Origin of the sequence: Microbacterium sp. A94 (assembly GCF_051842855.1) — a bacterium.
GTDB lineage: Bacteria > Actinomycetota > Actinomycetes > Actinomycetales > Microbacteriaceae > Microbacterium.
In genome coordinates this window covers 1-57,073 of sequence record NZ_JBPXMU010000004.1, presented here as the reverse complement: position 1 = coordinate 57,073, position 57,073 = coordinate 1, and the positions used below count along the sequence as shown (strand labels likewise).

Below are 57,073 nucleotides of genomic sequence, written 5' to 3'. Positions count from 1 at the left end.
CGCAGCGCTGCCATGTTGACCGCGTACGACAGCGTCTTTGCCCCCAGTAACAGCCAGGGTGCGCGCTCTGCCACATCGAGGTCGTAGCCACGCTCCAGCGTCACCACGCGCACTCCCGCTTCGCGCACGGCCGCGAAGTCGGTTGCCGGCGCAGCCGTCACCCACGCCGTCGGCGTGGGCCCATGCTCGACCCCGCGACTGAGGATCAGTTTGATCACGGCCTCGCCCGGCGGGCACTGGGCAGCAGCCACCGCCACTGCTTGGCGCCACTGCTCTGCATGGGGCACGGGGAGGTCGCAGATCCGCGCGGAGTTGGCCAGTCGCTCCAGATGCGGCAGCACCTCTTGCGCGTGCCCGTCGATGACTCCGATCGACTCGAAAACGCCGTCACCGCGCTGCGTACTCAGCTCTCCGACACTCAGGGCCGGGGCTGCGGCATCGACGATCGTGAATGTGTCCGCGTAGTCGGCACGCTCCTCGGAGGCGTCCACAGGATCGATGATCAGGGCGAAGCGCTGTGCCATGACCCGACTCTACGGCAGAGGCCCCAGCGGGAATACCTTCGGTTCCGGGGCGTTACAATTGAATGGCCGGGCCGCATAACCCCGGGCTCCAAATTCTGCCGCTACGAGCGGCCTCCCGCCGAGAGGCGTTTTTGCGGCCCGGTCTTCTCATTCCCAGCGTCAGTTCGGCTCCGCACCGGTTCAGGCTCCGCACCGGTTCAGATCCCAGGGCCCGACCCTGTCAGTTCAGTGAACCGACACGCCACAGGCCTGCCGCGGCGGTCAAATCGTTCGCGAAGGTGTGCAGCCGCCGCGCCCTGGCAGTCAACTGTGTGGCCCGCTCGGCTTCCGTCGCCTCGTAGTCGTCGGCGACGTGCGTCGCCCCGGAGACCTGCACACGGCAGAACGCCGCGGCCCGTTCGAGCGCGACCGCGAAGTCCCCCTGGAACACGCCCCGCAGAATCGTGTCGATCAGCGTGACAAGCTCCTCCGGGCTCGCGGGTGCCGGAGCGCCGGCAATAACAGCATCCACCGATCGCAACTCAACGCGACCGCGCTCATACAGCAGCGCGGCGGTCTGCGAATCGTTGTGAATCGAGAGTTGCAGCAGATACAGCCGCCAGAGTGCGCCGGGCAGCGACACGGCCGGTGCGTCCGCCCAGAGTTCCGCGATGTCGTCAATACCGAACTCGCTGGTGAACTCGATCAGGCGCCGGGCGCTTTCTCCGCTCTCGTCGTCGCGGGCGCGCTGCACGAGTGCGGATGCCGTGGCATGAGCGACTCGTCGAGCCTCGACCGACCCCGACGATCCGACAAGATTGTCGAACGCCGTGGAGGGTCGCCGGATAGGACGGTGAAACTGCTCAGGCATCCCTCCAGGCTACTCGCGCTCAGGCGGTGGGGATCACGATGATGGGATCCGTTGTCGGAAGCCCCGTGGGAGAACCCCCCGCTGGCTCCACGGTGACGGCGATCACATCACCGGCACGCATCGGCCCATCGAGCAGTGCTGTCGCGTTTCCGCCATCCGTCTCGAACAGTCCGGCAGGCACCGGCTGCTCGCCGCGCACGAACCACAACTGGTACGTCTGTTCATCATCGAGTGCGTCCAAGCCCTCAGCGACGAGAACCGCGTTTCCTTCTGACTCGGCCCAGTGCGCGGTCGCCTGCAGCCCGGAGTCCAGCTCGACGCTGGCCTGTTGGGCATCCGGCGCCGCTTCGATCTGCTCCAATGCGATGACGGATGCTGGGCGCATCAGTTGCGGAATCAGAACGGCCGCGCCGACTCCGAGACCGACGATCAGCACCACCGAGGCGGCGAGCGCGAACAGCCCACGGCTCCAGCGTCGAGGCGCGCGCGCATGCGCGGGTTCGGCATCGGTTGCCGGGGCGGGGCCAGATGCCAGGGTGGGGCCGGGCGCTGGTCCCTGCGTCTGCCCCTTCGCGATTTGGACGAGCAGGGCCTCGCGAATACTGGCAGGCGGTTCGACAGCGGACACAGCATCCGCCATCAGATTTGCCGTCTCGGCATCGTCCGCGGCGATCGCAGCCCACTCCGGATGAGACTCGAGCGCATCGATGAAACGCCGCTGGTCGGCATCGGACAGCGCATCAAGGGCGTGGCCTGCAGCGAGCTCGGCGAATTCCCTCTCGTTCATGCGGTCACCCCCATCACACTTCGCAGACGTGAGAGTCCGTCTCTCATCCTCGTCTTGATCGTTCCCAGCGGCACCTGCGTCAGGACCGCGATCTCGCTTTGACTGTAACCGCCGAAATACGACAGCACGAGCGCTTCACGCTGGGATTCCGGCAGCGTTCCCAGCGCTGCCACCACGCGGTCACCATCGATACTCAGTTCGACCTGCTCGGCAACGCTGTCGTGAGCCACAACCACGTCGCGGGTCCCGACCCGGATGTCGCGGTCGGTGCTCGATTGCGACGAACGGACGCGATCCACAGCGCGACGGTGAGCGATCGTGAGGACCCAGGTTCGTCCCTGTCCTTTGTTCGGAGCGAACCGCCCCGCGGATTGCCAGATCTCCAGGAAGACCTCCTGAAGCACTTCTTCGCTCTGTGAGCGATTGACGAGCACGCGCAGGATGAGCCCGAAAACTCGCGACGAAAGCAGATCATAGAGTTCAGCAAACGCCCGCTGGTCCCCGTCGGCTACGCGGAGGAGGAGTTCGGCAACGGGGTCTCCCGCTGTGCCGTCCTCCGGCATCTCCACGCCGTCGATAACCATTTCGATAAGCATGCCGCATCTCCTCCCCTCCTACGAACCACGCGCCGATCAGGGCCGCATCTCGTCAGGACTTAACCGAAGGTGAACGAATAGGCTTGGACGCCGATCGGAATCTCGACGGTCAGCTCTCCCGTCTCCCCCGCGTCGACCTTCAGCAGCTCATACGACTTCGGTGTGCCGTCGACAGTGATCGTGCGCGACTTCCCGTCCTGCGCGGTCACGACCACGTCTCCCTCGCCCGCCAGTACGATCCTGATCTCGGATGCTCGATACATCAGGCGGATGCTTGCTCCCTCAGCGGTCGGTGTCGCGTACTGCGTCGCGATCTCCCATTCACCGTTGAGCGCGAAGGAATCATCGGGCTGTTCGTCCGGGAAGGCGAAGGTGGAGGTTCCCGCACGGTACGCGTCGCCACCGCCGTAGTTGACGTCCTTGGACGAGCCGAGGAATGTCTCGGGCGTGGTTGATCCGAGTTCAGGTGTCTCGTCCGCGATCTCGGTCGGCACCGGCAGTTGGACGTCGGGATCGGCGTCCTCGAGCAGCTCGCGGATCATGCTCTCGGTGGCGGCGTAGTTGCCCTCGCCGAACGAAATGTGCCGGACGACGCCTTCGGCGTCGATGAGGTAGTGCGCGGGCCAGTAGCGGTTGCGATAGTTCGTCCAGGTGGACAGGTTGTTGTCGAGCGCCACGGGGTAGTCGATGCCGTGCTCCTCGATACCGGCAGCCACATTGGCCGCATCCTTCTCGAACGCGTACTCGGGGGAATGGATGCCGATGACCTGTAGACCGGCGTCTTCATATGCTTTGTTCCAGGCAACGACGTGTGGGAGGGAGCGCTGGCAGTTAATGCACGAGTACGCCCAGAAATCGATCAGCACGACCTGCCCGCGCAGATCATCCAGGTCGATCCCTTCACCGCCGGTGGTGTTCAGCCACTCCTCGATGCCGCGAATCGATGGTGCCGTCCCGCAGGACTCGAGCTCTTCGGCTCCGTTGGTGCAGTTGTCGAGTTCGCGGTTTTCGTCGGTGACGAGGCCGCCGAGGTCGAGCGCATCGGCCTGCTTGTCCGCCAGGTCTTTTTGGATCCCGGCCGTGTAGTCCGGAACCAGCCGCTGCAGCATCTGCGGCACGTTGAAGACGAGCCCGACAGCGAGCGCGATCATCGCGATACCGGCGGCGATGCGCAGTCCGCGCTCTCTCGTGCGGAAGGCGCGGATGCGCTCGACCACGCCACGCCCGGCGAGCGCGAAAACGAGGAGCGGAATGGCCACACCGATGGAGAAGGAGAGTGTGAGCGCCACGGTGCCGATGCCGATCTGACCGGTGGCGCCTGCCACGATGATCGCCGCGAGCACCGGACCAGCGCAGGGAACGAAGACCGCGCCGAGCGCGAGCCCGACACCAAAGCCGCTCCCCTGGTTCTTCACTTCCTTTCGAGACTGAAGACGTTGGAAGGGCTTTTCCAGCAGCCGCTCGAACTTCGGCACAAGAAGCCCGACGCCGAGCAGCGCGAGGACGACGATCCCCACCCATCGGATGATGTCCTGCGGGAGGTTGAGAAGCCGAGGATGAGGGATCCGACCAGAGTGACCAGGCTGAAGCTCAGAACGAGTCCGGCAATGACCAGGTAAGGACGACTGCGTCGTGCCGGTGTTGTCTCACCGTCGAAGCGCGCCGACTGCGCGCCTCCCGTGAGGAAGATGACCGGCAGCACCGGCAGGATGCACGGCGAGATCCCCGTGATGAGGCCGCCGAGCAGCCCGATGATGATGAGGTCCATTTCCTCGCCTTCCGTTGCGGGTACTTCGGATTGAGCGGCCGAACGGATTGGCTCAGAAGTTTTTCAAGAAAGTTCCCATCCAATGCGGAAGGGGCTCCGAAGAATCATCAACGCCACGGGAAGTCCGTGGCTCCGATTCCCGGAGGTAGACATGTTCAGCACCAAGAAGAAGATCACCGCAGCTCTGTCGCTCGGCTTCGCCAGCGTTCTCGTGCTGTCGGGTTGTTCGATGAGTTCAGACACGACTGATGATTCGGCCGAGTCCACCGCACCTGAGACGTCTGAGACGACGGCTGAGACATCCGAGGCGATGCCCGACGAGAGCATGGATCCGGCGGCGAACCTCGTCGGTCCCGGCTGTGAGGCGTACGCCGAGGCTGTGCCAGACGGCGACGGTTCGATCCAGGGAATGTCGCAGGACCCGGTTGCGGTCGCCGCATCCAACAACCCGATGCTGACGACGCTGGTCGCAGCCGTAAGCGGTCAGCTCAACCCCGATGTCAACCTCGTCGACACGCTCAATGGCGATGAGTTCACCGTGTTTGCCCCGGTGGATGACGCGTTCGCGATGATCGACCCCGCCACCATCGAGGGCTTGAAGACTGACTCGGCCACACTGTCATCGATCCTGACCTACCACGTGGTTCCCGGCCAGATCGAGCCGGCCGATATCGCGGGTATGCACACCACCGTGCAGGGTACGGACGTCGAGGTCACCGGCAGCGGAGATGCGTGGATGGTCAACGATGCAAACGTGATCTGCGGCGGCGTCCAGACCGCCAACGCGACCGTGTACCTGATCGACTCGGTTCTGATGCCTCCGGCCGAATAGTCCGGAACGTGCCGAGTGGGGTTCTCGGCATTTGGACGCAGTGCGGGCGCCGGTGCACCAGACATCGACGCCCGCACATATGCGTCGTACGTCGCCGCAGGCATGTTCAGCGTACCCAAGGCTGAACCTTCCGAGCTCCCGTGAAACGGACAGGCGAGAAGTGCCGCTAGACTGAGATACGCGGGCCTCTAGCTCAGTTGGCAGAGCATCGGACTTCAACAAAATAGGAGCGCCTCGGGGGAAACTCCGGGGATGACACCACTCAAAGTCGGGGAACCCTTCCTGAGAAATCAGTTGGCAATCCCGAGCCAAGCCGGACGCAAGTTCGGAAGGTGTAGAGACTGGACGGGTGGCACCTAAAGCGAAAGCTAAGGTGAAGGGACAGTCCAGACCACGAACGCCCAGTGGGCGGCGGCGAAAGTCGAAGTGGTATGTTAATCCGCGGGTCACGGGTTCGAGCCCCGTGGGGCCCACCGCATATAACGTCTGACCTCGGCGTTAAAGTGCCGCTATGAAGAACTGCGGCACCTGTCAGAAGGTCAAACCGTTGACCGACTTCAATCGAAAAGCCTCACGCGCCGACGGACGTCAGGAAGTCTGTCGGGACTGCAACCGAGCGTCCTCTCGCCAGTACTATCAGCGCAATCGCGAGCACCACATTGCTGTGATCCGTGCGCGCAACAATGCTCAACGCGCCACGAATATCGCGCTCGTCACTGACTACCTCATGTCCCACCCATGCGTCGACTGCGGCGCTTCCGACTTGCGAGTCCTCGATTTTGACCATCGTCCGGGCACCAACAAGCGCGACGGAGTGATGAAGCTGGCCCGCGATGGCTTCAGCCTTCGTATAGTTCGTAACGAAATCGACCTGTGCGATGTCCGGTGTCGGAATTGCCACGCGATCGTGACGTACGAGCGGATGGGGAGCAACTGGCGGTCCGCAGCGATGGCAGCATCCGCATCCGGCGCCCCGCCCGCTGACTGAATCGCGTGTGGCTAGCACGCCTCACTGTGCCCGGCCGCCCCTTCTCGGCATCCATCCTCTGAGCGAGTCCAAACGTCCCGGAAGCGATCACCGGCGCTGGCGCGCATGCGCATGGACCAAGCCCAGACCGCCTGATCGCTCGCCCGGACGCAATCATCCGCGTATTCGCGGCACCCCCACCAGACGCTCGATTCCAGTTCGCTCGGCGGCGACAGCTCCACCGGAGGCTTCCGCAACGTGCGCCGCCAGCAGCGCCAGCTCGGCCGGCGGCGCCCATACCTCGAACGTCGCCTCTGCCGCATAGACCGGATCGCCGAGCACGGCACCGTGCGCCTGGACCCACTCACGCAAGAGGTTGTCGAAGCGCCCGGCATCCGCATGCTCAACAGCGACGGTCACCGCGGCCAGCACGTGCCGGTCCACAATCGTCGCCAGATCCAACGCTTCGGATACGGCCGACGAGTACGCGCGCACCAGCCCGCCGGCGCCCAGCTTGATGCCGCCGAAGTAGCGCGTCACCACCGCGACGATATCCGTCAGCTCGCGCCGCCTGAGCACCTCGAGCATCGGCACGCCCGCCGTCCCCGACGGCTCACCATCATCCGACGACCGGGCTCTGTCGCCGAGCACGCCGGTCACCTGTGCTGCACAGTTGTGCCGAGCATCCCACGCGCGCTTCTTCACCGCGGCGATGACAGCATCCGCCTCCTCCGGCGACGCGACGGGAGCGACATGCGTAATGAACCGGGACTTCTTGATCACCAGCTCATGTTCAACGGTCGCCGCGATCGTAGCCGGGTACGCGGTCATGCCGTCAGCTCGGCGAGCTTACGGACGGTGCGCAGGTTCCGCGCCGTCCCCGCCACGCCCAACGCACGATCGAACACCGCCGTGGTCAGCTTCGTCGCTGCCACGCCGCCCGGAGAGTACGCGATCCACAGGTCGGACCCGACGAGCGCGATCTCCTCGCCGGGCACCAGCCGTTCCTCCAACGCCGTCACAGCGCCCGCGGCCGGGGCCGCCTCCAGGAACATCGCGTGCACGAATTTCTCCTCATGCTCCGCGAACGGGTGCGCGGCAAGCGACGCGGTCAGCGCTGCATGCGTGCGGGCGATGACCGCGGTGTCGACGTCGAACTCCCTGGCGATGACTTCGCGAACGAGCGCGCACGCGGCTGCAGCATCCGCTGGTTCGTCACAGATGATATTGCCGCTGGCGATGTAGGTGGACACTCCCGTGAGGTTGGTTTCGGATGCCAGCACCTCACGCAGCCGCGCCATCGGGATGAGATTTCGGCCGCTGACATTCACCGCCCGCAGCAGCAGCACGCTCCCGCTCACGCGTCGGAACTCGGCAGCAGTTCGGCTCCTGCGTGGGCGAGCTCTGCCAGCGCCGCCGCGCTGCTGTCAGCACCCACTCCGGCGACTAGATCGGTCAGCACACGAACGTGCACACCGTGCGCGATGGTGTCAAGGGCGGATGCCCGCACGCAGTGATCCGTAGCGATACCGACGATGTCGGCGCTGAGCACACCGCGCTCGGCCAGCACAGCAGCAACGGCACTGCCGTCATCGGTGACGCCCTCAAACATCGAGTACGCCGGCACACCCTGGCCCTTGCGGACGTGGTGCGTAACCGCATCGGTGACGAGCAGCGGGTCGTATTCAGCGCCGTCGGTGCCGGCGACGCAGTGCACCGGCCAGGTGTCGATGAAGTCCGGATTCTCGGCGAAGTGCCCGCCGTTGTCACCGGTGGCATCGTGCCAGTCGCGTGACGCCACGATCACGTCGTAGTCCCCCGCCTTACTGGTCAGAAAAGCGGCGACACCGGATGCCACGGCATCCCCGCCAACGACGGCGAGCGCGCCGCCCTCGGTGAAGTCGTTCTGCACGTCGACGATGAGAAGTGCCCTGGTCATGATTCGAGCGTACGCGGTTCCGGAACGAAACGGCCCCGTGATGCTGTTCGCATCACGGGGCCCGTGGAGCCGCCTGTCAGAATCGAACTGACGACCTTCTCATTACGAGTGAGATGCTCTACCGACTGAGCTAAGGCGGCGTGCGCTACGAAAGCGGCACGATGAACGATATTACCCTGTTCATGCCATCACCGCGAATCAATCGCACTCCAGCCCGTCCTCGGGCACAACATCGTCGAGGAAGAAGCCCACCACGGCCTGATCAACGCAGATGTTGCCCTTGTTGTAGCCGGTGTGGCCTTCACCCACGCGAGTGACCAGCACGCCCTCTTCCAGCTGATCAGCCAACGAAACCGACCACTCGTACGGCGTCGCCGGATCGTTCGTCGTGCCGATCACGACGATCGGTCCTGCACCTTCGGCATGGATTTCATTCCGCGTACCGGTGGGGTCATGGGGCCACACGGCGCAGGTGTCCGGGCCGCTCCAGTACGGCGCGACAGTCGGCGCCTGTGCGTCGATCTTCTTCATCGCGGCGTCTTCAGCGGCTTGGTCGTCCTCGAGCGGATAGTCCATGCAGTTGTAGGCGGTGAACGCCTCGGAGGAGTTGTCGATGTAGACGCCGTCTTGACGCCCGTTGTACTGGTCGGCGAGGTAGAACGCGACATAGGCATCGCCCTGCAGGACACCGTCCAGCGCCTGGGTGAGCACCACCCAGTTCTCCTCCGAGTACAGCGTGACGATGATCGCCGTCATGAGCGAATCGGCACCGAGCATGCGCCCATCGCCATTGCGCAGCGGTCGGCGGTCAACGCTGGCCAAAAGCGCACCGAGATCATCCATCGCCTCATCGACCGTGCCGTTGAATGGACAGGAACCCGAATCAAGGCAGTCCTGCATGTACGCGCGCAGCGCCGATTCGAATCCGAGGGCCTGGGTGGTACCCACCTCGAGCCCGGAGACAGAGGGATCAACCGCGCCATCGAGCACGAGACGGCCGGCCTTGTCGGGGTACAGGTTCGCGTAGGTCGCCCCGAGGAACGTCCCATACGAGAAACCGATGTAGTTCAGCTGCTCATCTCCGAGCACTGCACGGATCAAGTCCATGTCGCGGGCGGAGTTGATCGTCGTGATGAACGGCAGGATGCCGTCACTATTGGCCTCGCACGCAGCAGCGAACTCCTTGTCGCGTTCGGTGAGTTCTGCCTCCCACTCGTCGCTGCCGCGATCGGCCTCCGGGATGTCGTAGAGGTAGGCGTCCATCGCTGCGGCGTCGAAGCAGGTTACTGCGGTGGATTCGCCCACCCCGCGCGGGTCGAAACCGATCACGTCGTAGTTCTCGATCAGCTCGCTGCCGACCGCGTAGTCCAGGCTGTTCAGGATGAAGGACCGCCCACTGCCGCCGGGGCCGCCCGGGTTCGTGAGAAGTGACCCCATCGGAGAATTGACGGCCTGGTGGCGCACGATCGACAATTCGATCTCGCCCGCATCGGGGTTCTCCCAGTCGAGCGGCGCATCGATCACGGTGCAGTCGAATCCGGGGCCGCCTTCATCGCACGGTTCCCACTGGGGTTCCTGTTCGTAGAACGGCAGCAATTCCGCCGCCACGCCAGCGGTATCGGGGCTCTTCGTCTGGGATGGTCGCGGTGCGACACCCTCGGGGATCACCGCGTACAGGCATCCGCTCAGCGCCACAGAAGCGGCGACGAGCCCGGCCGTCATCACGGAGAAACGGCGTAGACGAGAGGTTGTCTGTCGAGTGCTCACGGTTTCCTTCCGCTCGCGACAGTCACGAGCAAACTTTCCAGTGCGAGAGTCGGCGCGACGTTACGCTCCAGCGATTCCCGCGTCTCGGCGAGATGGTCGAGAACGACCAGCGTACGTTCGACCGGCCAAGCGGTAGCCAAAGCGCTCAGATCATCATGTAACTCACGGTTTATGAGATCGTCGGCACGCCCAAACTGCAGCATCACCACATCGCGGAACATCGACTGCAGATCTGTGAGCACGCGATCGATTCCATCGCGGAGGCTCCGGGTGGCCCGCTTCTTCTGATCGTCTTCGAGCGCCGAGATCTGCGCACGCAGCGCTGGAGGGACCGCCTGCCCCTCGGCGATTCCGACTGTGCGCAGCAGTGAGGTGCGTTCGGCAGAATCACGCTCTACCGTGAGTGATTTGGCGTCATCTGTTGCCGCCTGGATGATCTCACCGGCAGTCTCAACAGCGCTTCCCACGCCGCGCACGGCCAGCACCGAGCGCAGCGTCAGATCGCGGCGGCGACGGGCTGCATCATCCGTCGCCAGCCGCTGCGCCATGCCGATGTGTCGTTGCGCGTGCCGAGCCGCCTGCTCCGCCGTGGCCTCATCGGCACCCGTGCGCTGCACAATCAGGCTGGCGACGTCGCTGACATCGAGCTCCCGCAGACGCAGTGGACGCACCCGCGAGCGAATCGTCGGCAGCAGATCGGCCTCGCTCGGCGCGCACAGGATCCACACGGTCCGCTCCGGGGGCTCTTCCAGCGCTTTCAGCAGCACGTTGGAGGTGCGCTCGACCATCCGGTCGGCATCCTCGACGACGATGACCCGGTAGCGGCCCGCCGACGGCGCGAAGTACGAACGCTCCACGAGCGCGCGGGCCTCTTTGATCGTGATGATGACTTTGTCTGTGCGCAGCGCCGTGACATCGGGATGCGTACCGGCGAGCACCTGACGCATGGTGTGCTCATCGTCTGGTCCGCTGGCGATGAGGGCAGCCGCGAAGGCATAGGCCAGCGTGGAGCGGCCTGATCCAGGCGGGCCGGTGATCAACCAGGCGTGCGAGAGCGCGCCAGGATCGGATGCCGCGGCCCGCAGAGTTTCGACCGCGTCATCTTGCCCCGAGACGTCCGTCCAGGGGAACGGGGCAAGGGTCGCGGTCATATTCTCAGCCTAACTTGAGCCTGCGACAGAGCCTGCCGGTCAGATCAGAACCTGCCGTCACGACAGCGCCAGTCGCGATCAGATCAGTGCGTTGACGCGTTCGGCGATGTGCGCGGCGAGCGAGTCTGCGGGTGTCGCGGCATCCAGTACGAGGAATCTCTCCGGTTCCGCTTCCGCCAGCGCGAGGAATCCGGCACGCACACGGGTGTGGAATTCGGTCTTCTCCGCTTCGAGGCGGTCGAAGGGCTTTTCGTCCGAGTTCAGCCGCTCCCGCGCGATCGCCGGATCAAGATCCAGCAGGACGGTCAGATCCGGCAGCGCTCCCTCTGCAGCCCACAGGGAAAGTTCACGCACCTGATCGGCGTCGAGCACGCGACCAGCGCCCTGATAAGCGACGGAGGAGTCGAGGTAGCGATCCTGAAGCACGATCTCGCCGCGCTCCAGCGCTGGCTTCACGACCGTCGCGATGTGGTGGGCGCGGTCGGCCGCGTACAGCAGCGCCTCCGCCCGCGGGGCGATGTCACCACGGTGGTGCAGCACGATATTGCGGATGAGCTCACCGACCTCGCTGCCACCAGGCTCGCGTGTGCGCAGCACGGTGTGCCCGGCATCCGTCAGCGTGGCCTCGAGCAGCTGAGCCTGGGTTGTCTTTCCCGAGCCGTCGCCACCCTCCAAGGTGATCCAGGTTCCCCGTCGTGGGGTCACGAGTCCGCCTTCTGCTTCGCAGCCTTCGCCGCGGCGTTCGCCGCGCGCGTTGCCGCGGCCTTCTTGGCTGCCGCCGAGCGTGCTGCCGCCTTCTCCTCGTCCGTCTTCGCAGGAGCCTTCTTTGCTGGAGCCTTCTTCGCGGCCGGCTTCTTGGCAGCGGCCTTCTTCGCCGGCGCCTTCTTCGCACCGCGCTTGGCGACCGGACCCTTGGCACGCTTGTCGGCGAGCATCTGCACGGCGATCTCGAAGGTGATGTCTTCCGGCTTCTGACCGCGCGGAATCGTCACATTCGTCTCACCATCGGTGACATAGGCGCCGAAGCGACCATCCCGGATGCGGATCGGCTTGCCACTGACCGGGTCAGCCTCGAACTCGGCGAGCGCGCTGGATGCCCGGCGGGACCCCGCCCCATACTTCGGCTGGGCGTAGATCGCGAGTGCCTGCTCCAGAGTGACGTCGAAGATCTGCTGCTCGCCCTCGAGAGAGCGCGAGTCGGTGCCCTTCTTCAGGTACGGACCGTAACGGCCGTTCTGGGCGGTGATCTCGTCGCCCGATTCCGGGTCCGTGCCGACGATGCGCGGCAGGCTCAGCAACTGCAGCGCGGTGTCGAGGTCGACGGTGTCCACCGACATCGATCGGAACAGCGATCCGGTGCGCGGCTTGGGCGCATCCTTCTTCGCGGTCTTCTTCTTCTTCGGAGCATCCACGACTTCACCGGTCGTTTCGTCGACGGCGACGTCTTCCTCGGGCAGGTTCTCCTGCACGTAGGGGCCGTAACGGCCATCCTTGACGACGATGATCCGCCCGTTCTCCGGGTTCTCGCCGAGAACGCGGTCTCCGGCCACAGGCGCGTCGATGAGCTCCTGCGCCTTGGCCGCGGTCAGCTCATCCGGAGCGAGCTCTTCGGGAACGTTGACGATACGGCCGCGCTCGTCGGGCTTGGCCGGGTCGATGACCTCCAGGTAGGGCCCGTACTTGCCGAAACGGAGTGTTGCGGTGTCAGTGATCTTGGTCGAGTTCAGCGCGCGTGCGTCGATCTCTCCGAGGTTGTCGACAACGTGGCGGAGGCCCACATGCGCATCGGATCCGAAGTAGAACGACTTCAGCCATTCAACGCGCTTCTGCTCGCCGCGGGCGATCGCATCCAGGTCATCTTCGAGCGACGCGGTGAAGTCGTAGTCGATGAGGTCTGCGAAGTGCTCCTCCAGCAGACGCACGACACTGAACGCCATCCAGGTCGGCACGAGTGCCTGGCCGCGCTTGGTGGCGTAGCCGCGGTCGATGACGGTGCCGATGATGCTGGCGAACGTCGACGGGCGACCGATGCCATATTCTTCGAGCGCCTTCACCAACGATGCCTCAGTGAAGCGGGGCTTCGGGTTGGTCTTGTGGCCCTTCGCCTCAGCATCCGATACGGCCAGCTCGTCACCGACGGCGACGGCAGGCAGGGACTGGTTGGTGGCGGCGTCGGAGTCGCTGCGCTTCTCGTCGCGCCCCTCTTCGTACGCCTCAAGGAAGCCCTTGAACGTGTACACGGTTCCGGAAGCCGTGAACTCGGCCTTCTGACCTGCTGCATCGACGGACAGCGTGACCGTAGTGGTCTCGTACTTCGCATCGGCCATCTGGCTGGCGACGGTGCGCTTCCAGATCAGGTCGTAGACGCGTTGCTCTTCGCGATCGAGTTCACCGGAAACGGATGCCGGAGTGCGGAAGGTTTCACCCGAGGGACGGATCGCCTCGTGCGCCTCCTGCGCGTTCTTGCTCTTGGACTTGTACATCCGCGGCTTCAGCGGCACGGCCTTGTCACCGTAAAGCGAGACAGCCTGGCTCCGTGCAGCCTGCACCGCCTGGGTGCTCAGCGCGACGGAGTCGGTACGCATATAGGTGATAAAACCCTTTTCGTACAGACGTTGTGCGACGCTCATCGCCTGCTTTGCGCTCATCGAGAGCTTGCGGCCGGCTTCCTGCTGCAGCGTGGAGGTGGTGAACGGTGCGTATGGGCTGCGCGTTCCCGGCTTGGCCTCAACCTTGGTCACGGTGCCGGCGCCTGCGGCGTCAACGGCATGCGCGAGGGCGGTGGCGCGGGTTTCGTCGAGGACGACGACGGCCTTCTTCAGCTTTCCGGCGTCATCGAAGTCGGTGCCGCGGGCGAGCTGGCCGCCGTCGACACGCACCAGGCGCACCTTGAAGGCGGTACCGGTGGCGGAGGCGGAGGCGTCGACGTCCCAGTATTCGGCCGAGACGAACGCCATGCGCTCGCGTTCCCGCTCGACGATCATGCGGGTGGCGGCGGACTGCACTCGTCCTGCCGACAGACCCGTCTTCACCTTGTACCAGAGCACAGGCGAGACATCCCAGCCGTACAGGCGGTCAAGGATACGACGGGTCTCCTGAGCGTCGACGAGCGCGAGGTCGAGCTCACGGGTGTTGCCGACAGCTGCCTGGATCGCGTCCTTGGTGATCTCGTGGAACACCATGCGTTTGACGGGCACCTTCGGCTTCAGCGTCTCCAGCAGGTGCCACGCGATGGCCTCGCCCTCGCGGTCCTCATCAGTTGCGAGCAGGACTTCGTCGGCATGCTTCAGCGCGCGCTTGAGTTCGGCGACCGTCTTGGTCTTCCGATCGGAGACCACATAGTAAGGATCGAAACCGTTGTCGATGTCGATCGAGTACTTCCCGTAGGCGGCCTTGTCGGCGGCGGGGATGTCTTTCTTATCAGCGAGGTCGCGAATATGGCCGACAGAGCTGAGTACCTCGTAATCGTCGCCGAGATACCCCTGAATCGACCGCATCTTCGTCGGAGACTCGACGATGACGAGCTTTTTGCCTTCAGCCAAGGGTGCGTCCTTTCTTCGAAGCACACCATACACACCGCTTTCGTGGCGCGTTCACAGCAGAGCCGTGATCGGAGTCCTGAATCATTGCCGTCAGAATCCCTCGGGTGGCCCAGCGCGGGCCCGGGAGACGGCAGCTAGACCAGCGTACGCCGCTTGAACCTCAACTGTTGCCACCGGGCCGGAGATCGCACATGAGGTGAGGGTCGCTCCGGATGCCGCGGCTACCCGTGCGGCGAGCGCACAGGGGTCCTCATCGGTGATGATCGCCCCGGATACGCTGTCCGCTGCAGCCAGGGCTGCGGCGTCGGCTGCCCCGGCCGCGCGCTGTGCGATCACTGCGGCGCCGCCGACCGCCGCGAGCCCGAGAGAAAGGGACGCCGCGACGGCCAGCACTCCGGCAGCCAGTGCGGATCCTGCCATCACAGACCTCCGCTGAGCGCACAACTCGATGCTGCCAGCGGGATGCTGATGACCGAGCCGATCGACACGTCGATGCGTGCGCTGACACAGGACAGATCGCCCTGCGGCCCGCTCGTCACCTGCGCTCCGCTGACGGCGGCTGCCACGACGGCGTGCGCGGCCTCGGCGCTCTCGCCGCGACCGAGCAACCGCGCCGCATCAGCAACGGAATCCTGCAGTATGACCTGCTGCGCCGCCGCGCCCAGCGCGCCCGCCCCGAGCAGAAGTGCAAGCACCACTGCAGGCAGGGCCAGGGCGAGCTCTGCGGCGACGGATCCGCGATCGTCGCTGCCGGTGTTCGTATGCATCGGCCTACGACACGGTCAACGCCCGGCGCACGAGATCGGTGAGGATGCCGCGCACCTCATCCGAGCGCATGATGACCACCAGCAGCCCGGCGAACGCGACCGCCGCCATCGTGGTCACGGCATACTCTGCCGTTGCCGCACCGCTTTCGTCGGTGAACAGCGCGGCGGCGCGCTGTCTGGTGAGAGTGGGAATGGTATTCATCTTTTCCTTCTTTCTTCAGTGGCGCTGTCAGATCGGCAGCGGGGTTGAGGTGAGTACGGCGAGCATGAGCGGCGCGACGCCCAGCAGCAGAAAGGCCGGCAGCGTGCACACGCCCAGAGGGATGAGAAGCTGCGAGGAGAGTTTGGCCGCACGGACGCGGCCGCGGATGCGCGCATCGTGACGCTCCTGCGCGGCGGCCGCGCGCAGCAGTTCACCGGCGGGGACACCGGCTGCCCGCGACAGCTCCAGCACTCCCCCGGTACGAGCGGCGCTGAAGCGATCCCGCGCAGGGCTGTCTTCGACCAGGCGCAGCGAACGCTCGATGGAGGTTCCACCCGACAGGGCGACAGCGACGAGCTCTGCGTGCATCCCCGGAGTCCCCGGGTCCGGTTGCGCACGGCGAAGCAGACGCCGCGTCCACATTCGTGCGCAGAGCACGAGCACGAGCCCGGCAACCAGACACGCCGTTCCGATCGGGTTGCCGATGACGACACCCACAGTGTCGAATCCCAGTGCGACTCCCAGCAGAAGCCCTGCAAGCGGCATCCACAGCAGCAGCCGGGCGGTTCCGGCAGGTTCTGCGAGGGCGATGCGCACGTCGTCGGCGGCGGACGCAGCATCCTGCATCGTCTCAGCGAGCGACCTGAGCACGTCGGCGAGCGGCGCCCCGACTGTCGTGGCGATATCCCATGCGGCCGCGACATCACTCCACGCGCCGCCATCGGCCTCGATCGCCGCGACCAGCGGCATGCCGTCATCGCAGCGTTCGACCACGCGTTCGGCATGCGCATCACCGGCGTCCGAGAGGTGCCGCCAAGCGGTTAAGGGCACAGCCCCCGCCTGCAGCAGCACCGCGAGCGTGCGCACCGAGACGGCGGCCGCCTCGGCGCTGTCATCGGTCGGTGCGCTCGGGCGCGACAGCAGCTTCACCATGGCTGCACCTCCTCGATGTCCAGCCGATCAGCGCGCAGCATCATCCGCCCCGCCTGGGCGATCCTTCGCACACCGTCCGTGCCACGGGCCAGATGGATCACCACGGTGAAAGCGCTCACCGCCTGCCGAGCAAGCGCCGTCGCATCGAGCCCGGCAAGCGCGCCCAGCGCCTCGAGCCGGGCGGGAACATCGACGAGGCCGCTGGCATGCAGAGTTCCGGCACCGCCGTCGTGACCGGTGTTCAAGGCCGACAGCAGCTCGCGCACCTCCTCGCCGCGGCACTCGCCGACGACGAGCCGATCGGGGCGCATCCGCAGCGACTCGCGCACCAGACGAGCAAGGGTGATGGATCCGGCGCCCTCCAGGTTCGCCTGCCGCGCTTCCAGCGCGACGTGATGCGGATGCTGCGGCCGAAGCTCAGCAACATCCTCGATCGTCACGATCCGCTCCGATGCGGGAACCGCGTGCAGAAGTGCAGCCAGCAGCGTCGTCTTGCCGGTGCCGGTGCCTCCGGTGAGCAGAATGTTCGCCCGCTCGATCACGAGCTGCTCCAGCCAGACACGCTGACGGGAATCGAACGCGCCGAGCTCGGCCAGCGCATCGAGATCTGCTGCCCGGACCCGCGGGATGCGCACCGACAGCGCCGTGCCCGAAGTTGAAACCGGCGCTAGCACAGCGTGCACACGGATGCCGGAGGCCAGTCGCACATCGACGCACGGGGACTGATCGTCCAGATGACGCCCACCCGCGCCGATCAGCGCGACCGCAAGATCCCGGACCTCGCGCTCGGATGCTGCCCACGCTCCGACGCGCTCGGCGCCGCCGCCGCGATCGACGAAAAGCCCGTCGCCACCGTTGACGAAGATGTCGGTGACGCGCGGATCAGCGCAGTGCTCGGCGAGCGGGCCGAAGGCGGCATCCAGATCGGCCGGAATGACCGCTGCGGCGCCAGCGGTCCGCATCCCGGTGCGCGGCTGAATGATGAACGGCTGTGGCATGCCCCGAAACTATGCCGCGCAGCATCCGCACGGAGGGCCAGAACCCCATCCCTGTGAGCAACTCGCAGCATCCGTCGATTGTGCACAACGACTGCAATCGCACGTGTGCTGGCAGGCGTAAACAGAGGAGGGCGGCACCTCACGGGGGGAATGAGGTGCCGCCCACTGGCGCACCGATGCTTGGGGGAAGCGGGCACGCCAAGGCCAGAATCAGAATTCGGCTGTCGTCGAGTGTACGCAACCAGGCTGTGGTCGCAAAAGCCCGAGTACTACCAACTTTCGGCAGTATTGGCAGAATCAGGCGCAGACTAGATTCACCCTGTCCCGGTCGTGCGTTTCGCGCGACCTGTCCCGCCGCAAAGGAGCGCGTGCCATGAGCAGCCAGATCGACCATCTCCTCGACGAGACCCGGCAATTTCCGCCCTCGGACGAATTCGCCGCCGCTGCCGTCGCACAGCCGGAGATCTACGAACGAGCAGCCGGCGACCGTGAGGCCTTCTGGGGAGATCAGGCCCGCGAGCTGCTGCACTGGCACAAGCCCTTCACCCGCGTTCTGGACTGGTCTAACCCGCCGTTCGCGAAGTGGTTCGACGACGGCGAACTCAACGTCGCATATAACTGCCTCGACCGTCACGTCGAAGAAGGCAACGGCGACCGTGTCGCGCTCCTGTGGGAGGGCGAGCCGGGCGACTCCCGCCGCATCACCTACGCCGACCTCACCGATGAGGTCAAGCGTGTCGCCAACGTGCTCGCCGGCTATGGCGTGGGTGCCGGGGACCGTGTCGCCATCTACCTGCCGATGATTCCCGAAGCCGTCGCATCCATGCTCGCTGTCGCGCGCCTCGGCGCGATCCACTCGGTCGTCTTCGGCGGATTCAGCGCCGACAGCCTGCGCTCGCGCATCGACGATGCCGGCGCGAAGGTCGTCATCACCGCTGACGGCGGCTATCGCAAGGGCCGCGTCTCCGCACTCAAGCCCGCCGTCGATCAGGCGCTCAGCGACCGCGGCGACGGTGAGCAGCAGACCGTCGAGCATGTGCTGGTCGTCAAGCGCGGCAATAACGACGTCGATTGGATCGAGGGGCGCGACCACTGGTGGCATGAAGAGGTCCCCGTCGCCTCCGGCGAGCACGAAGCCCAGCCGTTCCCCGCCGAGAACCCGCTGTTCATCCTGTACACCTCGGGCACGACCGGAAACCCCAAGGGCATCCTGCACACCTCGGGGGGATATTTGACCCAGGCGGCGTACACGCACCGGAACGTCTTCGACCTGAAGCCCGAGACCGACGTGTTCTGGTGCACGGCTGACATCGGTTGGGTCACGGGCCACAGCTACGTCACCTACGGTCCGCTCGCCAACGGTGCGACCCAGGTGCTTTATGAGGGAACCCCGGATGCCCCGCATCCTGGCCGCTGGTGGGAGCTGATCGAAAAGTACAAGGTCTCGATCTTCTACACCGCCCCCACGGCGATCCGCTCGTTCATGAAGACCGGACGCAGCATCCCGGAGAAGTTCGATCTGTCATCGATCCGACTGCTCGGGTCGGTGGGCGAACCGATCAACCCCGAGGCCTGGATGTGGTACCGCGAAGTCATCGGCGCGAACCGCGCTCCGATCGTCGACACCTGGTGGCAGACCGAGACCGGCGCGATCATGGTTTCGCCCCTGCCCGGCATCACCGCGGCGAAGCCGGGCTCTGCGCAGGTTCCTGTCCCGGGCATCTCGCTCGGTGTCGTGGATGAGTCTGGAGAAGCAGCCAGCGCTGGCGACGGCGGGCTGCTCGTGATCACCGAACCATGGCCGGCGATGCTGCGCGGCATCTGGGGCGACCCGGAGCGCTACAAGGAGACGTACTGGGACAAGTTCGAAAAGCAGGGGTACTACTTCGCCGGCGACGGCGCCCGCCTCGATGAAGACGGGGATCTGTGGCTACTCGGCCGAGTGGACGACGTGATGAACGTCTCCGGGCACCGGCTCTCCACGGCCGAGATCGAGTCGTCCCTGGTGGCACACGAGGCAACGGCCGAGGCTGCTGTGGTCGGGGCATCCGATGAGACCACCGGGCAGGCGGTCGTCGCCTTCGTGATCCTCAAAGAGAGCTACCTGTCGGCGCATGACCCCGCGGGCCTCGCCACGCAACTGCGTCAGTGGGTCGGTGAGCAGATCGGTGCGATCGCTCGCCCCCGCGACGTCTACATCGTGGGAGAGCTGCCCAAGACCCGCTCGGGCAAGATCATGCGGCGCCTGCTGCGCGATGTCGCCGAAGGCCGTGAGGTCGGCGATACGACGACGCTCGCCGACACCGCGGTGATGAGCATTATCTCGGCGCAGGTGAAGTAGCCCGGTCACCCTGCCTGGATGCTTATCGCAGCCATCTGAGCGCGTACGACCTGAATCAGCTCGAGATCGATCGGGAATTCCCCGTCCACCTCGCGCGCGTGACGCTGCACTTCGTCTCCGAGCGCGATCGCCAGGCCGACCGTCACCCTTGCTTCGGCGACATGATTGGCGTCGTCCAGACGCGCATACTCCGGATGCGCATCGAGCCACGCGGCGAGCACATCAACAAGTCGGTCGCGGCTCACCCCGCTCCCCCAGGAGACCGTGCTGGTAACGCCCGGTTCACGCACGAACAGCGCGAACCGGCGGCGCGTGAGGTCATCGCCAGCCTGCCCCCGCACCGACGCCATCACGATCAGGCTGGCCGCGACCACAAGATCATGTGCGTGCTGCGTGAGGATGCGATCGGTGAGCGCAGGATCGTACTCCAACGCCGAGCCGAAGATCGCCTGGTCAAGCGAGGAAAAATAGTTGAAGAACGTACTGCGAGAGACCATCGCGGCTTCGCACACGCGGTCGACAGTGACCGCCTGCACCCCTTCTTCATACGCGAGATCCACCGCCGCGCGCTCCATCGAACGCCGGGCGACACGCATTTTGCGCTCGCGAAGCCCCTCAGCCATGTTCGCTCCTCCGCAACGTCTCTCACCACAATACTCAGTCAAGGTTTGGCTTGTGTGTAAGTTTGGACTTAGTCCATACTTGTCGAGATAGCCACGGCTGAAAGGCACCCCATGCGTCGCCCGATTCATAATCGCCCCGCCCCCACGAGGGCCTTCACGCTCACCCGAACCAGCGGCGCAATCGCCACGGTGATCGGTCTGACGCTGATGTCCGTGCCGCTGGTCGCTCACGCCGAGGAGTCGTCGACACACACCGTTGACGTCACCACGAATATCACCGATGGGATGGATGCCGCATCCCTCGCCGGCGTCGAGATCGCGATCCGCAGCCCCTACGGCGACGATACGGTGATCGCCTCCGGAACCACGGGAGCCGGTGGCACCCTCCAACTCGAGGTGACCGGCGCCGAGTCGAGCTATGTAGTGGATGCCGAGTGGCCGGGCGCCATCGGCGACCTCGAGACGACCTCGACGCGCACCGAGTTCCCGATGAGCAGAGATGCTCCCGTCGAGGTCATGCTGTGGGGCACATTCGGTGCTGTTTCCGGATCCGTCGTCGCGACAGCGGATGGTGAGCCCGTAGCCGACCTCAGTGGAGCCAGCATCCTCATCGCGAGCGCGGGCACGCTCGTACAGCAGGTGCCGATCGCCGCCGACGGCTCGTTCGCATCCGGCGCACTACCCACGAGCGATTCCCCGGACTACAGCGTGCGATTCCTACCGCCGACCGGGTACGACCTCGACCCCACGCAGACCGCTGCGAACGAGCCGTTCGCGCTTCCGTCCGCTGAGAGGAGCCCGGCAGCGCTAACGATTGAGCGCAGGTTCGCGATCGTCTCGAACGGTACAGTGCCGACACCGGAGCCGGAACCCACTACGGAACCGACACCGGAACCCACGACCGAGCCGACACCGGAACCCACGACCGAGCCGACCCCGGAACCCACCACGGAACCGACGCCGGAACCCACGACCGAGCCGACCCCGGAACCCACGACCGAGCCGACCCCGGAACCCACCACGGAACCGACGCCGGAACCCACGACGGAACCGACACCGGAACCCACCACGGAACCCACCACGGAACCGACACCGCAACCCACGACCGAGCCGACCCCCGAGCCCACCGCGGAACCGACTCCCCTGCCCACTTCCACTCCGACACCGACACCGTCCCCGATCACCCCGCCCGCACCGACGCCCGTCCCCCCGATAACGCTGGGCAACACCGCGGACCTCGGAGCAGCCATCGGCGGCATCACCAACGCCCAGTTAAGCCAACTGCTATCGGCCGCTCGCAGCAACCAGCCCGTCCCAGTCACCAATGCAGCAGGCCAGTTGCTCGGCCTGGCGTGGACGCCTGCACCTGCATTGCAGCCGGGGCTGTCTGCCATGAGTTCAGCCACGCTGGTGACCGCCCCTGGTATCGCCTTGATTCAGACGCCGGTGGCAGCAATGAGTCTCGAGGCCGCACTAATGGCCGTCCAGTCATCCCGCGCCTCCGCACTCGATGCCGATCTGGCGGCGCAACTCACCGGGATTCAGGCGCGCAACACTGAGATCGGATTGTTGAACGCCGCGGTATCCGCCGTGTCCGTGTACCTCGCCTCACCTTCCGACACGACTTACGCCGCATCCGTTGACGAAGTGAAGGCCGCCGGCGTCGATCATCCTTTCCTCTCCGCTTCCGCTGAGGACCGCGCGTCGGACGCAGCATCGCTGCTCCAGTCGCTGCGCACCATGATCGATACGACGGCGAACAGCCAGCAAATGGACATGCTGAGGTTGCAGGCGCTCACGGGCAAGCGCAACGAAGAGTTCGACTTGATGACGAACTTCGTCAAAAAGATGAACGAAGCGCGCTCGAGCATCATCGGCAACATGCGCTCGACGCCGATCGCTCTGGGCACTGTGCACTGGGATAGCGGCACGGTGACCGGCAGCTTCGATCTGGCCGCAGTACAAGATGGCGATCACCACCTCATCCTGGACGTTGCCGATGCCGGGGTCACGCTGATCTCAAGTGTCACCGTCCAGCAGAACTCCACCTCACATCCACAACAGCAGGGTTCGCTTGCGGCGACCGGCATCGAGCCGACCGCAACACTGCTCACGGGAGCCGGACTCCTCATCGTGGGTCTCGCCGCATTCCTCGGTGCCCCGCTGCTGCGGCGGAGAGTTGCCGCTGACCCCCAGTAGGCGGAAACGCGAACAGCCTCCCCATCAGGTGATGGGGAGGCTGCTTTGCGCGCCACAGGTCAGGCGAGGATGAAGGTGACCTCAACCTCGACCGGGCTGTCCAGCGGCAGCACAGCGACGCCGACGGCGGCACGGGCGTGCACGCCCGCCTCGCCGAAGATCTCGCCGAGAACCTCGCTCGCGCCGTTGATCACACCAGGCTGGCCGGTGAACGCCGGATCGGATGCCACGAAGCCACCGACGCGCAGAACTCCACCGAGCTTGTCCACCCCACCGGATGCAGCGGCAGCGGCCGCCAACGCGTTGAGGGCGCACGTGCGGGCGTAGCCCTGGGCATCCTCAGCCGTCACATCTGCGCCGACCTTGCCGGATGCCGGCAGCGTTCCCGAAGCGAACGGCAACTGTCCGGACGTGTAGACGAGGCCCGCGTGCACCACTGCGGGCACGTAGGCTGCAACGGGCGTTGCCACCTCGGGCAACTCGATGCCGAGCTCGCTCAGACGCGCAGCGACGCTCATGCGCCGTCACCCTCGAAGCGGCGAGCGGCCTGCTCTGCGGCGGCGAGACCGGCGGTGTTCGAGTCGTCACCGGCGACCGGGCGCTTGAGGTAGGCGACGAGGCCGCCTTCCGGTCCGGTGATGACCTGCACGAGCTCCCAGCCTTGCTTGCCCCAGTTGTTGAGGATCGCCGCGGTGTTGTGAATCAGCAGCGGGGTGGTCAGATACTCCCACGTGGTCATGGCACTCCTGCACGTCAGAGACGCTCGGCAGAACCGCGCGTCAAAGGTTGTATTCAGGGAAATCCCCTACGATCTAGCGTATGCCTCAGAAGAATCGTACGGCGAAAGGCGTGCTCGGCGGCCTTCTCGGCCTGGTCGGGCTCGCGGCTGTCGCCGGAGTTCTCGTGACCGCGACAGTCACCCCTGCTCTGGCCGTCGCGGGTGCCGCCGGATCGCAAGCACTCGACCTGTTCGACAAGCTGCCGTCGTACCTGAAGCCCGATGCTCCGATGGAGCCAGGCAAGCTGTACGGCACCGGCCTGGACGGGCAGCCGTTCGTAATGGCCACCTTCTACGACCAGAACCGCACCCAGGTCGAATTCGATCAGGTCGCCCCGGTCATGTACGACGCGATCCTCTCCAGCGAGGACAAAGACTTCTACACGCACGGCGGCGTCAACATCGGCGCCACGGCGAAGGCGCTCATCGACAACCTCAACGGCACCTCGTCGCGCGGTGCGTCGACGATCAGTCAGCAGTACGTCAAGAACGTGCTCATCCAACAGTGCGAGCAAGGTGTTCTCCCCGGAGACGGCGAGGAAGCCCAGCAGAAATACGCCGAAGCGATCGAGCAGTGCTGGTGGGATGCCGCGAACGCGGTCGGCAGCGACGGGATCGAGCGCAAGCTGCAGGAGATGCGCTATGCGATCCAGATCGAGAAGGACTACTCGAAGAACGACATCCTGCTCGGCTACCTGAACATCTCCAGCTTCGGCGGAACCGTCTACGGCATCGAAGCCGCCGCGAACCGCTACTTCAGCACCACGGCCGCCAACCTCACACTCGCACAGGCGGCGACTCTGGCTGGCATCGTGCAGAATCCGAACACCTACCGCATCGATAAGCCTGAGGGCTCGTGGACCGACAAGGACGGCGTCGCGCACAACTCCGCGGCCGATGGCTACGCGACCGCGTTGGATCGCCGCAACTATGTGCTCGGACGCATGCTCGAACTCGGCAAGATCACCCAGGCCCAGTTCGATGAGGCTGACGCTTCTCCGATCACTCCGGTGCCCTCTGATCCGATTCAGGGCTGTGCGGCTGCGCAGGACAACGCCTACTTCTGCCAGTACGCGAAGACAATGGTTCTCGAGAACCCGATGTTCGGCGACGATGAGGACCCGTCAAAGGCCCAGCAAGCCCGCCGGAAGGCACTGTTCCGCGACGGCCTGGAGATCTACACTTCGCTCGACATGCGCGTGCAGCAGCCGGCGATCGACTCGATGCGCACCTACGTGGGTGCCAATCTTGACAACCAGTATCTGGGTGCTGCCGGAGTGACCGTAGAACCAGGCACCGGCCGCGTTCTTGCCATGACGCAGAACACGCTCTTCCGCGAGACCGACGACGGCGACCAGGCGTACACTTCTCTGGTCTTCGCTTCAGACGAGGATCACGGTGGATCCCGTGGCTTCCCCGTCGGCTCGACCTACAAACTCTTCACGCTGCTCGACTGGCTCGAGAAGGGGCACTCGGTCAACGAGTCCCTCAACGGCAACAACCGCGTGATGCAGATGACCGCCTCATGCGGCCCAGGCTTGGCCCCTTTCAATACCAAGGAGATCGGAAACTTCAACGGCCAGGCCGGCTACACCGGCACGCCGATGACGTTTACCCGGAACTCGCTGAACTCAGGCTTCTTCGCGATGGCATCCAAACTCGACATCTGCGATATCAATGCCGTGGCCGATCGGATGGGCGTCCAACTCGCCAACGGAGACAAGACCACGAAAGAAAACTTGGCCTACGACGTACTCGGGTCGAAGTTCATCTCACCGCTAGACATGGCCGGCGCCTATGCCGCTGTCGCCAACAAGGGCGTGTATTGCGAGCCGCGCGCGATCGACCGTGTCGTCCGCCAGGACGGCACCGAGATGGAGGTGCCCGCTTCCTCCTGCAAGCAGGTCATCACGCCTGAAGTTGCCGCCACCGCAGCCTACGCACTCGCCAGTGTGATGAACGGCGGAACCGGCGCGAGGGGCAATCCCGGCGATGGCACCCCGCTGATCGGCAAGACCGGTACGCACCAGGACTATTCGACGATGATGATCGAGTCCAGCACCAAGGCCACCACGGCAGTCTGGGTCGGCCGGTGGAACACTGTTCCTGATCCGGATGATCCGACAAAGGGCATCTTCGCGAGCATCCGGTGGCTGTCCCAGAAGGGCGCGATGACGGACGCCCGCTACTACATCGCTCGCGACATGCAGTACGCCGCCAACCAGCTGCTTGGCGGTGGCGAGCGGTTCCCGGCGCCGGACCGTAACCTGAGCCGCGTCGTCCTCACCGACCTGCCCAGTGTCGTCGGTCTGACGATGGAAGACGCCCGACGCACTCTGCAGCAGGCAGGCTTCTCCGTGCAGGACGGCGCACCGATCGACAGCGACATCGCCGAGGGTCTCGTGGCCGCGCAGGATCCGGGTGCCGGCAAGGCTCCCGGTGGCGCGACGGTGACGATCTCGCCGAGCAACGGTCAGGGATCGACGGTACCCGACGTCACCGGCCAGGAGCTCGGCGACGCGATCAACACGTTGAACGCCGCTGGCTTCGGCAACGTCGCGCCGCACGGCTCCTGCTCGAAGGAAGACGCTGAAGTCAAGAGCACGAACCCGGCGGCCGGCAGCGCTGCGACCAAGTCGACAACCGTGACGGTCCGTTGCTGACCGCAGCCTCGCGCTCCGCTCATCCTGCCCTCATCGCGCTCGGCGCGGTGGGGGCAGTGGGCGCCGCGTGCGCGGTGTGGGGCATCGGCATCGAACGGTACCTGTTCACGGTGCGCGAGGCATCCGCTCAGGCCTTGCCTGCCGGATCGCGGCCGCTGCGCATTCTGCATATCTCCGATGCACACATGGCTCCGTGGCAGCGCCGCAAGCAGGATTGGCTCGCCTCTCTGGCAGAGCTCGAACCCGATCTGGTGATCAACACCGGCGACAATCTCGGACACCGCGACGGACTGCAGGGCATCCGTCGCGCCTTCGATGCCTTCGCTGGCGTTCCGGGAGTATTCGTACACGGCTCCAACGACGTACTCGGGCCCACCCCCCGCAACCCGCTGCGCTATTTCTTGGGACCGTCCGAGCGCCACCTTGACCCCGAGATGCTCGATACCGCCGCACTGGATTCCTACCTCATCGAGGAACTCGGCTGGTCCACGCTGAACAATGCGGCCGCCCGCCTGGACGTTGCAGGCCTCACCATCGACCTGTTTGGCGTCAACGACGCGCACCGGGACTGGGATGACCTCGATTCGGTGCCGGCCACCATAGAATCGCTCGGCGCCCGGGATGCCAGCATCCCCCTGCTCGGCGTTACACACGCCCCCTACCAGCGTGTGCTCAACCGCTTCACCGACGTCGGCGCTGACGCCATCTTCGGCGGGCACACCCACGGCGGACAGGTCTGTCTTCCCGGTTTCGGAACGCTCGTAGCCAACTGCGACATCCCGCTGAAGCAGGCCAAGGGTCTGAGCACCTGGAACCATGGCGGACGCACCATCCCGCTGAACGTCAGCGCCGGATGCGGGCACTCGATCTATGCGCCGGTTCGCTTCGCGTGCCGACCTGAGGCGACGCTGCTCACGCTCACGGCGATGGACACGCCCGCGTAACTTGGATGCCGCCCCGGATTCGGTGTGCAGCGGTTTTCCCTGTAGACTCAAACGGTTGCAACGGGGTGTGGCGCAGCTTGGTAGCGCGCTTCGTTCGGGACGAAGAGGCCGCAGGTTCAAATCCTGTCACCCCGACCAGTTGCAGGAAGGCCGCCCTCCGGGGCGGCCTTCCCCATATCATCTGGAGAGTTATGACCACGCCTCGTCTCGTCGCCTTCGATCTCGATGACACGCTTGCCGCTTCCAAGAGCCCGATCGACCCGCGCATCGCTGCGCAGTTGCGCTCATTGCTCAGCCGCGTCGAGGTGGCCATCATCTCTGGCGGCAACGAGGAGCAGTTCCGCACGCAGGTGATCAACCAGCTCGGAGAAACGGATGCTGCGGCACTCAGCCGCCTGCACCTGCTGCCCACCTGCGGCACGCGCTATCTACGCCACAACGGCACCGAGTTCGCAACCGTCTACGCCCACGATCTCTCCGATGAGGAGAAGAGCGCTGCCCTGCTCGCGCTGCGCGAAGAGGCCGAGCGGCTGGGGCTGTGGGAAGAGAACCCGTGGGGAGATATCCTCGAGGATCGCGGTTCGCAGATCACCTTCTCGGCGCTGGGGCAGAAAGCCCCCGGAGACGCGAAGCACGCGTGGGATCCGACCGGCGAGAAGCGCCTCGCACTGCGGGATGCTGTCGCCGCCCGCGTGCCCGAGTTGGAAGTCCGCGCCGGCGGTTCGACCTCGATCGACATCACCCGATCGGGCATCGACAAGGCCTACGGTATGACCGCGCTGACCGAGCACACCGCCATCGCGCTCAGCGATATGCTGTTCTACGGCGACCGCCTGGATGAGGGCGGCAACGACTACCCGGTGCTCGCACTCGGCGTGCGCTCGATCGCGGTCGAAGGCTGGCAGGACACCGCCGACAAACTCGACGAGCTGCTTCCTTCGCTGTAGCCGGGATGGGTATGTCACAGAACCTGCGGGTGTGACAGCATCCGACCCTCGGCTTCTGAGACACGACCGCGGCCCATGTCACAAAAGAGGCGGGTGCGGTAGCCCGACACCCGCCACTTCTGTGACACGAATGATGACCGGGGCTACTTCGCGACCGGGATCAGGCGCTGCAACTGCGTGACGTGACCGGGCTCGAGTTCTGCCAGCGACGAGACTCCGAGCAGACGCATCGTGCGCTCGATCTCCGTGCGCAGGATCGTGATCGTGCGGTCGACACCCTGGCGCCCGCCCGCCATCAGCCCGTACAGGTATGCCCGCCCGATCAGCGTGAAGTCGGCGCCGAGCGCGACGGCTGCCACGACGTCCGCCCCGTTCATGATTCCGGTGTCGATCATCACCGTGAAGTCGTCACCGACGGCCTTTCGCACCTTCGGCAGCAGGTGGAACGGGATAGGAGCGCGGTCCAGCTGGCGTCCGCCGTGGTTCGACAGCACCACACCGTCGACGCCGCTGTCACGCAGCTTGACGGCATCCTCCACGTTCTGCACGCCCTTGATGACGATCTTGCCGGGCCACAGCCCACGGATGACCTCAAGGTCGTCATAGCTGATCGTCGGGTCCATTGCCGCATCCAGCAGCTCACCGACGGTGCCGCCGGTGGTGCTGAGCGACGCGAACTCGAGCTTCGGGGTCGTGAGGAAATCGAACCACCACCACGGACGCGGAATCGCATTGATGATCGTGCCGAGCGTGAGCTGCGGGGGGATGCTGAAACCATTGCGCTTGTCGCGGAGCCGGGCGCCAGCCACCGGTGTGTCCACCGTGAACTGCAGAGTATCGAAGCCGGCGGCAGCCGCGCGGCGGGTGAGCTCGTACGAGATCTCACGATCGCGCATGACGTACAGCTGGAACCAGTTACGCCCGGGAACCGGCCCCTGAGGCTCTGCGAGGGTCGCCTCCTTTACGCCTTCGATCGAGGTCGTACCCAGTGTGGACAGGGTGAACGGGATGCCCGCGGCCGCAGCAGCTCCCGCACCCGCGACCTCTCCCTCGGTCTGCATGAGGCGCGTGAATCCGGTCGGCGCGATGCCGAACGGTAGCGCGCTCGGTCCGCCGAGAATCTCGACGGAGGTGTCGACGTCGGGCGCGGGCTTCAGGACTCCGGGGTGGAATTCCACATCCTCAAACGCCTGCCGTGCGCGCGTCAGCGAGACCTCGCCCTCGGCCGAGCCATCGGTGTAGTCGAATGCAGCCTTGGGCGTGCGACGCTTGGCGATCGTGCGCAGATCGTTGATCGTGAGCGCTGCGTCCAACCGACGCTTCTTACCGTCGAGCTCGGGCTTTTTGAACTTCATCAGATCGAGGATCTCGACCGGGTTCGGGAACTGGCGCTTGACCATGCTGGTCCTTTCAGTGGATGTCGGTCGACGTCGCGCGGCTGAGCCCCGCGGTCGTGTAATAGCCGGTGATGTGGTCGTGGATCAGGGTGCGCGCAGCATCCGATTCACCAGCATCGATCGCCGCGACGATCGCGCGATGCTCGTCACGCAGGCGTTGAACCATCGCTTCCCAGTCACGGATGCCCTCGGCCCCGGCCTGCACGTACGATTCGATGGAGGTGCGAAGTCCCGCCATCATGGCGGCGATCACGGTGTTTCCGGATGCTTCGGCCAGAGCCAAATGCAGCTGCCCATCGAGGGCGAGGAACTCGGCTGGGCTGAGGCTGTCGGCATCCATCACGTCGAGCAGATGATGCGCGTCGGCGAGGTCGCGCTCGGGGTCGGCTGCAAGGGATGCTGTGACCGCATCCTCGAGAACCAGACGTGTCTTCACGACATCGGCCAGTGCGAAGCCCTGTGCGGCCACCTGAAGGCGCAGCAGCGCCGACATGCCCCCACCGGGTGTGGCGATGACGATCGCGCCGGACTGGGGCCCGGAGCCGGTCGCGGTGCGGATCAGCCCCATAACTTCGAGGACGCGCAGTGCTTCACGGACGCTCGAGCGGCCGACGCCGAGGTCTGCGGACAGATCGCGTTCGGACGGCAGTCGATCGCCGGGGCCGAGACGCCCCTCGAGGAGGTCGCGCTCGATGTGCTCGAGCACGATGCGCCAGGCGCGTTGCGTCGTTGGCGCTGCCATGTTGCCCCCTAGTACGTCGAGTGCGCTCGTGCGCACTGAACTGTGGTCAGACCACAGGTTAGCGCGTGTGGTCTGACCACGCAAAGTGCCCCCGGTTCGCACGGTGCCGCATCCAGTCGCTTCGTCCCGGTCGTTGCTTCCGGCCGCCGCATCCAGTCGCCGCATCCGGCCGCCGCATCCTCAATCCCCGCTCCGGTCGCACTTGGTGTCGCTATGACGCGCGTTTAGCGACACCAAGTGCGACCGGAGCAGGTGAAAACGGTCGACAGTGGTCGGGTCGGAGCGGGAGCGGGAGCGGGAGCGGGCGGAGCTCAGCCCAGGCGTCCGCCGGACTCTTCGAGGTAGCAGTTTCCGCACAGCGATTCGTAGGTGACGACATCGGCGGGTGCTCCCCCACCGGTGCCCTCATCGATCGCCACCTGGTCCCCGTCGAACACGAAGCTTCCGCTGACCACTCGTCCGTTGAACACGGCCTTGCGACCGCAACGGCAGATCGTCTTCAGCTCTTCCAGCGAGTGCGCGATCGCGAGCAGTCGCGCGGAGCCAGGAAAAGCGTGGGTCAGAAAATCGTTGCGGATGCCGTAGGCGATGACGGGGATGCCGTCATCCACGGCGATGCGGAACAGGTCATCCACCTGCGCCGCACTGAGGAACTGCGCCTCGTCCACCAGCAGGCAGGCCACATCGATCGGGTCGGCAGGGATCAGCCCCTCGGCATTTCGCTGCTGCATCCGCTCTCGTTCTGCGTGGAACAGCGCGCGAGCGTCACCGTCCGACGGAATCAGAAAGTCGACCTCGCGGGTCATGCCCAGTCGGCTCTCGACCTGATTCGCACCCTTGGTGTCGATCTCGGGCTTGGCGAGCAGCACGTGCTGACCGCGTTCCTCATAGTTGTACGCGGCCTGCAGCAGCGAGGTCGACTTGCCGGAGTTCATCGCCCCGTAGCGGAAGTAGAGCTTCGCCACGGCGCGGTGCTACTTCCAGATGTTGAGCGTGGCGGCGGTCGAGGCGACGGATTCTTCCGCCGCAGCGGCGTCGTCGTTCAGCTTCTGGCCGTACGTCGGAATGAGCTCGCGCAGCGCAGGCTCCCACCCGGTGTACTGCTCGGGGAAGCAGCTCTGCAACAGCTGGAGCATGATCGGCACGGCTGTGGATGCTCCGGGCGATGCACCAAGGAGTCCTGCGATCGAGCCGTCCGCGGCCGAGACGACCTCGGTTCCGAACTGCAGCACGCCGCCCTTCTTGGCATCCTTCTTCATGACCTGCGCACGCTGACCGGCCTCGATGAGAGTCCAGTCCTCGTCCTTCGCCGTGGGCATGAAGACACGCAGGCTGTCGACCTTCTTACGGTGCGTCTTGGTCAGCTCGCCGAGGAGGTACGTGATCAGATCAGGATTCGCGAACGCGACACGGAGCATCGGCCACAAATTGTGCGTGCGCACCTGGGTGACGATGTCGAGCATCGAGCCGTTCTTGAGGAACTTCGGGCTGAACGTCGCGAACGGACCGAACAGCAGCGACGCTTCGCCGTCGACGACACGGGTGTCCAGGTGCGGCACCGACATCGGCGGCGCGCCGACGGATGCCTGCGAGTACACCTTCGCCTTGTGCTTCGCGACGACATCCGGATTCGAGGTCTTGAGGAACTGTCCACCGATCGGGAAGACGCCGTAGCCCTTGATCTCGGGGATGCCGGAGCGCTGCAGCATCTTGAGCGCCCAACCGCCAGCGCCGACGAACACGAACTTCGCGTTCACCTGCCCGGGGGTGCGGCCGAGGCTGTTGCGGAACTTGACGTTCCAGGTGCCGTCCTTCTGCTTCTTCAGCTTTTGGACCTCGTGGTTGGTGCGCAGTTCCACGCCGTTGGCCTTGAGATGGTCGAAAAGCTGGTGGGTGAGTGCGCCGAAATCAACGTCAGTGCCGGCGGGCACGCGCGTAGCGGCAAAGGGTTCGCCCTTGCGGCGCTGCTGCATCAGCAGCGGCGCCCACTTGTTGATCACACGAGAGTCTTCGCTGTACTCGATGCCGTCGAACAGCGGTTGCTTCTTGAGCACCTCGTAGCGGTCCCTGAGGTAGGCGACGTCCTTCTCGCCCTGCACGAATGTCATGTGCGGGGTAGCGTTGATGAAGGTCGAGGGCTCGTCGAGCACACCGCGCTTGACCAGCGACGACCAGAACTGCCTGCTCTGCTGGAACTGCTCATTGATCGAGACAGCCTTGGCCGGGTCGAGCGGACCATCGGTTCGGGGCATGTAGTTCAACTCACACAGGGCGGCATGGCCGGTGCCCGCGTTGTTCCACGGGTTGGAGCTTTCCTGGGCCACATCCGACAGTCGCTCGTAGGCGACGATCTTCCAGTCCGGCTGCAGTTCGTGCAGCAGGGCGCCCAGGGTGGCGCTCATGATGCCACCACCGATGAGTACAACGTCGACGGATTCAGTCACCCGTCCATCCTAGTTCGCCGGCCGTACACCCAGAACCACCGACGAGCATCCGGCATCCGATATCCGACCTTCCGGCGGCACAGATGTCAGCCGAAAGTACGGATGTCAGCCGAGACACGTTGGAACGGCCGACATCTGTGGATACCGACCGACAGGTGTACCCAGCGCAGCAGCGGCAGCCGCCCGCGCAGCGCAAGCAGCGCGCGTTACGCGGCTACGGTGAGGCGAGCTGCGACGATCTCGGCGATCTGCACAGCGTTGAGGGCTGCGCCCTTGCGGAGGTTGTCGTTACTCACGAACAGCACGAGGCCCTTGTTCTCCGGCGCGGACTGGTCGGCGCGGATGCGACCGACGAAGCTCGGGTCTTTGCCTGCCGCATGCAGCGGTGTCGGAACCTCTTCCAGCGCGACACCCGGAGCCTCGGCGAGGATCTCGCGTGCACGCTCGGGCGTGATGTCTTCGGCGAACTCCGCGTGGATCGACAGCGAGTGTCCGGTGAAGACAGGAACACGCACACAGGTGCCAGCGACCCGCAGTCCCGGCAGCCCGAGGATCTTGCGGCTCTCGTTGCGCAGCTTCTTCTCTTCGTCGGTTTCGTTCAGTCCGTCTTCGACGACGGATCCGGCCAGCGGGATGACGTCGAAAGCGATGGGAGCCACGTAGTTGTTCGGCGCCGGGAACTCGACGGCCGAGCCGTCGTGCACGAGGCGCAGGGTGTCACCCTGGGCGAGGACGCTCTCGACCTGTCCGAGCAGCTCCTGCGCACCAGCAAGGCCAGAGCCGGAAACGGCCTGGTAAGTGGAGACGATGAGGCGCTCGAGGCCTGCTGCTTCTGCCAGCGGCTTCAGCACCGGCATGATCGCCATGGTGGTGCAGTTCGGGTTGGCGATGATGCCGCGCGGACGCTCATCGATCGCGTGCGGGTTGACCTCGCTGACCACGAGCGGAACCTCGGGGTCATTGCGCCACGCGCTGGAGTTGTCGATGACGACCGCTCCTGCCGCTGCGAATCGGTCGGCGTAGGCACGGCTGGCCGTGGCTCCTGCCGAGAAGAGCGCGATGTCGATGCCCGAAGCATCCGCTGTCTCGACGTCCTCGACGACAACGTCGACGCCGGCGTACGCAATGGTCTTGCCCGCCGAGCGAGCCGAGGAGAACAGTCGCAACTCCCGAATTGGGAACGCCCGCTCGCTGAGAATCTCGCGAATCACGGTGCCCACCTGGCCGGTGGCGCCGACGATGGCGACGGAGTGTCCTGAGTCAGAGATGCGGGTCATGAGAGTTTCCTTGGCGTCATGCAATACAGCGAACGAGACGCAAGGCACGGCGTCGGGATGCGGATGCCGCGCCTGGCGCCGATGTCAGGGTTCTCGCGAGTCTACCCTTCGACAGGCTCAGGGGTCGACAGGCTCAGGGACCAACAGTCTCAGGGATCGAAGCGTCAGCGGCCGGTGCCGGCATGAACGACGGCTTCCACCTGGCCGTCGAGACCGTAGGCGGTGTGCACGATGCGAGCCGCATCCGCCAGATCGGTGTCACGCAGCACGACCGAGATGCGAATCTCGGAGGTCGAGATCATCTCGATGTTGATGCCGGCAACCGACAGGGCTTCGAACAGAGTCGCAGATACACCGGAGTGCACGCGCATTCCGGCCCCGACGACCGAGAGCTTGCCGATCTGGTCGTCGTGGATGAGGCTATCGAAACCGACTTCGGACTGCTCAGCGGCCAGCGCCTTCAGTGCGGTCGAGGCGTCACCCTTCGGCAGGGTGAACGAGATGTCGGCGCGGCCGGTCGCCGCCGCAGACACGTTCTGCACGATCATGTCGACGTTTGCACCAGACTTCGCGACGATCTTGAAGATCTCGGCGGCCTTTCCGGGAACATCCGGGACGCCGACGACGGTGATCTTCGCCTGACCCATGTCGGTGGCCACACCTGCGACGATCGGTTCTTCCATGACTTCTCCCTCAGCTTCGCGGGGGTTCTTCATACCCTCGCCCAGAACGTATGTGCCTTCGCTCGACGAGAACGTCGAGCGGGCGTGGATGAGCACACCGTGGCGGCGTGCGAACTCGACAGCGCGGATGTAGAGCACCTTCGCGCCGTTGGCTGCCAGCTCCAGCATCTCCTCGCTCGAGACGTGGTCGAGCTTCTGCGCCTGCGGGATGACACGCGGGTCAGCGGTGTAGATGCCGTCGACGTCGCTGTAGATCTCGCAGACGTCGGCATTCAGTGCCGCGGCCAGTGCGACGGCGGTCGTGTCCGATCCCCCGCGCCCGAGCGTGGTGATGTCGCGGGTGTCGCGGTTGAAGCCTTGGAATCCGGCGACGATCACGATCGCGCCCTCATCGAGCGCTTCACGCAGGCGCACCGGGGTGACATCGACGATGCGCGCCGAGCCGTGGTGGTCGTCGGTGATCATGCCTGCCTGGCTGCCGGTGAATGATCGAGCCTCGAAGCCCATCGAGTGGATCGCCATGGCCAGCAGCGCCATCGAGATCCGCTCGCCGCTGGAAAGCAGCATGTCGAGTTCACGCGGCGCGGGGATCGGCGCCACCTGGTCGGCGAGTTCGAGCAGTTCGTCGGTGGTGTCGCCCATGGCGCTTACCGCCACGACGACGTCGTGCCCGGCGCGTCTGGTGTCGACGATGCGCTTGGCTACGCGTTTGATGCTTTCGGCATTCGCGACGGACGAGCCGCCATACTTCTGCACAATGAGGGCCACGTTCACTCCCAGGGATTTCGGGCAGTTCCGCCCAGGGGCCATTGTACTTTCGCTGCGTATGCTGCCAAATGCATGTGACGGCGCTTCAGCGCAGACCCAGCGAATCTGACCGATGCCCAGGTGTGAAGCAGGTGCCCCGCCAGCGGCAGAAGCGGGAAGGCGAGCCAGACGAATTCGGCTGAGACGAACAGCATCCCGAGCCAGAGGATGCTGAGCGTGCCCAGCCACCAGCCCGCGAAACGGGTGCGCGCGAAGGTGCGCGCGTCGAATCGCAGCTCTGAGGATCGGGTTCAGGGCGTCTGCGGCGGCGCGAGTACGCGCTCGCGGGGACGCAGGCGCCCACCTGTTCCAGCGAACCAGCAGCCGATGATGATGAGCGGGAAGCCGATCAGCAGCCCCGGGGTCAGTGGCTCGGAGAGGACGATCGCTCCCAGGATGATCGCGACGACCGGGTTGACGTAGGTGAACAGCGGCGCGCGCACCGGGCCGACTTCGCGGATGAGTGCGAAGAACACCAGGAATGCCACCGCCGTACACACGATTGCCAGGATCACCAGCGATGCCGTGGCGGCGATGGTGGGCACCTGATGCTGCGTAGCCAGCGCGATCGGCAGGTAGAAGATGCCGTTGGCGATCAGTGCCAGCGTGATGACGCCGATCGATGGCACATCTCCCAGCTTCTTCGCCACGATGAATGGGGCGATCGCATACAGCACCGCCACCAGCAGCACCTCACCAGCGGCGAGCAGATTGCCGTGCGCGAGTGCGGGGCCCGCGACCACGACTGTGACGCCGGCGAATCCGATGATGAGACCGATCGCGCGCGCGGGGCGGAGTACACCGCGATCACCTCCGCCGAGTGCGATGAGCGCGGCGAACAGCGGAACGGTGGCGACCAGGAGTCCGGTGAGACCTGACGGCAGGCTCATCTCCGCATGGCCGAGCAGCACGAAGGGCCCGGCGATCTCGACGGCGGCGAAGGCCAGCACCCACGGCCATTTACGCAGCGCCGGCTTCAATGCACCGCTGCGCAGAGCGAACGGCAGCAGCACGAGAGCGCCGATGATCGCGCGGCCGGCGACGATCGCCGGCGGAGAGTAAGACTCGACGGCGATGCTGATGAACAGGTAGGGGATGCCCCACAGGAATCCCATGGCGCCGAACAGCAGCCAGCCCTTTCGGGTGAAGCCGCCGTGAGCGTTCATCGCATCGCCCGAAGGCTGCCGCGCTGACTGCTGTTCACAACGTGCGTCGTCCTTCGAACGCGCGGCCGAGAGTGACCTCGTCTGCGTATTCGAGGTCACCGCCGACAGGCAGACCGGATGCCAGACGCGAGACCGTGATCTGCATCGTGGTGAGCAATCGGCTGAGGTAGCTGGCGGTTGCTTCGCCCTCGAGGTTGGGGTTCGTGGCGAGGATGACCTCTTGCACGGTGCCATCGGCGAGGCGCGTCATCAACTGTGTGATGCGCAGGTCGTCGGGGCCGACGCCCGCGATCGGACTGATCGCACCGCCCAGTACGTGGTACAGCCCGCGGAACTCACGGGTGCGTTCGATCGCCGACACATCCTTGGCGTCTTCGACAACGCAGATCAACGCGGGGTTGCGGCGCGGATCACGGCAGATCGTGCAGCGATCCTGCTCGGAGACGTTTCCGCAGACCTCGCAGAAGCGCACGCGCGCACGCACCTCGGAGAGCAGCTCAGACAGCCGCGCCACGTCGAATGACGGCGTCTGCAGAATATGGAAGGTGATGCGCTGCGCGGATTTCGGACCGATGCCGGGCAGCCGACCGAACTCGTCGATCAGTTCCTGAACGATGCCGTCGTACATCAGGCGAACCTCGTCGGGGGCTCATAGGGCTCTTCGCGCACAAAAGTGGCGTCGAGGACCTGTCGAATGACGGCCTCGCCGTAGCGTTGCACTCCCCCGTTGCCCGGCGTGCGGGTCGTGATGGTGGGCGCGGCGCGCTGCGGGGCGGGTGCGGCGTCCGGTGCCGCGGCCTGCGGGGCGGGTGCGGCAGGTTTCGCAGCGGAAGCCTGATACGAACTCGGCGGCTCGTACGGTGGCTCGTCATCGGGGTACGGAGCGTCATCGTCGCCGGGCAGCGGCGGCTCGTCACGATCCGGCACACCATCACGCGGAGGCAGCGGTGCGGATGCTTCCACCTCAGCGGGCTCTTCATCGACCGGGAACTGCTGCGGTACCGCCACGGGGTCCGCACTAGGGATCGCGGCAACTGCCCACTCAGTCACGGGCGTCGATGGCGCTGCCTTCTGCGGTGCGGACTGCTGCGGTTGCTTTGGAGCCGTGTGCACAGGTGCGGGCGCAGCCGCGTGCGCGGACGTCGTCGGAGGCAGCGGCGCGGGGCGGTACTTCACTCGCACGCCGAGCTCCTGTTCGATGGCCGTGCGCAGGTGATCGGATGCCCCGTCACCGGGTTTCGTGCCCTTGAACTGGGCGACGTCCTGCTGGTTGACAAAGCCCACTGTCAGCACATCGGAGTCGGAATCAAAATCGAGCGGCTGTACCGTCGTGACCAGCAGCCACGACATCCGGCTGAGGCCCTCGAGTCGGGTGAGGATGGCTGGCCACGCCGCGCGGATGCGAGCGAAGTCGACCGGGCCGGATGCCGCGGGCGCGGACTCCGGGGCCGACTGTGCGACCGGAGCAGCGGCTGGTTCAGCTGGCACAGGGGCAGCGTCCAGGCGCGACGGTGCGGGTGCGGGCGCAGCTTTCGGAGTCGGTGATGCGGCGTCCGGGGTTACCGGCGCGGGTGCAGCTTTCGGAATGGCGGGCGCAGCGTCCGGGGTCGGCTGTTCGGGTGCAGCTTTCGGAATGGCGGGCGCGACCGGAGCAGCCGCAGGCACAGCCGCGACCGGAGCAGCGGCGGCAGCGGGCACAGCCGCAGCAGCAGCCACAGCCGCAGCCACAGCGGGCGCAACATCCACCGCCGAACCTGTACCGACGGCGCTGAGCACGCGGGCGATCATGAGCTCCAGGTGCAGGCGGGGAGACGTGGCGCCGGCCATGTCATCCAGTGCCGCACTGACGACATCGGCCGTCCGGGAAAGCCGCGCAGTGCCATAGGCCGCAGCCTGCGCGCGCATGCGCGCCAGCTCGTCTTCGGCGAGCCCGCGCAGCACTGCCGAGGCGCCGTCGCCGACCGCGGCGATCACGATCAGATCTCGCAGCCGCTCGAGCAGGTCATCGACGAACCGGCGCGGATCCTGTCCGGTCTGCACGACCCGGTCGATACCGGTGAAGGCTCCGGCGGCATCTCCCGATGCGAGCGCGTCGACGATCTCATCGAGAAGCGCACCATGCGTGTAGCCCAGCAGCGAGACCGCGCGTTCATAGGCGACCGAGTCGCCGTCGGAACCGGCGATCAGCTGGTCAAGCAGCGACAGCGTGTCACGAGGCGAGCCGCCACCGGCGCGCACGACAAGCGGCAGTACGCCCTGCGCGACCTGCACGCCCTCTTCGACGCACAGCTTTTCGACGTAGTCGAGCATTGCGGCCGGTGGGACCAGACGGAACGGGTAGTGGTGCGTGCGTGAGCGGATGGTGCCGAGAACCTTGTCGGGTTCGGTCGTCGCGAAGATGAACTTCACGTGCGCCGGCGGCTCCTCGACGAGCTTCAGCAGCGCGTTGAACCCCTGTGGGGTCACCATGTGCGCCTCATCGAGGATGAAGATCTTGAACCGATCGCGGCTGGGGGCGAATGTCGCCCGCTCCCGAAGGTCGCGCGCATCATCGACACCGTTGTGGCTGGCGGCGTCGATCTCGACGACGTCCAGCGATCCGCCGCCTGCACGGGACAGTTCGACACAGCTCGGGCAGGTGCCGCACGGGGTGTCCGTGGGGCCCTCTGCACAGTTCAGACAGCGCGCGAGAATTCGAGCTGACGTGGTCTTTCCGCATCCGCGGGGGCCGGAGAAAAGATACGCGTGCCCGACTCGGTCGCTGCGCAGCGCCGTCATCAGCGGGTCAGTCACCTGGGACTGCCCGATCATCTCGCCGAAGTTCTCAGGCCGGTATCGGCGGTACAGGGCTGTGGTCACCTCAACAGCCTACGGCGTACCGCTGACATCCGGATCTGTCCTGTGCAGTCAGCCCGCTGTGGTTACCGACACCACGCCGGCCTCCGTGTCGTAGGTGGTGATCTCCCAGACCGTACGCCCGTCTTCACTCTTCTGCGTCAGCCCGATCAGCCGCGGGCCCGGATAGACCTCACCAGAAAGCTGTGCGGCCTCGTAGGCACTCATCTCGACGCCAGCGAGCTCTGCCTCTGTCAGCACGACGTGGCGCTCGTCGACCAGCGTCAATGTGCTGGCGTCGATGAGAGCTTCTCTCGCCCGATCGGGTTCCGTAATCGATTCGCCGAAAATATCGCGACCGGGGTCGGGGTTGCGCACGCGCCACATCCATCGCCCGTTGACATGCTCCAGCTGCAGCCCCACGATGGGCCAGCCGGCCGCGTGGGATTCGCCGGGGACTCCCTCCAGCCAATCCGATGGCCAGGCGACAGACACTGGGATCGCGCCGGGATAATCTGCGCCGATCGTGTTCGGTGGCTCCGGAAACGGCGGAGCACAGGCGGTGAGACCCAGCAACGCAGCAAGAAGCACTGCGCAGCCCCGCAGGCGCATTCGTCGTGGGTTGACTGCCATCTCGATCAGGGCAGTGCGTCGAAAACGCCGCCGACGAACTCGGCCGCAGAGCCTGCGGCATCCGCCAGTTCCCCCACCGAGCGCACCAGCTGGAGCACTCCGCCCACGAGTTCGATCACGGCGAGAACCTCGAATGCTGCATCGGCGATGTCGCCGATGTCTCCGAGATCGCCGGTCGAGCGCAACTCGCCGGCGTGCTCCCCCAGCGCAGCCAGCCACGACTTCTCCATGCCGAACAGCACCGCGTAGGGCAGCATCCGTTCGTTCAGCAGAAACCGTTCCAGACCTTCATGCCGCGCTGCGGCTGACACATCCGCACTCGGCAGAGCGCCCTGCACCGACTGCAGAAACCGCAGCGGCTCTTTCTCCGCGAGATCGATGTACTCCCGCATCCCGGCCAGGTGCGCACGCAGCGGCTCAGCCTCGCGAGTGAACCGTCGCCATGGTCGGGGGATGACGAAGAACACGGCGAGGACCACCAGAAAGCCCACCAGCGCAGCGCTGAATGCGAGCCAGTCCGTCCCGGTGTCCGAAGACATCGTTCCGAGCATCCAGATAAGGGAGCACAGCACCCCTGCCGCAGCGAAGATCCGCAGCAGCACAACCGGCCAGGTGCATCGGCCTTGCGCGATCAGCCCGGCGCTGACGCCGCGGTGCTCTTCGGTATCCAGCACCGCACGCACCCGACGGCCGAGCAACCGGGAGTCCGAGCTGAACCGGCGCACTCGCTCGGACGCGCTCTCCCGGCCGAACAGCGCCTCCAACACCGCGACTTCGGATGCCGTGAAGGACGCACCTTCAACCGTCTCCACCGAGATCGCAGCGCGCTTGCCATCTTCTGCGGCCGGGCGCAACAGGCGCACTTTCCGCCTGATTGCAAGGTCGACCAGAGCCGCGGCCATCGCTCTGCGGTCCTGATTCAGCAGCAGTGCGTCGCGGATGACCGTCCCCTCAGCTTCCGGCGCGAAGCGCGGCCCAGGAGAGTTCGGCAGCCGATGCGACTGCACCTGAGCCACGATGGCGAGTGCAAGCAGAATCAGCACAGGCACGACGATGATCACGATGGTGATGAGGAGAAGGACGGGTCTCACCGATCAGTCTTCGAACACGCTGATGATCGGGAGGGCGTTCGTCATGACCGGAACGGATGCCGACAGCCGTGTGCCGTCCTCACGTCGGGCGTCCTGGAACGCGCGCAGGGTCGGGCGTCCGGGAATGACCGGCCCCTGATCTGCCAGCGCGACCACGACATCCTGCTCTGCAGTCACGGTGCATTCCTCCCCGCGAACGGTGAACGACACGGGGTCACCGTCTCGCACAGCCACCCTCAGCTCTTCCCGCGTCAGCGTCACATCCAGTGTCGTACCCTGCCACTGCAGCGGATACGACAGCGACGGCCACTCCGCGGGCAGCCGCGGGTCGAAGCTCAACTCCCCGGCGTGGTCGCGCATGCCACCGAATCCGCACACGAGCGCCGTCCAGACGCCACCGGCCGATGCGACATGCACACCGTCTGACGAGTTGTGGTGCAGGTCGCCGAGATCGACGAACAGCGACTGCTGAAAGTACTCCAGCGCGAGATCCTGATACCCGACCTCGGCGGCAAGAATCGCCTGCACCACGGCCGACAGCGTCGAATCCCCGGTGGTCAGCGGGTCGTAGTACTGGAAATCTGCGAGCTTCTCCTCGGCGGTGAAATGGTTCCCCTGCAGGAAGAGTGCGAGCACGACATCCGCCTGCTTGAGCACCTGGAAACGGTAGATCACCAGCGGGTGGAAGTGCAGCAATAGCGGATGCTGCTCTTTAGGCGTGTGCTCGAGATCCCAGATCTCGCGTTCGAGGAACATGGCGTCCTGCGGGTGGATGCCCAGTCGCTCGCTATACGGGATGTTGATCGCCTCGGCGGCCTGATCCCAGGCATCCGGTTCGCCCTCTCCCAGCCCCACGCGCTCGACGAGCGCCTCGTACGCGGCCGGGTCATCCTCGGCGATCTCACGCACAACACGGGCGGCATAACGCAGGTTGTGCCGGGCCATCACGTTGGTGAACAGGTTGTCGTTGACGACGGTGGTGTACTCGTCGGGCCCGGTGACACCGTGGATGTGGAATGTGTCGGTCTCCGGATGGCGACCGACGCCGGTCGACGCACCGTTCGACGTGCGCCAGAACCCGAGCGTCGCCCACAGCCGGGCCGTCTCAACGGCAACATCTGCGCCCTCGCGATGAAGGAAGTCGTCGTCGCCGGTCGCCCGTACGTATTTTCCGAGTGCGAAGTTGATGTCGGCGTTGATGTGGTACTGCGCGGTACCGGCGGCATAGTACGCCGATGCCTCTTCACCGTTGATGGTCCGCCAGGGAAACAGGGCGCCCGCTTCGTTCAGCTGGGATGCCCGGCGCCGGGCGGCCGGCAGCATGAGCACCCGGGCGCGCAGCGCGTTGCGTGCCCACTGCGGTGTCGTATAGGTCAAGAACGGCAGCACGTAGATCTCGGTGTCCCAGAAGTAGTGGCCGCTGTAGCCAGACCCGGTGAGGCCCTTGGCCGGCACGCCGGTCCCGTCAGCGCGCGCAGAGGCCTGTGCGAGCTGGAACAGGCACCAGCGGGTGGCCTGCTGCAGATCTTCGTGCCCTTCGATCCGTACATCGGAGCGATCCCAGAAGCCGGTGAGCCACTCGGTCTGCTTGCGGTACTGCTCGTCGACACCCTCGATGGCGGCTCGATCGAGCGAGCGGCGGCATCGGTCGATGAGCTCACGCGGTGGGACTCCGCGAGAGGTGTGATAACTGACGAGTTTGGTGATCCGAATCGGGATGCCGGCCTTGGCCTGCACCCGGATCACATTCTTCGCGATGTCGGGTTCGATGTACTGACGTGCGCTGTAGTCGTTGTCGGTTTCGATCACGTGATCGGCGACGACGGCGACCGTCATACCGGAATCGGCGACCCGGTACGACAGCGCAGAGCGCAAGCCGTCCTGCCAGTACTCGCCGGGTTCCAGCACTCGCTCCGTGATCCGCTCGCTCTTGCGCGGGTCGAAGCCGGCCTGCTGCTTCTTCCCCATCGGATCACCGGTGTAGACGTTGCCGCCGTCCTGACGGTTCAGCAGCTGGCAGCTGATCGTGACTGGGGCATCCGAGTTCTCCACCGTGATGTCCAGACGCAGGATCGCGAGGTGGCGCTCTTCGAAGCTGACCAGACGCTCATCGCGCATGCGGATCCGCTTGCCACTGGGGGTTTCCCACACGGTGATCCGCTCCAGGACTCCGGTGCGCATATCCAGCGTGCGGGAATACTCGCGCACATCGGCCTCGTCGAAGGAGAGCGGCTCGTCATCGACGTAGACGCGCATGACCTTGGCATCCGGAGCGTTGACGATGGTCTGTCCGACCTCGGCGAAGCCGTATGCCTGCTCAGCGTGGCGGATCGGCCAGGTCTCGTGCAGTCCATTGACGAAGGTGCCGTGCTCGTGCGCTCCGCGGCCTTCGATGTGGTTTCCGCGCAGGCCGAGATAGCCATTGGCCACCGCGAAGATCGTCTCGGAGACGCCGTCCTCGGTGTACCGCGTCTCGGTGAGACGCCACGGGTCGACGGGAAAGCGGTCGCGATCGATCATGCGGTCTCCGGGGCATCAGTGTCGGGCGGGAGCAGTCGGGCAAGGTCGTCGATGACAGTGGTGGCGCCGACTTCCCGGAGCACGACGGCACCAGCACCTCGATCGACGCCGATGACAGTCGCGTAACCGGCAGCGGCAGCCGAAGCGACGCCGGCCACAGCATCCTCCACGGCCACGCTCGCGCCCGGGTTCACACCCAGCGAGACGGCTCCGGCGCGGAACATGTCCGGCGCGGGCTTAGACGCGAGCCCGTCGCGTGCGGCGACTTTGCCGTCGATGACGACGGTGAAGAAATCGCGGATGCCGGCGGTCTCCAGAACCTCCTCGGCGTTCGACGAGCTGGACACGACCCCCATCGGCACGCCTGCTGCGGCCAACACCTCGAGCAGTGCGAGCGAGCCGGGGAACGGTGCGACACCACCACCGCGCAGCGCGGCAGCGAACGCGGCGTTCTTGCGGTTGCCGATGCCGCAGATGGTCTGCATATCGGGCCCATCACCGGGATCTCCCCAGGGAATCTCCACATTTCGGCTGCGCAGCAGACTCGCGACGCCGTCGTAGCGGCGCTTGCCGTCGACGTACGCGTAATAGTCGGCATCGGTGTAGGCCGGCGCGATCCCCCAGAGCGCGAATACCTCCGCGAAGACCGCTGTCCAGGCGTGCATGTGCACCTCGGCGGTGGGAGTGAGCACTCCATCAAGGTCGAACAGCACGCCTTCGGCGCGGCGCAGGTCGGGCACGGTTTCGGGCACGCAGTCCTCCAAACAGCGAGAAAGAATGGTCCGGCACCTCGGTGCCATCAGGCCAGCGTATCGGGGCCCTGGGGTCCGGGAGAAGACCAGCGCCGAACGCACACGCCTCTTACAGACTCAGCCCCACGGATGTGTTGCTGTAGATGTCGGGCTGCTCGAGCGACTTCACCAAAAAATCTGCCACCGAGGCGCGCGGGATCGGGCGGGACATCGGCGGCATCCCCTCGAATGTCTCGACATAATCCGCGATGAACGCGGCATCGTTCAGTGAGGTGGGCCGGGCAACGGTGACGTTGAGTCCGGCCGCATTGATGTGATCGAGCGCAGCGCGGTGATCGGCGAGCGCGTTGCGCAGCACCCAGGCGATGCCCTTTCCGATCACACCGGTCAGCTCGCCATCGACACCGGCCGAGGCGCAGTACGCGATGCGGCTCACACCCGCCTGTTGCATCCCACGGATGATGTTCTGCGTCATCCGCTCGAGTTCGTCGGATCTCTTCAGAGCCTGCGACGATGACAGCGCCGAGATCACGGCGTCGTGCCCCGAGACGGCATCAATGACCGCGGCCGCGTCGAAAGCGTCACCCTGCCGGATAGTGACGCCGTCCTGCTGTTCGAGTTTTTCGGGGGTTCGCACGAAGGCGGTGACATCGTGACCTGCCGCGAGCGCGCGCCGCACGGTGTGCTGACCGACGCCGCCGGTGGCGCCGAAGATGATGATCCTCATGCTGCGCTCAGCGCCTGGCGAGCGATCTCGAGCTCTTCGTCCGTCGGCACAACGAGAACATCGACCGTCGAAGCATCCGTCGAGATGCGTCGGGTGCCTGGCGCGCGCGTGGCGTTGCGCTCAGCGTCGATCTCGACGCCGAGGAAGCCGAGCGTGGCGAGGGCCTCTGCGCGGACGCGGGCGGCGTTTTCGCCGACGCCGGCGGTGAAGGAGATGACATCCACCCCGCCGAGCTGGGCGATATATGCGCCGGCGTAGGAGCGCAGCCGGTGAATGTAGACGTCGAAGGCGAGCGAAGCAGCCTGCTCCCCCGCTTCGACGCCCGCGAGGATGTCGCGCATGTCGGCGCGACCGGCAAGCCCCAGCAGGCCGCTCTTCTTGTTGAGCAACTCATCGATCTCTCGGGTACTCATCTGCGCGACCCTGCTGAGGTGCAGCACCACCGCCGGGTCGATGTCGCCCGAGCGGGTGCCCATCACCAGCCCCTCCAGCGGTGTCATCCCCATCGACGTCTCCACCGACAGGCCACCGTCGACAGCAGTGACCGAAGCACCATTGCCGAGGTGGAAGACGATCTGCTTGAGCTCTGCGAGCGGGCGGCCCACGAAAGCCGCCGCCTGCTCAGAGACGTACTTGTGGCTCGTGCCGTGAAAGCCGTAGCGGCGCACCCGGTGTCGGGCGGCGACCCTGGTGTCGATCGCATAGGTGTAAGCGGCCGGTGGCAGTGTCTGATGGAATGCCGTGTCGAAGATCGCGACGTGGGGCACGTCGGCAAAACTGCGGCGCCCGGCGCGGATGCCGGCGACGGCGCCCGGGTTGTGCAGCGGCGCGAGCACCGAGAGGTCTTCGATGTTGATCTCGATGAGGTCGTCGATGACCGTGGGCGCGAAGAAGCGCGCTCCGCCGTGGACGACGCGGTGGCCGACAGAGACGGGCGGATGCTCGGACAGCTGCGGGCCGTGCTCGGCGAACTGCTCGAGCATCACCGACATCGCCTCGTCATGATCGGCGATGCGGCGCTCGCTGCGGTGATCGATGTCCAGCAGCGTCGGGGCTGGTTCGCCGGGGCTCGTGACGCGCCGCACGGTGTGCGTGATCTCACCAGACTCCTGGCCGATCCGCTCGATGAGCCCCTCGCCGAGCGGCACCTCGCGCTCCATGTCCATGAGGCTGTACTTCAGCGAGGACGAACCGCTGTTGATGACGAGGACGACGCTCATACTGCTCCTGTCTGCGCCTGAATCGCAGTGATCGCGACGGTGTTGACGATGTCGTCGACAAGCGCTCCGCGTGACAGATCGTTGATGGGTTTGTTCAAGCCCTGCAGCACCGGGCCGATCGCGACGGCTCCGGCCGAACGCTGCACGGCTTTGTACGTGTTGTTGCCGGTGTTGAGGTCGGGGAAGACGAACACCGTTGCTCGGCCGGCGACAGCCGAATCGGGCAGCTTTGCTTTGGCGACCGCAGCGTCGGCTGCGGCGTCGTACTGGATCGGCCCCTCGACCGGAAGCTCGGGTGACCGCTCGCGTACGAGCGCGGTTGCCTCGCGAACCTTGTCGACCTCGGCGCCGGATCCTGATTCACCCGTCGAATACGACAGCATCGCCACGCGCGGGTCGATTCCGAACTGCTGTGCGGTTGCGGCCGATGAGATCGCGATGTCGGCGAGCTGGGTGCTCGTGGGGTCGGGAATCACTGCGCAGTCGCCGTAGACCAGGACTCGGTCGGCGAGCGCCATCAGGAACACGCTGGAGACGACGTCCACACCGGGGCGGGTCTTGATGATCTCGAACGAGGGCCGGATCGTGTGCGCCGTGGTGTGCGTGGCACCAGAGACCATGCCATCGGCGAGTCCGAGGTGCACCATCAGCGTCCCGAAGTAGGAGACGTCGGTGACGGTGTCTGCGGCCTGCTGGAGTGTGATGCCCTTGTGCGCGCGCAGTCGCGCGTACTCCTCCGCGAAGCGCGCGACGTACTCCGGATCGGTCGGGCTGAGAATCTGGGCAGCGGAGATGTCGATGCCCAGCTCGGTGGCGCGGACGTGAATGCTGGCCGCATCGCCAAGGATCGTCAGGTCTGCGACATCGCGAGCGATCAGCGTCGCCGCTGCCCGCAGGATGCGGTCGTCCTCACCCTCAGGCAGCACGATGCGCTTGCGGTCAGCGCGAGCACGCTCGATGAGCCCGTACTCGAACATGAGCGGTGTGACCACGCGCGATTCGGCCAGGCCCAGCTGTGTGGTGAGTTCCGTGATGTCGACATGGGTCTGGAACAGCCCGAGCGCCCGGTCGTAGCGATGCCGCGAGTCCGCGGCAAGACGCCCGCGCGCACCCATCACCCGCACCGCCGTGTCGTAGGTGCCGTGGTCGGTAGCGATGATCGGCACCGACGAGGCGAGCCCGTCCAGCAGCTGTTCGATCGGCGCCGGCAGGGGGAACGGCCCGTTCAAGATCACACCGGCGATCGAGGGGAATGTGCCCGCGGCATCCGCCAGCAGAATCGCCAGCAGCACCTCGGTGCGGTCGGCGGGAATGACGACGACGGAGTCCTCGGTCAGGCGCGGCAGCACATTGACCATCGACATGCCGGCGACCACCACGCTCAGCGCTTCGCGCGTGAGCAGATCGGGGTCGCCCTTGACCAGGCGTCCGTCAACGGCGGCGAGGATGCCGCGGATGGATGGAGCAACCAGCGTCCGATCCTCCGGGATCGCCCAGACCGGGGTGGTCGGAGCGTGTGCTGCGCGAACCGCATCGATGGCCGGCTGCATGGCATCAGGGTCGGCCCGGTTGACGATTACAGCGAAGAGTTCGGCGCGTTCCTCCTCGAGTTCCGACAGCGCAAGCGAGGCGATCTGTCCGACGGCGGCGGCGGTGCGCGCGGTCGATGTGCCGAGCTGCTCGGCATGGGCCTGCTGATCGCGACCGCCGAGAACAAGCAGCACCGGGGCGCCGAGGTTGGCGGCGATGCGGGCGTTGTAACCGAGCTCGGCGGGGCTGGCGACATCGGTGTAGTCGCTGCCGATGATCACGACGCTGTCGCACTGCGCCTCGACGGCTTTGAACCGCGAGACGATCGTGGCAAGCGCACGGTCCGGGTTGTCGCGCACCTCGTCGTAGCTGACGCCGACGCAGTCGTCGTATTCAAGATGCACGCCGTCGTGAGCGAGCATGAGCTCGAGCACGTAGTCGCGCTCCGCCGACGAGCGCGCGATCGGACGAAAAACGCCCACCCGCGGGGTCACCCGCATGAGCGCATCAAGCACTCCCAGCGCAACGGTCGATTTTCCGGAATGGCCTTCGGCCGAGGTGATGTAAATGCTACGAGCCACGCGGTAAGCCTACGCCTGGCACGGACCGGAAAGCGCGTCGACGATGGCGGTGGCATCCGTCTGGAAGCGTGCGTAGTGCTGCGGGTCGGTGTTGATCTGCACACGGTGGATGGCCAGCGTCGGCTCCATGCTCTGCCAGTCGGGCAGGCGCGCAAGGCGCGTGTAGAAGAGGGATGCGGCTCCAGCCGGGTCCATCCGTGTCTCCACGCTCCCCCACCACTCCTGCTGCTGGAACAGTCCGATGCTGCTGGTGCGCTGGCCATCCGGGTTAGTGACCCCGGATGTCTCCCAGTCGCCGTAGTCGATGTTGCGCAGACTGCTCTCGCCCATCGCGGTCATCACGCCGAGGATCTGCCCGTCGCGGGGGAACCCGTGCCCGGATGCTGTGCGGATGATCACCGCCGCATTCTCCAGCTGCTCCCCGTTCCACCCGGCGATGCCGGACTCGGGAAAGCTCGCCGGATCCTCAGCGCACAGCACGACCGGATCATGGGCGGTCGCTACCGGGATGAGCACGATGAGCAGAGCGGACAGCGTCAATGCAGCGCCAACGACGAGGCCGGGGCGCCAGGAGCGCCGCCGCCGAGATGACGGCTTCTTTCTGGCCTTCTTCGTCGGCGCTTTCTTCGTCGGCGCTTTCTTCGTCGGCACTTTCGTCATCGGCGCTGTGCTCCCGCGAGCGCGGCGATCCCTCCGCCGATGCCGCCGAACAGGTGCGCCTGCCAGGAGATTCCCGGCCCAACGCCCACGATGCCGGCGATCATCGACCCACCGTAGAGCACGATGACGATCAGGGCGATGAGCGCGTAGGCGATGCGGTGTGCGATCGGACGAGGTGACAGCACCCGCACGACGACGTACGCGAAGTAGCCGAAAACGAGACCGGACGCACCGACCGTCAGCGCGCCGGGCGCGTTCACCAGCCAAGTGCCGGCGCCGCCGATGAGAACAACGATCAGTGTGACGAACCAGAATCGGCGAGCGCCCTCGATCGCGACCAGACACCCGAGCACGAGGAACGGGAACGTGTTCGCGATCAGATGCGGCCAGCCCGAATGCAGCAGCGGTCCCAGCACGATGCCGGGGAGGCTCGCGAAGTCCCAAGAACGCAACCCGAAGCCCGTGAAAGAGCCGGGGAGCACGGCATCCGCAATCTGGATCAGCCACATCAATGCGAGCAGCGCCACGGGCGAAGCGAAGCGCGCGACGGCGTTCGGTTTCTCGGCGGCGGGAGTTGTGCTCACGTGATAATCCTCGCAGGCCCAGCTGGGCGACGCCCGGATCATCGGGACAGGATTCCGGGCAAAGAAAAGACCCTCCGCGCACCCAGCAGAGCCCGGTTACCCTTGCTACGTTTCCGTCCTGGGGGAATTGGCCTGGATGCTGCCACGCGGAGAGCCGCCAATAAGTCTACCTGCTGCGCAGAGTGCGGTGCGCCATGGTGCACTGCCCGCTCGCTGAGCCGCCCCATCCGCTCGCTGAGCCTGTCGAAGCGTGTCGCGACCACGTACGATCAATGACATCGCAGCGCCGCACGAGAGGGACCACATGCACGGCACTCAGAACTCGATCACCGCCGAGCAGTTCGAGGCGCAGACTTCGGCGATCCTGGCATCCGTCTCGCGGGTGATCGATGGCAAAGCGGATGCGGTGCGCAGCGCGCTGGTCTGCCTGCTGGCCGAGGGGCACCTGCTCATCGAGGACGTCCCCGGCGTCGGCAAGACGATGCTGGCGCGTGCGCTGGCGGCGAGCGTGGATGCCACGGTCCGTCGCATCCAGTTCACCCCCGACCTGCTGCCCGGAGATGTCACCGGCGTCTCGGTGTACAACCCGGTCGATCGGGAGTTCGAGTTCAAACACGGCGCGGTTTTCGCCCAGATCGTGATCGCCGACGAGATCAACCGCTCCTCGCCGAAGACCCAGTCCGCGCTGCTGGAGGCGATGGAGGAGGGGCAGGTCACCGTCGATGGGCAAACGCACCCGCTTCCCGATCCGTTCCTCGTGGTGGCCACGCAGAATCCGCTCGAGATGGAGGGCACCTATGCTCTGCCCGAGGCACAGCGCGACCGTTTTATGATGCGCGTGTCGATGGGATATCCGGATGCCGCGGCCGAAGCCCTCATGCTCCGTCAGCGTGACAGCGCGAATCCGCTGTCGACGATCACGCCCGTCGCCGAGGCCGCGGCGATCAAGCAGATGATCTGCTGGTCTCGGGCCGTGCACGTCTCCCCCGCCGTAGAGGAGTACGCGGTCGCACTGGCGCAGGCCACACGCAACGACCCCAGTCTGCATCTGGGTGCGAGCCCGCGCGCGACGCTGCAGCTCGTGCGCGCGTCGAAGGTGTGGGCAGCGCTGGACGGTCGAGACTTCGTGATCCCGGATGATCTGACGACCCTCATCGTGCCGGTTTTCGCGCACCGACTGCTGCCCGCACGCGGCGTTCACCGGGCCGGCGCGCAGCCGATCGAAGCGGCCCTCGGCCAGATCGTGGAGCGCGTGCGCGTCCCCCTCGCCGCTCGAGTCTGATCCGATCATGCGTCGCCGTCGCCCTCTCACCCGCCGCGGTGTCGCCGCGATCATTGCCGGGCTCCTGTGCATGATCGCAGCGAATCTGCTGGCCGCGCCGATTCTGCTGTACATCGCGATGCTGCTGTTCCTGCTGGTGATCATCGCGGTCTTCGTCGTCCACGTGCCACGGCGCAGCGGCGGGGTCTCCCGACGCATCTCCACGGATCTGCTCACCGTGGGAGAACAGTCCCAGGTCGCCGTGCGCTTCGACCTCCGCGCCCTGCGGGTGCCGAACGGTACCTGGCGCGATGCGCTTCCCTCGGCTGTCGTCGGCGACGCTGCAGGCGAATTCCCCACCGACAACGGCACCAATATCCGCTACGCGATCACGGGGGTGCACCGAGGCGTCTGGCCGGTCGGACCACTGCTGCTGCGCACCATCGATCCGTTCGGATTCTCCCAGCGTGAGCAGGAGTTCGGTGACACCCGCACCGTCACCATCGTGCCGGAGATCGTGCCGCTGGCCCCGATCAACAGCAATGTCGGCGCCAGCGGCGGCACCGCGCACACCGCATCGACCAGGCTCGGTCAGGGCAGCGACAACCTCTCGCCCCGGCACTACGTCTCGGGCGACTCCATGCGGCGCATCCACTGGCGGGCCACCGCGCACCGCGGGGACCTGATGGTGCGTCAGGAGGAAGAGGAAGCCAGCCCTGATGCCCTCGTCGTTCTCGATCGCACCGCCCAGCGCTGGGAACGCGCTGGTACCGGTTCCGACCCGGCGTTCGAGGCGGCCGTTTCTGCTGCAGCATCCGTCGCGCTGCATCTGGTGCACGAAGGCTATAGCGTCGACGTGCTCGATTCCGCGGGAGCTGTGCTCGGATCTCTGCGCGGACATGAGGATGATCGAGACTCGCTGCTCGTCGCCCTGGCGATGGTCACCCCGCGCGGCGAAGGGCGCGACCTCATCTCCCTCTACGACGGTGCACCGCCGGGGCCGGTAGTGATGATCACCGGGCGAATCGACGAAGAGGATGCCGCGCTCCTGCGCCATGGCGGAGCATCCGCGCCGATTCTGCTGGCGTCCGATCCGCTGCCCGGCGCGCTCGATGCCGCAGCCGCCTTGGGCTGGTCGTCCGCAACGCTGGGCGACGACGTGGCATCCGCCTGGGAAGACGCACTGCCAGCGCGCGTGACCACGGGAAGCGGCCATGTTCCGCGCTGAGAATCCGCCGGTGGTGCCCGTTCGTGCAGAGCGACGTGAAAGCACCCGGCAGACCGAACGCACATTCGCCGTTGCGGTTCTGACGACGATTTCGAGCTTCCTTGTCCTCTGGCCCTATACCTCGGTGATCGCGGCGGGTGTCTGGTCACTGATGTGCATTGCCGTGATCATGCTGATCGCCGTGACCGGGTTCATCGTGCGGCAGGTGCGCTCCGGGCACGCTGATCGGCCGTGGTCGACGCTGGGTGCGCAGTTGCTCGTGTCAGTGTTGGCCCTCACCGCGATGATCGAACCGTTCGGTGCGTTCTTCGGTGTCGTCCCCACCGAGGTGACGCTGCGCTCGGTCGGAGTGCTGGCATCCGAGGCGTTCCAGCAGGTGCAGTTCGGCACGGCACCGCTGGAGAGCACCCGCGGTTTGAACGCCATGCTCGTGATCGGGTTCTGCGTCATCGCGATCCTGCTCGATCAGCTGATCGCCGCCCGTCTCGCTCTGCTGGCGGTCATCCTGGTGGCGGCTGCTGGGGCGATGCCGACGATCATCACCCGCGGCGACGCCGATGTGGTGTGGTTCGTCGGGCTGGCGCTTGTAGCGCTGTTCCTGTTCCGGCACAGCACCCGGCATGACCGCACCGCGCCGCGGCAGGCGTCGGTCGGTGTCATGGTCAGCGTCGGGGCTGCCGTGATCGTCGCCGCCCTCGTCATCACACCGGTGCTGCCGGTGTCGGCCACGTGGATCGGTGCCGGCACCAGCGTGCAGCTGAACCCGTCGCTGCGACTGGGCGACGATCTGCGCCGTCCCACGCCGTTCACCGTGATGACGTTGGCGACGAAGTCCACCTCCGCCCCGTATCTGCGCATTGCGAGCCTGTCGCAGTTCGACGGCGAGACGTGGACTCCGGACGAAACCGACCGGCAACCGCTTCGTGCGGGATTCGGGGCCCCGGACTGGGCCGAAGACTTGGACTCGATCGAGCAGCGCACCTCGATCCGGGTCAGTGGTATCGCGAGTTCGATGCTGCCGGTGCCGTTCCCCGCGACGAAGATCGTCGGGGTCTCCTCGGGCTGGCAGGTGGTGCCCGCCAACCGCACGGTCATCTCGTCGACACGGGATGCCGAGGGCGAGGATTACACCGTCACAACCGAGAACGTGCTGCCGACGAAAGAGCAGATTCAGGCAGCGCCCGTCACGAGCGCGTCGACCGAGCCCGTCGAGGAGTTGCCGGCTGTGATCGGCGAGATGGCTCGCGAGGTGACGGCGGATGCTGGCACCGCCTATGACAAGCTCATCGCGCTGCAGAACTGGTTCCGGTCGCAGTTCAGCTACTCATTGGACGCCCCGGTCGACGGAGGTTTTGATGGGACAGGAGCGGAGGCGGTCGCAGAGTTTCTCGACGCCCGCTCGGGCTACTGCATCCACTTCGCTGGCGCCTTCGCGCTGATGGCGCAGTCGATGGATATGCAGGTGCGCATCGTGGTCGGTTACCTGCCGGGCCGAATGACCGATGAGAAGCGCGGCACCGAATCGATCTACGCCGTCAGCAGCGAGCAGCTGCACGCCTGGCCGGAAGTGCACTTCGAGGGGATCGGCTGGGTGTCGTTCGAGCCGACGGCGTCGCTGGGTGTGCCGACGAGCTTCCAGGCTGCCTCGACCGGTGGCGGCTCAGCTACCGGTCCGGCTGCACCCGCGCCGAGCGCCGCACCATCGGCCGCTCCCACGAACGGTCCGGAGATCGATCGGGATCAGGGCGGGACCTCCACCGCTGACGGGCAACCGCTGCGCCAGCTGAATCCGACACCGGTGATGCTGGGCGTGCTGGGCGCAGTTCTCGTGCTGTTGCTGCCCGCGCTGGTCCGGTTCGTGCTTTACCTCGTGCGGCGCGGTCGCGCTCGTGACGGAGATGCGATGACGGCCTGGCGGGAGGTGCAGGACACGCTGATCGATCTGCGGTTGCCTGCCTCCGACGCCGACAGCCCGCGCGTGCGCGGGGCCGCGTTGGTGAAGAGCGGTGCGGATCCGGCGATGGTGCGGGTGCTGGTGGATGCTGTCGAGCGCGCGAGCTTCGCCCGCACGGCCGGCGATGGCGGAGACCTCTCCCCCGCCGTCGCACAGATCACCACGGCACTTCGGCGCAGCGTCGATTTCCGCGCACGGGCGGCTGCAGCGCTGGTACCCCGGTCGCTGTTCATCTCGCGGACGTCGGCCGCCACGGCGACCTCTGGAGCCCGCTGACGCGTCTGTGCCGGCTGCGGGTCAGCTGACTGCGGCGTGCTCCTCGCAGGGCACGGATGCGCAGCTGTCGCAGACGACGAACTGGCGGCGGCACGAAGCATCCGGGCAGTTGGCGGTGCGTTTGCTGGCATTGCCGCAGCCAGCGCAGGTGCCGATCACGGCGGCGTGATCGCTGAAGTCGATCGAGCCGCGCTTGTCAAAGACGTAGAGCGACCCCTCCCACAGGCCATCGTCACCGAACTTCTCGCCGTAGCGGACGATGCCGCCGTCGAGCTGGTAGACCTCGCCGAAACCGCGAGCGGCCATGAGGCTGGAGAGCACTTCGCAACGGATTCCGCCCGTGCAATAGGTGACGACGGGCTTGCCCTTCAGATCGTCATAAGCTCCGGAATCAAGCAGCTCGACGAAGTCGCGGGTGGTTTCGGTATCGGGCACGACAGCATCCTTGAATCGCCCGATCTCCGCCTCCAGCGAGTTGCGCCCATCGAAGAAGACGACGTCGTCGCGCTCAGAGAGTAGCGCGTGCAGGTCGTCCGGGCTCAGCCTGGTGCCGCCGCCGACGACTCCAGCCTCATCGACTAGGAGTTCCCCGGGGGCGCCGAACGAGACAATCTCATCTCGCACCTTGACGCTGAGCTTGGGGAAGTCGAGGCTGCGGCCGTCGGCATCCAGTCCCGTGCCCTCACTCCATTTGATGTCAGCGTCGCGGAAGGCCGGGAAGGAGCGGAACGAGCGCGCCCACTTCTTCAGCGCCGCGAGGTCTCCGCCGAGGGTGCCGTTGACGCCGTCCTTCGAGATGATCAGGCGTCCGCGCAGACCCAGCGCCTCACCGAAGTCACGCTGCCACAACCGGATAGCATCCGGGTCGGCGAGCGGGGTGAAGGCGTAGAAGAGAACGATCTTGGGAGTTGCCACGGTGCCGATTTTACGCGGGTCGCCTGTGCGGACTCAGCGCACCACTCGACCGGAGACGCAGCCCTCGGTCTCACCGGTGGTGCCGGTGATGCTCGGCGGCAGCGCGACGGCGGTCTCACCCGGCGCCGGTGAGGGAGCCTCCCCCTCGACCGGGGCCTCACCATCGACGGGAGCCTCAGGCTCGACCGGGGCCTCCGGCGCTTGCCCCGCGGCGTCGGCGAGCAGTAGCGGCTCGTTGCGCTCGAGCGCTTCGAACAGCTGGTCTGCAGCATCCCTGATCGGAATGAGCCGGTTCGGGTCATCCGGAGCGTCGGCTACCGGATACCGGACGAAGGCGTAGTCCGACACGGGGATGTCCTTCAGAGCCAGCCCCATCTCCACGAGCGTCACCGGATTGGTCAGCGTGGTGCTCGGGTCGATCGCCGACAGCGTCGTGCGTGCCAGTTTGAGCAGCAGCCCGGGATTAGTGAGCACCTGTTCGCTGGTGATCTTTCGCACCAGACTCGACATGTACAACTGCTGGTTGCCGATGCGGTTCAAATCGCTGCCGTCCTCGGTCGAGTACCGCGCGCGCAGGAACGCAAGCGCATCCTGCCCGACGAGGTTGTGCGTGCCCGGCTGCAGATCAATGCCGGAGTCGGCATCCTTCATCGCGGTCGCCACGCAGATATCGACGCCGCCGACCGCGTTGGTCACCTCGATCACGCCACCCCAGTTGATGGATGCCGCGTACTGCACATCGACGCCGGTGAGATCCTCGATCGTCCGGGCGGAGCAGGCGAGCCCGCCGATGCTGAACGCGGAGTTGATCATCTGACGGTACTGCGGCGCGCTCTCGCCGCCGTCGGTGACGCACGAGGGGATGTCGACGAGCAGGTCCCGGGGGAAGCTGACCACGGTGACCCGGCGCGGTTCGTCGGAGATGTTCACCAGCATGAGCACATCACTGCGCACACCATCTTCCGGATTCGCGCAACGGTCGCCGAAAAGATCAGCGTATTCGGGCTCGCAATTGTCCGTGCCCGCGACGAGGATGTTCGCACCGGTGGTGAGTTCGGAGAATCCGGGTGGCGGGTCGCCGCCGAGGTCGACCGCGTCGGCCGTGTAGGTCGCACCGAGGTCGCCGACGACCCAGCCGGTGATGCCGACGGCGGCGACGAGCACTGTCGCCAGCGCGACCCCGACCATCTTCAGCAACTGCCCGCCTGCCGACGGCGTGTGCTGCTGCCCGTGCTGGGCGATCGTCGATCGCTGTGGCTGTCGTCCCATCCGCACAGCATAACGACGCCGTGTTGTGAGCTGGCACGGAGACCACGAAGGATCGGATAGACTGTTCAGGTTGTTCCCTGGTGACGTGTCCGAGCGGCCGAAGGAGCACGCTTGGAAAGCGTGTGTTGTGCAAGCAACCGAGGGTTCGAATCCCTCCGTCACCGCCAGAAATCAGTGGGCCTCGCATTGCGAGGCCCACTTTTTCGTTCCCGCCGTACGTTCGTACGCGCCCTCGGTCGCAACTACTACCCGCTCCCGTCGCAGTTCGTGCTGCTAAAACACCGGCAATGTCAAATGGTGGGAGCAACGCCGGGGGTTTAAGCGGCGAGTAGCAGCTCGTTCAGCCGGTTGGCTGGGGTCTGAAGCTCGAGGGTGGGTCGGGGCCGACGATTCAGCGTCGCAG

At 65.8% G+C, this 57,073-nt stretch carries 50 protein-coding genes, 3 tRNA genes and 1 other RNA gene (1 of these 54 cut by a window edge); 11 read left to right on the top strand and 43 right to left on the bottom strand.

The window, feature by feature from the left end; all coding sequences use genetic code 11:
- The 5 genes from ACSU1L_RS11475 to ACSU1L_RS11455 all read right to left on the bottom strand — a co-directional run.
- Nucleotides 1-524, bottom strand: the 5' portion of a protein-coding gene (locus ACSU1L_RS11475; RefSeq protein ID WP_439255889.1) for an aminodeoxychorismate lyase. The gene continues 361 nt to the left of window position 1, outside the view; only the first 524 of its 885 coding nucleotides appear in the window; it begins with the start codon at nucleotides 522-524; its stop codon lies off the left edge, out of view.
- A gap of 220 nt (nucleotides 525-744) precedes the next feature.
- A complete protein-coding gene (locus ACSU1L_RS11470; RefSeq protein WP_439255888.1) occupies nucleotides 745-1,374 on the bottom strand; it encodes a DNA-directed RNA polymerase subunit beta in 630 nt (209 codons plus the stop codon).
- Between the two features lie 19 nt (nucleotides 1,375-1,393).
- On the bottom strand, nucleotides 1,394-2,161 hold the full coding sequence (locus tag ACSU1L_RS11465) for an anti-sigma factor (protein ID WP_439255887.1): 768 nt from the start codon (nucleotides 2,159-2,161) through the stop codon (nucleotides 1,394-1,396).
- Nucleotides 2,158-2,757, bottom strand: coding sequence for an ECF RNA polymerase sigma factor SigK (gene sigK / locus ACSU1L_RS11460; RefSeq protein WP_439255886.1), 600 nt, complete (start codon nucleotides 2,755-2,757; stop codon nucleotides 2,158-2,160). The genes ACSU1L_RS11465 and sigK overlap by 4 nt, the downstream gene beginning before the upstream one ends.
- Before the next feature lie 59 nt (nucleotides 2,758-2,816).
- Complete coding sequence (locus ACSU1L_RS11455; protein WP_439255885.1) at nucleotides 2,817-4,274, bottom strand: cytochrome c biogenesis protein DipZ; 1,458 nt, start codon at nucleotides 4,272-4,274, stop codon at nucleotides 2,817-2,819.
- Between the two features lie 402 nt (nucleotides 4,275-4,676).
- Between ACSU1L_RS11455 and ACSU1L_RS11450 the strand changes: the two genes are divergently transcribed.
- The gene (locus tag ACSU1L_RS11450) at nucleotides 4,677-5,357 is read left to right on the top strand and encodes a fasciclin domain-containing protein (RefSeq protein WP_439255884.1); all 681 of its coding nucleotides are present in this window, start codon (nucleotides 4,677-4,679) and stop codon (nucleotides 5,355-5,357) included.
- Between the two features lie 571 nt (nucleotides 5,358-5,928).
- Here ACSU1L_RS11450 and ACSU1L_RS11445 read toward each other — a convergent pair.
- From ACSU1L_RS11445 to ACSU1L_RS11380, 14 genes are all read right to left on the bottom strand, one after another.
- Nucleotides 5,929-6,258 carry a hypothetical protein gene (locus tag ACSU1L_RS11445; protein ID WP_438255485.1) on the bottom strand — a complete coding sequence of 110 codons (330 nt, stop codon included), beginning with the start codon at nucleotides 6,256-6,258 and terminating at the stop codon, nucleotides 5,929-5,931.
- Between the two features lie 240 nt (nucleotides 6,259-6,498).
- Complete coding sequence (locus tag ACSU1L_RS11440; protein ID WP_438255486.1) at nucleotides 6,499-7,155, bottom strand: IMPACT family protein; 657 nt, start codon at nucleotides 7,153-7,155, stop codon at nucleotides 6,499-6,501.
- Complete coding sequence (locus ACSU1L_RS11435) at nucleotides 7,152-7,685, bottom strand: DUF1697 domain-containing protein (RefSeq protein WP_439255883.1); 534 nt, start codon at nucleotides 7,683-7,685, stop codon at nucleotides 7,152-7,154. Before ACSU1L_RS11435 ends, ACSU1L_RS11440 begins: the two co-directional genes overlap by 4 nt.
- Entirely contained in the window at nucleotides 7,682-8,263 is a 582-nt protein-coding gene (locus ACSU1L_RS11430; RefSeq protein WP_439255882.1) for an isochorismatase family protein, read from the bottom strand. Before ACSU1L_RS11430 ends, ACSU1L_RS11435 begins: the two co-directional genes overlap by 4 nt.
- A gap of 64 nt (nucleotides 8,264-8,327) precedes the next feature.
- A tRNA-Thr gene (locus ACSU1L_RS11425) sits at nucleotides 8,328-8,403 on the bottom strand.
- A 58-nt stretch (nucleotides 8,404-8,461) separates the two neighbouring features.
- On the bottom strand, nucleotides 8,462-9,985 hold the full coding sequence (locus ACSU1L_RS11420) for an alpha/beta hydrolase (RefSeq protein ID WP_439256074.1): 1,524 nt from the start codon (nucleotides 9,983-9,985) through the stop codon (nucleotides 8,462-8,464).
- A 41-nt stretch (nucleotides 9,986-10,026) separates the two neighbouring features.
- Complete coding sequence (locus ACSU1L_RS11415) at nucleotides 10,027-11,181, bottom strand: DNA polymerase III subunit delta' (protein WP_439255881.1); 1,155 nt, start codon at nucleotides 11,179-11,181, stop codon at nucleotides 10,027-10,029.
- A gap of 78 nt (nucleotides 11,182-11,259) precedes the next feature.
- Nucleotides 11,260-11,886: a dTMP kinase gene (tmk, locus tag ACSU1L_RS11410; RefSeq protein ID WP_439255880.1), complete on the bottom strand. Its 627-nt coding sequence runs from the start codon at nucleotides 11,884-11,886 to the stop codon at nucleotides 11,260-11,262.
- Complete coding sequence (gene topA / locus ACSU1L_RS11405) at nucleotides 11,883-14,723, bottom strand: type I DNA topoisomerase (RefSeq protein ID WP_438255491.1); 2,841 nt, start codon at nucleotides 14,721-14,723, stop codon at nucleotides 11,883-11,885. The genes tmk and topA overlap by 4 nt, the downstream gene beginning before the upstream one ends.
- 90 nt (nucleotides 14,724-14,813) lie before the next feature.
- A complete protein-coding gene (locus ACSU1L_RS11400; RefSeq protein ID WP_438255492.1) occupies nucleotides 14,814-15,143 on the bottom strand; it encodes an Rv3654c family TadE-like protein in 330 nt (109 codons plus the stop codon).
- Nucleotides 15,143-15,490 (bottom strand): TadE family type IV pilus minor pilin, encoded by a 348-nt coding sequence (locus ACSU1L_RS11395; RefSeq protein ID WP_439255879.1) that lies wholly within the window; start codon nucleotides 15,488-15,490, stop codon nucleotides 15,143-15,145. The genes ACSU1L_RS11400 and ACSU1L_RS11395 overlap by 1 nt, the downstream gene beginning before the upstream one ends.
- Nucleotides 15,491-15,494: 4 nt before the next feature.
- Nucleotides 15,495-15,692 (bottom strand): DUF4244 domain-containing protein, encoded by a 198-nt coding sequence (locus ACSU1L_RS11390; protein WP_438255494.1) that lies wholly within the window; start codon nucleotides 15,690-15,692, stop codon nucleotides 15,495-15,497.
- A gap of 27 nt (nucleotides 15,693-15,719) precedes the next feature.
- On the bottom strand, nucleotides 15,720-16,625 hold the full coding sequence (locus ACSU1L_RS11385; RefSeq protein WP_438255495.1) for a type II secretion system F family protein: 906 nt from the start codon (nucleotides 16,623-16,625) through the stop codon (nucleotides 15,720-15,722).
- Nucleotides 16,619-17,623 (bottom strand): TadA family conjugal transfer-associated ATPase, encoded by a 1,005-nt coding sequence (locus tag ACSU1L_RS11380; protein ID WP_439255878.1) that lies wholly within the window; start codon nucleotides 17,621-17,623, stop codon nucleotides 16,619-16,621. The genes ACSU1L_RS11385 and ACSU1L_RS11380 overlap by 7 nt, the downstream gene beginning before the upstream one ends.
- 373 nt (nucleotides 17,624-17,996) lie before the next feature.
- On the opposite strand from ACSU1L_RS11380, the gene acs reads away from it, so the two are divergent.
- Nucleotides 17,997-19,964 carry an acetate--CoA ligase gene (acs, locus tag ACSU1L_RS11375; protein ID WP_439255877.1) on the top strand — a complete coding sequence of 656 codons (1,968 nt, stop codon included), beginning with the start codon at nucleotides 17,997-17,999 and terminating at the stop codon, nucleotides 19,962-19,964.
- A gap of 5 nt (nucleotides 19,965-19,969) precedes the next feature.
- Here the strand turns inward: acs and ACSU1L_RS11370 are convergent, their stop codons facing one another.
- Nucleotides 19,970-20,587 carry a TetR/AcrR family transcriptional regulator gene (locus tag ACSU1L_RS11370; RefSeq protein ID WP_439255876.1) on the bottom strand — a complete coding sequence of 206 codons (618 nt, stop codon included), beginning with the start codon at nucleotides 20,585-20,587 and terminating at the stop codon, nucleotides 19,970-19,972.
- Between the two features lie 111 nt (nucleotides 20,588-20,698).
- On the opposite strand from ACSU1L_RS11370, the gene ACSU1L_RS11365 reads away from it, so the two are divergent.
- Nucleotides 20,699-22,786, top strand: a complete 2,088-nt coding sequence (locus ACSU1L_RS11365; RefSeq protein WP_439255875.1) for a hypothetical protein — start codon at nucleotides 20,699-20,701, stop codon at nucleotides 22,784-22,786.
- 59 nt (nucleotides 22,787-22,845) lie between these two features.
- On the opposite strand, the gene ACSU1L_RS11360 is transcribed toward ACSU1L_RS11365, so the two are convergent.
- Both ACSU1L_RS11360 and ACSU1L_RS11355 read right to left on the bottom strand, forming a co-directional pair.
- A complete protein-coding gene (locus ACSU1L_RS11360; protein ID WP_439255874.1) occupies nucleotides 22,846-23,304 on the bottom strand; it encodes a RidA family protein in 459 nt (152 codons plus the stop codon).
- A complete protein-coding gene (locus tag ACSU1L_RS11355; RefSeq protein WP_438255501.1) occupies nucleotides 23,301-23,525 on the bottom strand; it encodes a hypothetical protein in 225 nt (74 codons plus the stop codon). The genes ACSU1L_RS11360 and ACSU1L_RS11355 overlap by 4 nt, the downstream gene beginning before the upstream one ends.
- 80 nt (nucleotides 23,526-23,605) lie before the next feature.
- Here ACSU1L_RS11355 and ACSU1L_RS11350 point away from each other — a divergent pair, with 80 nt between their 5' ends.
- The 4 genes from ACSU1L_RS11350 (at nucleotide 23,606) to ACSU1L_RS11335 (ending at nucleotide 28,118) form a co-directional block, all read left to right on the top strand.
- The gene (locus tag ACSU1L_RS11350; RefSeq protein WP_439255873.1) at nucleotides 23,606-26,227 is read left to right on the top strand and encodes a transglycosylase domain-containing protein; all 2,622 of its coding nucleotides are present in this window, start codon (nucleotides 23,606-23,608) and stop codon (nucleotides 26,225-26,227) included.
- Nucleotides 26,224-27,171 (top strand): metallophosphoesterase, encoded by a 948-nt coding sequence (locus tag ACSU1L_RS11345; protein ID WP_439256073.1) that lies wholly within the window; start codon nucleotides 26,224-26,226, stop codon nucleotides 27,169-27,171. The genes ACSU1L_RS11350 and ACSU1L_RS11345 overlap by 4 nt, the downstream gene beginning before the upstream one ends.
- 61 nt (nucleotides 27,172-27,232) lie before the next feature.
- A tRNA-Pro gene (locus tag ACSU1L_RS11340) sits at nucleotides 27,233-27,309 on the top strand.
- Nucleotides 27,310-27,362: 53 nt separating this feature from the next.
- Nucleotides 27,363-28,118 carry an HAD-IIB family hydrolase gene (locus ACSU1L_RS11335; protein WP_438255503.1) on the top strand — a complete coding sequence of 252 codons (756 nt, stop codon included), beginning with the start codon at nucleotides 27,363-27,365 and terminating at the stop codon, nucleotides 28,116-28,118.
- Between the two features lie 143 nt (nucleotides 28,119-28,261).
- Here ACSU1L_RS11335 and ACSU1L_RS11330 read toward each other — a convergent pair whose 3' ends face one another.
- The 19 genes from ACSU1L_RS11330 to ffs all read right to left on the bottom strand — a co-directional run bounded on the left by ACSU1L_RS11330 (nucleotide 28,262) and on the right by ffs (nucleotide 49,926).
- Nucleotides 28,262-29,518, bottom strand: a complete 1,257-nt coding sequence (locus ACSU1L_RS11330) for an alpha-hydroxy acid oxidase (protein ID WP_439255872.1) — start codon at nucleotides 29,516-29,518, stop codon at nucleotides 28,262-28,264.
- A gap of 10 nt (nucleotides 29,519-29,528) precedes the next feature.
- Nucleotides 29,529-30,257 carry a FadR/GntR family transcriptional regulator gene (locus tag ACSU1L_RS11325; RefSeq protein WP_439255871.1) on the bottom strand — a complete coding sequence of 243 codons (729 nt, stop codon included), beginning with the start codon at nucleotides 30,255-30,257 and terminating at the stop codon, nucleotides 29,529-29,531.
- Nucleotides 30,258-30,568: 311 nt separating this feature from the next.
- On the bottom strand, nucleotides 30,569-31,222 hold the full coding sequence (locus tag ACSU1L_RS11320; RefSeq protein WP_438255506.1) for a thymidine kinase: 654 nt from the start codon (nucleotides 31,220-31,222) through the stop codon (nucleotides 30,569-30,571).
- Between the two features lie 9 nt (nucleotides 31,223-31,231).
- Nucleotides 31,232-32,701: a malate:quinone oxidoreductase gene (locus tag ACSU1L_RS11315; RefSeq protein ID WP_439255870.1), complete on the bottom strand. Its 1,470-nt coding sequence runs from the start codon at nucleotides 32,699-32,701 to the stop codon at nucleotides 31,232-31,234.
- Nucleotides 32,702-32,907: 206 nt separating this feature from the next.
- On the bottom strand, nucleotides 32,908-33,978 hold the full coding sequence (locus ACSU1L_RS11310) for an aspartate-semialdehyde dehydrogenase (protein ID WP_439255869.1): 1,071 nt from the start codon (nucleotides 33,976-33,978) through the stop codon (nucleotides 32,908-32,910).
- 164 nt (nucleotides 33,979-34,142) lie between these two features.
- The gene (locus ACSU1L_RS11305) at nucleotides 34,143-35,429 is read right to left on the bottom strand and encodes an aspartate kinase (protein WP_438255509.1); all 1,287 of its coding nucleotides are present in this window, start codon (nucleotides 35,427-35,429) and stop codon (nucleotides 34,143-34,145) included.
- A gap of 290 nt (nucleotides 35,430-35,719) precedes the next feature.
- Nucleotides 35,720-36,634 carry a DMT family transporter gene (locus tag ACSU1L_RS11300; RefSeq protein ID WP_438255510.1) on the bottom strand — a complete coding sequence of 305 codons (915 nt, stop codon included), beginning with the start codon at nucleotides 36,632-36,634 and terminating at the stop codon, nucleotides 35,720-35,722.
- A gap of 34 nt (nucleotides 36,635-36,668) precedes the next feature.
- A complete protein-coding gene (gene recR / locus ACSU1L_RS11295) occupies nucleotides 36,669-37,262 on the bottom strand; it encodes a recombination mediator RecR (RefSeq protein WP_438255511.1) in 594 nt (197 codons plus the stop codon).
- Nucleotides 37,262-39,493 carry a DNA polymerase III subunit gamma and tau gene (locus ACSU1L_RS11290; RefSeq protein WP_439255868.1) on the bottom strand — a complete coding sequence of 744 codons (2,232 nt, stop codon included), beginning with the start codon at nucleotides 39,491-39,493 and terminating at the stop codon, nucleotides 37,262-37,264. Before ACSU1L_RS11290 ends, recR begins: the two co-directional genes overlap by 1 nt.
- 48 nt (nucleotides 39,494-39,541) lie before the next feature.
- Nucleotides 39,542-40,060: a hypothetical protein gene (locus tag ACSU1L_RS11285; RefSeq protein ID WP_439255867.1), complete on the bottom strand. Its 519-nt coding sequence runs from the start codon at nucleotides 40,058-40,060 to the stop codon at nucleotides 39,542-39,544.
- A gap of 47 nt (nucleotides 40,061-40,107) precedes the next feature.
- Nucleotides 40,108-41,193: a DUF2207 family protein gene (locus ACSU1L_RS11280; protein WP_439255866.1), complete on the bottom strand. Its 1,086-nt coding sequence runs from the start codon at nucleotides 41,191-41,193 to the stop codon at nucleotides 40,108-40,110.
- Nucleotides 41,194-41,196: 3 nt separating this feature from the next.
- Entirely contained in the window at nucleotides 41,197-43,713 is a 2,517-nt protein-coding gene (locus ACSU1L_RS11275) for a glycoside hydrolase family 65 protein (RefSeq protein ID WP_439255865.1), read from the bottom strand.
- Nucleotides 43,710-44,465 carry an HAD-IA family hydrolase gene (locus tag ACSU1L_RS11270; RefSeq protein ID WP_439255864.1) on the bottom strand — a complete coding sequence of 252 codons (756 nt, stop codon included), beginning with the start codon at nucleotides 44,463-44,465 and terminating at the stop codon, nucleotides 43,710-43,712. The genes ACSU1L_RS11275 and ACSU1L_RS11270 overlap by 4 nt, the downstream gene beginning before the upstream one ends.
- 109 nt (nucleotides 44,466-44,574) lie before the next feature.
- Nucleotides 44,575-45,192, bottom strand: coding sequence for an NAD(P)-dependent oxidoreductase (locus tag ACSU1L_RS11265; protein ID WP_439255863.1), 618 nt, complete (start codon nucleotides 45,190-45,192; stop codon nucleotides 44,575-44,577).
- Nucleotides 45,189-46,412: an acetate/propionate family kinase gene (locus ACSU1L_RS11260; RefSeq protein ID WP_439255862.1), complete on the bottom strand. Its 1,224-nt coding sequence runs from the start codon at nucleotides 46,410-46,412 to the stop codon at nucleotides 45,189-45,191. Before ACSU1L_RS11260 ends, ACSU1L_RS11265 begins: the two co-directional genes overlap by 4 nt.
- Nucleotides 46,409-48,523, bottom strand: a complete 2,115-nt coding sequence (gene pta / locus ACSU1L_RS11255; protein ID WP_439255861.1) for a phosphate acetyltransferase — start codon at nucleotides 48,521-48,523, stop codon at nucleotides 46,409-46,411. The genes ACSU1L_RS11260 and pta overlap by 4 nt, the downstream gene beginning before the upstream one ends.
- 9 nt (nucleotides 48,524-48,532) lie before the next feature.
- On the bottom strand, nucleotides 48,533-49,183 hold the full coding sequence (locus ACSU1L_RS11250) for a hypothetical protein (RefSeq protein WP_439255860.1): 651 nt from the start codon (nucleotides 49,181-49,183) through the stop codon (nucleotides 48,533-48,535).
- The gene (locus ACSU1L_RS11245) at nucleotides 49,180-49,767 is read right to left on the bottom strand and encodes a rhomboid family intramembrane serine protease (protein ID WP_438255521.1); all 588 of its coding nucleotides are present in this window, start codon (nucleotides 49,765-49,767) and stop codon (nucleotides 49,180-49,182) included. The genes ACSU1L_RS11250 and ACSU1L_RS11245 overlap by 4 nt, the downstream gene beginning before the upstream one ends.
- 62 nt (nucleotides 49,768-49,829) lie before the next feature.
- Nucleotides 49,830-49,926, bottom strand: an RNA gene (gene ffs / locus ACSU1L_RS11240) — signal recognition particle sRNA small type.
- 145 nt (nucleotides 49,927-50,071) lie between these two features.
- Between ffs and ACSU1L_RS11235 the strand changes: the two genes are divergently transcribed.
- Genes ACSU1L_RS11235 through ACSU1L_RS11225 form a run of 3 tightly spaced genes read left to right on the top strand, consistent with a single transcriptional unit; the run spans nucleotide 50,072 to nucleotide 54,486 of the window.
- Nucleotides 50,072-51,049 (top strand): AAA family ATPase, encoded by a 978-nt coding sequence (locus ACSU1L_RS11235; RefSeq protein ID WP_439256072.1) that lies wholly within the window; start codon nucleotides 50,072-50,074, stop codon nucleotides 51,047-51,049.
- A 7-nt stretch (nucleotides 51,050-51,056) separates the two neighbouring features.
- Entirely contained in the window at nucleotides 51,057-52,256 is a 1,200-nt protein-coding gene (locus ACSU1L_RS11230) for a DUF58 domain-containing protein (RefSeq protein ID WP_439255859.1), read from the top strand.
- A complete protein-coding gene (locus ACSU1L_RS11225) occupies nucleotides 52,243-54,486 on the top strand; it encodes a transglutaminaseTgpA domain-containing protein (RefSeq protein WP_439255858.1) in 2,244 nt (747 codons plus the stop codon). Before ACSU1L_RS11230 ends, ACSU1L_RS11225 begins: the two co-directional genes overlap by 14 nt.
- A gap of 21 nt (nucleotides 54,487-54,507) precedes the next feature.
- On the opposite strand, the gene trhO is transcribed toward ACSU1L_RS11225, so the two are convergent.
- Both trhO and ACSU1L_RS11215 read right to left on the bottom strand, forming a co-directional pair.
- A complete protein-coding gene (gene trhO, locus ACSU1L_RS11220; protein ID WP_439255857.1) occupies nucleotides 54,508-55,401 on the bottom strand; it encodes an oxygen-dependent tRNA uridine(34) hydroxylase TrhO in 894 nt (297 codons plus the stop codon).
- Between the two features lie 33 nt (nucleotides 55,402-55,434).
- A complete protein-coding gene (locus ACSU1L_RS11215; RefSeq protein ID WP_439255856.1) occupies nucleotides 55,435-56,670 on the bottom strand; it encodes an LCP family protein in 1,236 nt (411 codons plus the stop codon).
- Nucleotides 56,671-56,749: 79 nt separating this feature from the next.
- Here ACSU1L_RS11215 and ACSU1L_RS11210 point away from each other — a divergent pair.
- Nucleotides 56,750-56,837: transfer RNA gene (locus ACSU1L_RS11210), tRNA-Ser, on the top strand.
- The last annotated feature ends 236 nt before the right edge of the window (nucleotides 56,838-57,073 follow it).

What these genes read in the sequence shown, in the direction of transcription:
- ACSU1L_RS11470 (WP_439255888.1), bottom strand. Translation starts at nt 1,374, where the DNA reads ATGCCTGAGCAGTTTCACCGTCCTATCCGGCGACCCTCCACGGCGTTC.
- ACSU1L_RS11465 (WP_439255887.1), bottom strand. Translation starts at nt 2,161, where the DNA reads ATGAACGAGAGGGAATTCGCCGAGCTCGCTGCAGGCCACGCCCTTGAT.
- sigK (WP_439255886.1), bottom strand. Translation starts at nt 2,757, where the DNA reads ATGCTTATCGAAATGGTTATCGACGGCGTGGAGATGCCGGAGGACGGC.
- ACSU1L_RS11450 (WP_439255884.1), top strand. Translation starts at nt 4,677, where the DNA reads ATGTTCAGCACCAAGAAGAAGATCACCGCAGCTCTGTCGCTCGGCTTC.
- ACSU1L_RS11440 (WP_438255486.1), bottom strand. Translation starts at nt 7,155, where the DNA reads ATGACCGCGTACCCGGCTACGATCGCGGCGACCGTTGAACATGAGCTG.
- ACSU1L_RS11430 (WP_439255882.1), bottom strand. Translation starts at nt 8,263, where the DNA reads ATGACCAGGGCACTTCTCATCGTCGACGTGCAGAACGACTTCACCGAG.
- ACSU1L_RS11420 (WP_439256074.1), bottom strand. Translation starts at nt 9,985, where the DNA reads ATGACGGCCGGGCTCGTCGCCGCTTCTGTGGCGCTGAGCGGATGCCTG.
- ACSU1L_RS11415 (WP_439255881.1), bottom strand. Translation starts at nt 11,181, where the DNA reads ATGACCGCGACCCTTGCCCCGTTCCCCTGGACGGACGTCTCGGGGCAA.
- ACSU1L_RS11400 (WP_438255492.1), bottom strand. Translation starts at nt 15,143, where the DNA reads ATGGCAGGATCCGCACTGGCTGCCGGAGTGCTGGCCGTCGCGGCGTCC.
- ACSU1L_RS11395 (WP_439255879.1), bottom strand. Translation starts at nt 15,490, where the DNA reads ATGCATACGAACACCGGCAGCGACGATCGCGGATCCGTCGCCGCAGAG.
- ACSU1L_RS11390 (WP_438255494.1), bottom strand. Translation starts at nt 15,692, where the DNA reads ATGAATACCATTCCCACTCTCACCAGACAGCGCGCCGCCGCGCTGTTC.
- ACSU1L_RS11385 (WP_438255495.1), bottom strand. Translation starts at nt 16,625, where the DNA reads ATGGTGAAGCTGCTGTCGCGCCCGAGCGCACCGACCGATGACAGCGCC.
- ACSU1L_RS11380 (WP_439255878.1), bottom strand. Translation starts at nt 17,623, where the DNA reads ATGCCACAGCCGTTCATCATTCAGCCGCGCACCGGGATGCGGACCGCT.
- acs (WP_439255877.1), top strand. Translation starts at nt 17,997, where the DNA reads ATGAGCAGCCAGATCGACCATCTCCTCGACGAGACCCGGCAATTTCCG.
- ACSU1L_RS11370 (WP_439255876.1), bottom strand. Translation starts at nt 20,587, where the DNA reads ATGGCTGAGGGGCTTCGCGAGCGCAAAATGCGTGTCGCCCGGCGTTCG.
- ACSU1L_RS11365 (WP_439255875.1), top strand. Translation starts at nt 20,699, where the DNA reads ATGCGTCGCCCGATTCATAATCGCCCCGCCCCCACGAGGGCCTTCACG.
- ACSU1L_RS11360 (WP_439255874.1), bottom strand. Translation starts at nt 23,304, where the DNA reads ATGAGCGTCGCTGCGCGTCTGAGCGAGCTCGGCATCGAGTTGCCCGAG.
- ACSU1L_RS11355 (WP_438255501.1), bottom strand. Translation starts at nt 23,525, where the DNA reads ATGACCACGTGGGAGTATCTGACCACCCCGCTGCTGATTCACAACACC.
- ACSU1L_RS11350 (WP_439255873.1), top strand. Translation starts at nt 23,606, where the DNA reads ATGCCTCAGAAGAATCGTACGGCGAAAGGCGTGCTCGGCGGCCTTCTC.
- ACSU1L_RS11335 (WP_438255503.1), top strand. Translation starts at nt 27,363, where the DNA reads ATGACCACGCCTCGTCTCGTCGCCTTCGATCTCGATGACACGCTTGCC.
- ACSU1L_RS11330 (WP_439255872.1), bottom strand. Translation starts at nt 29,518, where the DNA reads ATGGTCAAGCGCCAGTTCCCGAACCCGGTCGAGATCCTCGATCTGATG.
- ACSU1L_RS11325 (WP_439255871.1), bottom strand. Translation starts at nt 30,257, where the DNA reads ATGGCAGCGCCAACGACGCAACGCGCCTGGCGCATCGTGCTCGAGCAC.
- ACSU1L_RS11310 (WP_439255869.1), bottom strand. Translation starts at nt 33,978, where the DNA reads ATGACCCGCATCTCTGACTCAGGACACTCCGTCGCCATCGTCGGCGCC.
- ACSU1L_RS11300 (WP_438255510.1), bottom strand. Translation starts at nt 36,634, where the DNA reads ATGAACGCTCACGGCGGCTTCACCCGAAAGGGCTGGCTGCTGTTCGGC.
- recR (WP_438255511.1), bottom strand. Translation starts at nt 37,262, where the DNA reads ATGTACGACGGCATCGTTCAGGAACTGATCGACGAGTTCGGTCGGCTG.
- ACSU1L_RS11275 (WP_439255865.1), bottom strand. Translation starts at nt 43,713, where the DNA reads ATGATCGATCGCGACCGCTTTCCCGTCGACCCGTGGCGTCTCACCGAG.
- ACSU1L_RS11265 (WP_439255863.1), bottom strand. Translation starts at nt 45,192, where the DNA reads ATGAGGATCATCATCTTCGGCGCCACCGGCGGCGTCGGTCAGCACACC.
- ACSU1L_RS11260 (WP_439255862.1), bottom strand. Translation starts at nt 46,412, where the DNA reads ATGAGCGTCGTCCTCGTCATCAACAGCGGTTCGTCCTCGCTGAAGTAC.
- ACSU1L_RS11250 (WP_439255860.1), bottom strand. Translation starts at nt 49,183, where the DNA reads ATGACGAAAGTGCCGACGAAGAAAGCGCCGACGAAGAAAGCGCCGACG.
- ACSU1L_RS11235 (WP_439256072.1), top strand. Translation starts at nt 50,072, where the DNA reads ATGCACGGCACTCAGAACTCGATCACCGCCGAGCAGTTCGAGGCGCAG.
- ACSU1L_RS11230 (WP_439255859.1), top strand. Translation starts at nt 51,057, where the DNA reads ATGCGTCGCCGTCGCCCTCTCACCCGCCGCGGTGTCGCCGCGATCATT.
- ACSU1L_RS11225 (WP_439255858.1), top strand. Translation starts at nt 52,243, where the DNA reads ATGTTCCGCGCTGAGAATCCGCCGGTGGTGCCCGTTCGTGCAGAGCGA.
- ACSU1L_RS11215 (WP_439255856.1), bottom strand. Translation starts at nt 56,670, where the DNA reads ATGGGACGACAGCCACAGCGATCGACGATCGCCCAGCACGGGCAGCAG.